Source organism: Thalassobacillus cyri, from assembly GCF_900107755.1.
GTDB lineage: Bacteria > Bacillota > Bacilli > Bacillales > Halobacillaceae > Thalassobacillus > Thalassobacillus cyri.
Genome location: NZ_FNQR01000004.1, coordinates 57672 through 115342, shown reverse-complemented (window position 1 = coordinate 115342; position 57671 = coordinate 57672). Strand labels below are relative to the sequence as shown.

Genomic DNA, 57671 nt, shown 5'->3' with positions numbered 1-57671 from the left:
AAGAGTATTTAAACAACTTTTTAAAATGGTTATAACGGTTAATGTGCTAAATCATGTACTAAAAATCCGCATTTAACTACATAATATTCTGAATTTTATTTCTATTATTCCAATATTATGATAGTATATGGATAAAGATAGTTCATACATATTGGTCATACCATAATATAAAATGATTTTATTAAGGAGGAAATAAAATGACCGGGAAACAAAAAGAAAAAAAACTTACCTCTTATGGAGATGCCGGCTTCAGCAAATTCATTAGACAGGCATTCAACCGACAACTGGGGTTTGAAAAAGAGGATTTCGAGAAGCCTGTCATCGGTATTTGTAATACGAAAAGTGAAATCAACCGCTGCCACTCCCACATCCAACCGTTAATCGATGCCATTAAAAAAGGTGTATTAATGGCTGGTGGCATTCCTTTGGAGTTCCCTACTATATCCCTTGGAGAAATCAATACCAGTCCGACCACGATGCTGTATCGGAATATGGCGGCAATGGATACGGAAGAAATGATAAAAGCCCAACCTATTGACGGAGTTGTTCTAATTGGAGGGTGTGACAAAGTGACCCCATCCCAGCTGATGGGTGCAGCGAGCGCCGACATTCCCTCCATCATGATTACAGGCGGACCGATGAATAATGGGGAATATGAAGGGAAAACGCTTGGAGCTTGCTCAGATTGCCGGTTCTTCTGGCAAGAATATCGTGGCGGAGAAGTTGATGAGAAGAGTATTGAAGAGATCAACGCAGCTCTGGCACCTACAGCTGGACACTGTATGGTAATGGGAAGTGCAAGTACGATGGCTGTTTGTTCTGAAGCGATGGGAATGATGCTCCCCGGAGGCGCGGCCATCCCTGCCACTGAGAATAAACGAATGAAACATGCCATTGACACAGGTAAAAAAATTGTAGAACTAGTGGAAAAAGATGTGAGGCCTTCCCAAATTATCACGATAAATTCCCTTGAAAATAGTATCCGTGCACTAATGGCGGTTGGCGGCTCAACGAATGCTGTCATCCACCTCACAGCAATCGCCGGACGCCTGGGTATCGAATTACCTCTTGATTTATTCGATCAATTAAGCAGGACAACGCCTTTTATTGCTAATTTACGTCCGGCTGGCCAATATCAAATGGAAGATTTTTATAGAGCAGGTGGAACTCCTGCTGTTTTAAAAGAATTAGAGCCCCTCCTCCATTTAGATGAAATGACGGTAACAGGTGCTCCTTTAAGAGACAGCCTTCATGATGTCAAAGTATCGGATGTTTACCGAAACATCATCACCTCCTTTAATTCTCCTTTACATAAAGAGGGTGGAATAGCTGTTCTGAAGGGTAACCTTGCACCAGATGGTGCTGTCATCAAGCCGAAAGCTGCTTCATCAGAATTATTAAAACATACTGGGAGAGCAGTAGTGTTTACATCTTCTCATGATCTGGAAAATCGGATTGATGACCCAGAACTTGATATCAGCCCCGAGGATATCATGATTTTGCAAAACACTGGACCTGTAGGCGCACCAGGAATGCCTGAAGCCGGGATGCTGCCAATCCCCAATAAGCTGCTAAAACAAGGGGTACGCGATATGGTGAGGATTTCAGATGCACGGATGAGTGGAACAGCATTTGGAACAGTAATCCTGCATGTTGCTCCCGAATCAGCAGTCGGCGGACCAATTGGATTGATTAAAACTGGAGATATAATAGAACTCGATGTGGAAAACCGCAAGCTGGAACTTCACGTATCGGCGGAGGAATTAGAGCAAAGGAAAACCGAATGGACAGCTCCTGTGTTTGAAGACAGGGGGTACACACGCCTCTATCAAAACCATGTCTTACAAGCAGACAAGGGGTGTGACTTTGACTTTCTCCTGGCGACAAACAAGGATAAAGTAAAAACAGAATAAAAGTGTCAGGACAAAAAAAGCAATCCTGATTATAATGGTCACAGACTGTCGGAAAAATTCCGGCAGTCTTTATTTCTTCGTATACCTTTAATTTTAAGCTACATTAATCTTATTCGATGTTGAAACTGCCGATCTGGACACAGGGTATCCAACTGCTCCCCCCCACGTCCTGTGGCGCCGCGGAAAAAGAGCGGTATTTGCCCCCACGGAACATAAAAAAATTTGCAGAAAAACAAGAGGCCACTGAAAAACTGAATCTCTATGATAGGTGGGATTTCCCAAAACCGTTTGCATGGAATTTAATTTGTACAAGGAAAAAGAGTGACTTTCTTTAATAAATCAAAGAAAATCACTCTTTTCAGATTGGCCTCTGTTGATTCCACGATGAGCGTTCGGTGGAGGCCGTGCCCGCGGCAAGCATCCACCGACAAGCGATTCGTTAGAATCAACAACAAACTTTAACAGTTTTTCTAGATTAGAAAGGACTTTTTCAGTGGCCTCGAAAAACCATAGGGTTTCTCTGCAAACTAAGGCTATTCTCTAATCAACAAGCCTTTTTAATACGACACTTATTTGTTGACTGCTTCTACTTCTTCCCGTACAGACGATACTTTTAAATCCTTGACCGGATTTACCAGTTTATTGAACCCATCAATCTGACATTCTACAACATCGCCATCTCTTATTACGACAGCTCCCGGGGTTCCTGTAGAGATAATGTCACCAGGTAACAGCGTCATAACTTTGGAATGAAAAGAAACCAGATCCCAAGGTCTGAAAGTCATATTGGAAACGACGTTTTTGCGATGTAATTCCCCATTGATGACAGTGGAAACATTTAAATCTAACACCTCATCGACTTCATCAGGAGTAACGAGTTCCGGACCAAAACTGAAGAAAGAATCAAAGCTTTTCGATCTCGTTAAATACCGTGGGTTATGCTGCAAAATATCTTCAGCAGTCATATCAATGATCGTAGTAAAACCTGCAATGACATTCGGCGCCTCATCTTCGCTTACATTTTTACACTCTTTCCCGATAATAATGCCCAGCTCAGCTTCTGCAGTTGTCCGCTCTGATTGGTGTGGGACTTTAATATGGTCACCAGGACCTACAATCGTTGTATCTGGCTTCATGAAGCTTGCCGGTTCTTTATTAGGGGCTTGTTCGCTTAAGTCAGAGGCATGTTCTACATAGTTCAGGCCTATCCCCCATATTTTTCGTGGGTGCCTATATAAAGGGCCGTATTCAATGTCCTCATTAGAAATAACTTCAAAGAAACTATCTAATTTACTTTCACCTTCGGCCTGGTACCATTCCTGTAAATGGTTGAGTTGTCCTGACTGTACCAAGTCAAATAAGTTTGTACTCCAATTGAGATTAAGGTTGCGGTTAATGGATTCAACCAATATGGCACCCTTCTTTGTAATGACAGCAGCCTTTTCTTCTCCATTTCTTTTTACAGTAGCTAATCTCATACATACTCTCCCCTTATAATTTATTATTCTATGTTAGACATAGGTTTGAATGAGCGAAGGCTCTACATCATAGCGTTGAGCTACCTGGACTAATTCATCGATAACTTCCAGTGATAATGGAATGCCATTTTCCTCTCGTTCCTTTGCTGTTTCCATTTCCATTTCCCCAGGAAGGTATATCTTCTTTGCACCGTCCATTAATGGAACTTCCCTTACTTCCCTGATGATTTGATCCATTCTCTTCTTAAATGTCTCCAGCTCCTGGAATAAGTCGGCTCGCATGACTAAAAAGAACTGCCCTACGTTTTGAGAATGGTTTAATTCCTTATATAAATCACCAATATAAGGGCCGAACGCAGCCCCGGTAAAGAGTGCAGACAAAGTTTCCACTAAAAATGCTATCCCATATCCTTTATGTTCCCCGACAGGTAACACCACGCCATCCACTGCTTTACTTGCATTAGTGGTGGGAGTCCCTTCAGGCGATAACGCCCAACCTAATGGAATCTCCTGTTTATTTTTTTCAGCCAATAGAATCTTTCCTCTGGCCACTTTACTTGTAGCCATATCAAATAAGATATTAGCTTCTTCCCCAGCAGGTACCCCATACGAAAATGGATTGGTACCAAAGAAACGTTCCTTTCCACCCCATGGAGGCATATTGGAAGGAGCGTTGGTGGTGGCAATGGCAATACAATCATTATCAACAGCTTTCTTAACGTAATCAGCCATCATCCCACAATGATTGGAATTGTTGATTCCTACAATTCCGACTCCTGACTTCTTGGCTTTTTCAACTGCCAGTTCCATTCCATAGGTGGCCACAGGGATTCCAGAGACGTTTTGAGCATCAATCAAAGCACTAACAGGAGACTCTCGCTTGATAACCGGTTCAAACTTTTTATTCAAAAGGTTCTTATCCAGGCGTTTTGTATAAATTCCCACTCTACTGACACCGTGAGAATCTACTCCTCTTAAGTTTGCGAATACAAGGTGTCTGGCAATTAATTTAGATTGTTCCTCATCCAGTCCAGCCTTAAGAAAGATTTCCTCCACAAAGGTTTCTAAATTTTCTTTGGGAACTCGTTCTCCTTGATAATTATTCAAATACTAAGCACCCTTTCTTTTGAAGGACTTCATCTACCCATGTTCTATCCCATGTACCATCATAGATAGACTTGACGATTTCCACTTCTTTTGCTGCTAACTCTTTTGCATCTTTCGCTACAGCAGTAACATCTTCTTTAGGAATAATAATGACTCCATCATCATCTGCTACAACAATATCGCCCGGTGAAACAGGCACGTTACCACAGCTGATTGTTGTATTAATTTCTCCCGGTCCTTCTTTATATGGACCACGCGGAGTACCTCCTCTAGCAAAAACCGGGAATCCCATATCGGCAATACCTTTCAAATCCCGAACAGGACCATCAACAATATAGCCCGCAATTCCTTTAACTTTCGCATAATGACACATGAGTTCCCCTAAAATCGCATTTCCCATGTCGCCGCAGGCATCAATGACAATAATGTCTCCAGGTTTAGCAAGATCCATGGCTTTATGTACAAGAAGATTATCAGAAGGATGTGTCCTCACGGTGAATGCGCTTCCAACAATGTGTATGCCAGGATGATTAACTGGTTTAATAGAGTGGTGCATCGCCCACTGCCTTCCCATTACATCGCCAATATTAGGAGTGGGTATATTTTGAAAACCTCTTATAACATCTTCCTCTAATCTCTCAAAGTTTTCCTTGATTCGGAATCCTACGTTTCTCATTCGCTTCCTCCTTTATAATTTTATTATGGTCTGACCATTTTATGGTGAGAAGAACCATTACATCGGTTCTTTACTCTGCTTAATATTTGCCCAGATTTTCTTCTCGTTTTGGGTAAGGTGATGCCTCATTGCTTCGGAGGCAGCCTGCGGATCTTTTATCTGGAGCGCATTCAGTATTTGTTCATGTTCTTTGTAAGCCTCTATAAATCTTCCCGGGACCTTTGAAGATTGCATTTTACTTACTCTCATTACTTCCTCAAATTTATTAGAAACCCTGTCAAATACATCTTTATAAATAGAGTTGTGGGAAGCAAGGATGATGGAATAGTGAAATATATAGTCCTCTTCCAAACCTAGTGAGCCGGCCTTATGGGCATCTACAAGGTTTTGATGTGCTTGGCGGATCACTTCAATATCTTTATCTGTAGCTCTGATAGCAGCTAAAGCGACAGCTTCTACTTCCATTCCACGGCGAAACTCTAAAACTTCTTGCATTTCACTGCGATCAAGCAGGTTGTTCGTTACCCTCTCTGCAATACTCTCCCCGTATAACTCTTTTAAGAAGATTCCAGCTCCGGTCCTTTTTTCAATGACCCCATTTGCATGCAGTACACTCATTGCTTCTCTAACAGCTGTTTTACTTACCTGGAATATTGTTGAAAGTTCATTTTCAGAGGGCAGCCGCTCACCCGGCCGTATCCCTTCCTCATGAATATATTCTTCTATAGCCAGAATAATTTCTTCGAATAATCGTTTTTTTCTAATCGGCTTTAATGCCATTGCTATCACCATCTTATTAGTTAATGTATTACCTTCATCCTGTTATTTGTTATGATGGTCTGACCAATATTCAGAAAATTTTTACTCTTACTAATTACTTTATATAAAATCTATCGTTGAGTCAATACCCTGCTCACTATTTTTGTATAAAGCTTTTTGGTAAAATATATTACATAAAGGAAAAAGACGGTGATGATAATGAGTAAAAAATATCAACTAGAGACAGTCCCACGAATGTTTGAAGAAGTCATACGACAAATCATCTTATATATTCAGGACGAAGAATTAAAAAAAGGTGATAAACTGCCACCAGAAAGAAAATTAAGTGAATTACTTGAAGTAAGCAGATCTTCAGTAAGAGAAGGTTTAAGAATATTAGAACTTCTAAAATACCTGGAATCAAGACAAGGTGGAGGGACTTTTGTTTCTGAACCGCCTCCCTTTTTGATACCTATGACCATTACACAAAACCAAACCGGCTCGAAAGAATTGAATAAATACTTTGATATCGCTTTAATGAACGCAGAGAGAATTATTTTTACATCTTTAAAACAGGATACTTCCATCAGTCTTCAGTCAGGAAAAAACGAAGACTTCTGGAAAGAATTTTCCGTATGGATCAATGAACTTGGAAAACAACTATCGAATGAGTATTACATCTCCTTATGGAATAATATTTATACCCTCTTAACCAGTCATCATTTCTTCCAGACTCTTACATCGCCGTTAAAGCTTGATGACCTGAAGATTGCTTTCTATAAAAAAGATCGACAAACCTTACAGGGATTTTTCCAGTCCCTTCAGGAACAGTCTAACTCAGTGGACGGCATAAACGAAGATGGTTCCTATGACGAACATCGATAAAAGGTAGATGCCATTCCACTTGAATCCTACGTCCATTCCAGAATGTTTGACGGAACCACTAACGAGTAGATTTAATGGGTTGACCGGACTTAACACTGCTGCCATTGACCAGGAAATCATAATCAGAAGTGCAAGAACTTCAGGTGTAGTGCCAATAAAAGATGCATCCATTTGGGTGACAAGAGCCGTAACTACAACTATTTGATGAATACCGATAAAGCATAAGGAAACGATGATTCCCATCACAGCCAGTATGAATAAGAGAAAAGACATCGAGGCAATGTGATTTAGAAATTTACGGATAAATGCTGCGATAATTGTACCTTGCAGCGCTTTTCCAAATAAGCCAGCACTAATGAACAGAACAACTTCATTGTTCATGCGTGGCAGTGAGCGGTCTTTAAATTCAATAAAGTGTTTTTCTACACTTTTCCATTGCCTGGTGACCAGTGACCATAGGAGTGGATAGCCTACAGATACCGCACTTACTAAGAGCATCATCGGCCATTTGGTAATGTATTCCAATAAGAAAATGGATCCCATTAACAAGGTGATAATGCCAATTAATGACCATAATTTTTTCTTATGAATACTATTTTGCCGACTGTTCACCTCTTTGAGTTCGGTTATGGCCGCCTCTTCTTGCTTGCCTTGTTCTGTACCTTTCGCCCTGGAATAAAACCGGAATAGCAGGTTACCTATGATCATTTGTATAACGGCCATGGTTAAACCAAGAGGAACATAGTTCGCAAAAGGAACTTCAAGGTAATACAAGACCAGGGCCACGGACGCAAAATACGGCGACCATAAAATAACAGTAGAAAATCCAACCAGATAAGACTTAGCCAATAGCACTGATGAGAGTTTGATATCTTTGATCGTTTCGTGTAAAACACGTATTGAGCCCAGGTTTAAGACCGGTCCCATGCAAAAAATAAAAAAGGAGATACTTCCGAATATTTTCTTTGTATCTACCGCCATATTCTCCAAAAAGAACCGTACAGTCTTGAAATATCCTCTGACTTTTAAAGGGATGGATAGCAAGGGTACTAACAGGACTAAAACTAATAAAGGGAGATTCATAGTAATCCCACTTGAGATTTCCGCTACGCCCTCCCCTTTTGACAGGGTAAAAAATATCCCCAGCACAAACATAATACCTGCAAGTACACGAGGTGTACTTTTTGCGTGACGTAAACTCAAAATGAACACACTCAAACTGAGGAGTGCCAAGGCTATATCAAAGTTGATGGCCTGTATAAAAAAATTCAAAAAATAAAAAAGGCACATTCCTATAATTAGGTTACTTTTCAATCCGAAACTTCTATTTGCTATTTGTTCTGCCTGCACCTGTGCCACTTTCACTCCACCTTTTATCCCTTTATCGATGTGACATAATAATACTGCTTAAACGACTACATGCTCTGGTGTTTGCTTAGTTACTGCTCGTAATAGATTTTCGGCTGCAAGATCAGCCATTTTTAATCTTGTTTGAATACTGGCACTCCCAATGTGAGGAAGCGTAACGACATTAGGCAAAGCTAGAAGGGGGTGATCCAAAGGTAAGGGCTCCTGCTCAAACACATCCAGACCTGCTGCCCAGATTTCCTTTTTCTTAAGTGCATGATATAGAGCCTCTTCGTCCACTATTCCTCCTCGTGCTGTATTAATAAGAACAGACGTTTCCTTCATCAATGAAAACTCTCTTTCAGATATAAGGTGATGCGTTTCTGAAGTATAAGGGGTCAGGACGCAGGCAAAATCCGAATCACGTAAGAGCTCATCCAGCCCTGCATAAACAACTCCCAGCTCTTCCTCTATATCATACTTTCGATTTCGATTATGATATATGATGTTCATGTCAAATCCTTTTGCCCTCTTTATAACCGCTTCACCAATTCTTCCCATTCCGATTATCCCCAGTGTCGCCCCATGAATGTCTTGCCCTGTCAGTTGCATGGGAGACCATGTTTCCCATTTTCCTTTTCTTAAATAATCAGATGATTCTACAATTCTTCTTGCTGTTGCCATTAACAAGGTGAAGGTTAAATCAGCTGTCGTTTCAGTCAGTACACCAGGGGTGTTTGTTACCGTAATGCCTCTATTTTTGGCTGCTGTGATATCAATGTTGTTATACCCCACGGCCATATTACTGACAACTTTTAAGTTTCTAGTACATGAAAGCAGCTCGTCATCGATATTTTCTGTCAGCATACAAAGCAAGCCATCGACTTCTTGTGCCTCTTTCATTAAGATTTCCCGTGGTATTTCCACCTCTTCTTCTTCCCACATTTTCACTTCACAAGCTTCTTCTATTTTTTTCACTACGCGGTCATTCAACTTCCTGGTAATATACACCTTTGGTTTCACTGACTTACCTCCGATTCTTATATTATAAATTTTTTATTCACTGGAAAGATCAACATGCTGGTTCCCACCACAAGATTTTCGAATGATCAAGCGGGGATCTAGTGTCGTTACATCATTTTGAGTACTGTCTGGATTTCTGGTCAGTTGGATTACTTTGCTGGCAGCAATCTCACCCATCTTGTATGCAGGCTGGTAAATGGTTGTAAGGGGTGGATCAAGATGCGGCGACCATAATGTTTCATCATAACCAATTAAGGAAATGTCCTCAGGAACATGAAGGTTTGAAGATTTTATAGCTTGAAGAATTTCTAAGGTCATTAAATTATTGGTCGAAAGAATAGCATCTGGACGACGTTGGGGAGTTGATAATAGCTGGCAGGCCTGTTTGAAAGCTTCGCCTTGTTTCTCCTCTACTACCTGAATCAGTTTGGAATCAACATCCATCCTATTATCTAAATGTCCTTGTTTATAACCAGTAATTCTCTCTAAACGCGGGCTTATTTGTGACGGGGAGTAAATGAACATAGCAATCTTTTGTTTGCGTAGTTTTACAAAATGATCAATGGCTAGTTTGGTTCCTCTCACATTATCCATGACAATGTTTGGGAGCGGTAGACCCGGCAGGCTACGATTAACCGTAATAAGCGGAAGCTTGGAATTCACTAACTTTTCATATAAGGGGAAATTTTTCACTGTCGGGTTAATAATCATGCCATCCACTTGCTTCAGCTGAAAAGAACGAATATGTTTTTCTTCCAAATCAGCATCTTCGTTTGAATTACATATCATTAAATTGAACCCATGCAATCTGGCGGCATCCTCAATCCCTTCCAAAACATCCACCCAAAAAGGGTTTTTCAAATTAGAAAGTAACACCCCTAAGACGTTTGTTTTTCTGGATTTCAGGCTTTTGGCAAGTTCATTCGGTTGGTAATTCAATTCTTGAATCACCTTTAAAACTCGTTCGATGGTATCTTTTTTGTTGTGATTATAATTGCAATTAATGATTCGGGAAACGGTTGCTTTAGAAACGCCAGCTTGTTTAGCTACGTCCCCAATGGTCACTTTCATAGGAAATCCACCTCGATTCATGGATTAAGAAGAAGGGAGAAAGCTTGGAAAACGATTTAGGAAAACGGTTTCTAAAAAGAATCATAGCAGTTAGGTAAGTGAATTGCAAGATTTTTCTGACTCCTTTAAGTTAGGTCTTATCGAGATTAAACCAGAAATGCAAATAGGAAGCTGTATAAATTTCAGCTTCCTGTTTGTGATTATAATTATTATTCTTATTTCGACTAGTTCATTATTTGTTCTGCTGCTATCTGTTCCACTAATTTATACACCTTATTAAAAGGAACATGATGCTTGATGGAAATCTCTTTAATATCTTCATATTCTGGAGTGATTTTATAAATGTCTCCGTGTTTGTATCCGATTTTCACACTTACTGTGCCATAAGGGGTATCCACCTCTTGAAAACGCCGATCCAATATGTTCCTCTCCCATTTTGACTTACGTACTCCAAAGGTACTGGTTTCCTTTAATAATAAATCTTCAAATCTTAAAGCGTCTTCTGGCTTGCATAACAATGTAATCAATATACCAGGCCGGCTTTTTTTCATGGTTATCGGCGTATAGTATAAATCCAAAGCCCCCTTAGCCAGCGCTTTTTCCATTAAATACCCCATTGCCTCTCCCGCCATATCATCGATGTGACATTCGAGTACGGTAATTGACTCCACGTTAGCACGATCTTCTGCTTCAAAAAGTACCGCTCTTAATACATTGGGATGGTTAAAATCCTTCTTCCCTGCTCCGTATCCGATTTTTTCTATACGCATCGCAGGCAGGGGACCAAAATCACTTACTAAAGCTTTTATAAAGCCGGCCCCGGTAGGAGTCGTCAGTTCACCTTCCACCTGGAAGTCAGCTAAAGGCACCCCTTTAAGTATTTCTGCCGTAGCAGGAGCAGGAATTGGATACAGCCCATGTGCCATCATTAGTTTTCCATAACCTGTCGGAACTGGTGAAGCGATTATTTTATCGACTTCTAAATTTTCTAAGGCGAGACTTACACCGATGACATCGATAATGGAGTCCATGGCACCTACTTCATGGAAATGCACTTCAGAAGGATCCATTCCATGTATTTTCCCTTCCGCCCTGGCGATCACTTCAAAGACAGAAAGGCTTCTTTGTTTCACTCGCTCAGGCAAGTCACTTTCTTCAATCATCCGTAAGATCGTTGAAGCATGGCGGTGAGGATGGTCATGATGATGGGTGGAATGATGATCATGAGAATGGCTATGAACAGAAGAAGCTTCCGTATGCACATGCTCATGAGCAAGAGCAACTTCATCAAATTGAAGTACTAACTGTTTAGAAGAAATCCCCTGTTTATCTGCCTGTTTTACGTCCATGGTAAATGGATCAATGGGCAGTTTTTTTAATTGAGATGCAATGTAATCCATATCTGCGCCTAAGTCGATTAGCGCGGACAAGGTCATATCTCCAGAAATGCCGGACTGGCATTCAAGGTAAAGGTTTTTCATTTTCTCCCCCCTCTGAGGCAAGCTGTAAAATTAACGCAGCCTGATACGCAGCTCCAAAGCCGTTATCAATATTTACGACACTCATTCCAGAAGCGCAGGATGTAAGCATCGAAAGAAGCGGAGTCAGCCCTTCCAAATGCGCCCCATAACCGACGGAAGTCGGGACAGCAATTACCGGCCTTTTGACCATCCCCCCTACAACACTCGGAAGAGCCCCTTCCATTCCGGCGACTACAATCAACACACTTGCCTTGGTGATTTCTTCTCGATGAGCAAGTAAACGGTCGATACCAGCAACCCCGACATCATAAACCCTTTTCACTTTACAGCCCATCCATTCGGCTGTAAGTGCAGCTTCTTCTGCAACAAATAGATCCGAAGTACCTGCACACAACACTAATATTTCCCCTGGATACCTTCGGGCAGGTTCGCCATATAACAAAATTCGTGACGTTTCATCATATTTCACTTGTGGAAACGTTTCTTGCAATGATAACGCTTTCTCTTTAGATAAACGGGTGACCATCACTTTTTCATGGTGGTCGATCAACCGGCTCATTATTTGAGAAATATGGTCTGCTGACTTTCCTTCTCCATAAATTACTTCAGGGTAGCCTGTCCGCTGTTCGCGATCAGTGTCTACTTTACAGAAACCTAAATCTTCGAATTTCTTCATCTGGTTCACCTTCTGTCTTTTTATTTATGTAAATAATCCATCTATGAAACCCACCATATAAATATAATAGAGTCCATAACCAATACTTAAAATAGCAGTCGCTTTTGTAAGAAAAAAGTTGATCCGGTTCTTATTTACAGCGAAAAGAAACGGAATACTAAGGACAAATGTGAATAAGAGCATTCCTAAAATTGTTCCAGTTCCGAATGTGCCGATATAGAGAAGCGCACCCTGGAGTGAATCGACCATGGAAACAACCAGGAGAGTCATCGCCGCACTCCCTGCAAGTCCATGGATCTGTCCGATAAACATAGATTTAAAAAACAAATTTCCTGCCGTGTTTCCACTTTTCTTAGGAGTATGATTTTTTGCTGGAAAAAACGTAGAAACCCCTAAATAAACCAGCATGATCCCAACACCTAATTCAAACGTCTTTTCCCAGGTTCCTGAAATACTGGTTTGGGTGAAATGCAAAACTAAAAAGATGAATATTAAAGTCAGGGTATGGCCAATCCCCCAAAATACACCTAAGAATCCCGAGTGCCATGGAGATTTATTTTTTCCGACGATAGTCGAAACAGCTACAACATGATCCGGCTCCAAAGCATGTTTGATACCAAGCAGAAAGCCGAACCCAAGTATCGCGAATAGACTTTCCATAGCTATTGCTTCACTGCCTGTTGTAGGGTTTTGTTCATGCTGCCACTTTTATAGCCGGATAAATCCATCGTAACGTACGTATAGCCGAATTCTTGCAATTTAGCGGTAATCTCACTATGGTGCTGAAGCAAAACAGGCATATCCTGTGGTTCAACTTCAATTCTGGCGATTTCTCCATGTGTACGAACGCGTACCTGTCGAATCCCTGTAGACCTGACTACTTGTTCGGATTTATCTATTCTCCTCAGTTTCTCGATCGTTATCTCTTCTCCGTATGTAATCCTGGAAGAGAGACAAGCAAAGGAAGGTTTATCCCAAGTTCGTAACCCCATCTGCTGAGATAATTCCCGGATCTCATTTTTGTACAGATCAGCTTCCTGCAAAGGCCCCCGGACATTGTATTCCCTTGCTGCTTTGGTGCCTGGCCTATGCTCTCCAAGGTCATCCGCAATTAATCCAAATGCAATATTTTTATAACCTTGCTCTTTCATAATCGGTATAAGATGTTCAAAAAGGCTTTTCTTGCAGAAATAGCAGCGGTTAGCCGTATTCTCTGAATACCCCGGTATATTCAGTTCAGAAGTTTCGATTACTTCATGCCTGGCGTCAAGCTGTGCTGCAAGTTGTTTTGCTTCCTGGAGTTCTTCAAGTGGATAGGTTTCACTATCCGCTGTCACTGCCAGTACATTTTCTCTTCCGAGTGTATCAAGAGCTACTTTCAACAAAAAGGTACTATCGACTCCACCAGAAAATGCAATCACAACCGTTTGCATGTCTTTAAGAATCTCTTCCAACTTTTCTAACTTATGATTTAACAATGAAACCCTCCTCTATTTCCTTTTTAAATTCTAATGATTATTTACTCTATATTAACACTATTCCGACAATTTCTGCCATCGTTTTTCCATTATTCATCAACATAAGGAATAGTTAAAGGTCCTAATGGCAAGACGGCAACACTCATATTTTCTCCATAAGTATTTTTTAAGTCTTTTAATGTTGCATCTATATCCTGTGTTGGTGTCAGCATGGCCTGTTTCACCTGTTCATTTGGAAGCTTTGAGTAAACATACACATCCGCCCACACTTGTGTTACTGCCTGCTTTTGCACCTGCCACTGGTCAAACATTTTAAAATCGGGATCATTGATCATGTCCAGTAATGACTGAGGAGTTTTTGCCATTTCAAATATTTTCGAGTAGTTTCCATGGTCAGGAAGTCCATCCGCACACTCAGCAGCTATGATGATGGCACCTCCTTTTTTTACGATTTTTTGAGCGGCACTCATCCCTTTGACAGCCTGATAAAGGTTTTGATCGAGAGGATAACCTGAATTTGAAGCAATCACCACATCAAACCGTTGTTCGCACTGGACCATTGCATGCTCTTTAGCAAACCTGCAGCCTCTATCATGCGCTTCGTAAAGCTCACCAGCGAATACAGCCGAAATTTCTTTTTCCCTGTTCAATGTCACGTTCAACATAAAATGCGGTTTACACATCTGGTTGACTTCCCGTGTCATTTCCTGCACGGGGTTGTCATCCATATTCCCCCATGTCGAACGTGGATTCCCTATCATTCTGGCATTATGAAAAGTCATGATCGTTTCGATGCCGGCAATACCAGGCATGATTCCCTTCGGACCACCAGAGAATCCGGCAAAAAAATGAGGTTCAATAAAGCCCGTTACAATTCGAAAATCCGCTTCCACATAATCTTTATTTAAATATACATCGCATCCGAATTTACTTCTCCCAAGCTTTACGAGGGTCTCTTTATCATGGCAATGATTATTTACGATACGGATATTTTCTACCACCCACTCACCAAGCATTTGGACAAATTCTTCTATTGTTTGATCACGGTGTGTCCCTGTCCCATTGATGATAACGAAATTCTCTAAGGGAACATGGTTCAGTTCTTCAATCAACCGCGGAACTAACAGGTGATTAGGGGTTGGCCTGGTGATATCACTGATGACAATGGCCACCGTATCACTGGATTTCACCATATTTCTTAAAGGCGGAGTGTCAATCGGATTTGCCAGGGCCTTGCGAATCGCTTTGTCTTCATCTTTAACTCCTGCTAGGTTTTTTGGTTCTACTAAAAACGAGTGTTCCGGTAATTCTACCGTCAGTCCTTCTTTGCCATACAGTAATGTTGTCTGCACCTGAAAACCTCCGATATCTTTTTTATCATTGTATACTGTTTCCTGCTCTTCGTCATGAAAGGATTCCTAAATGAAAGTCATTTAGTTACTTGTAATAAGCAAAACAGCCTTATAATCAGGAAGTATAAGGCTGCGGAATTAAAACTATTATTTTCTTTTCATTTTTTCTATTGCCTTTTGGTGATCCTCATGAAACACACTGAGGGCCATCTGTGAGGAAACATAATCCAGGGATTGACGAAGGGACATGCTCATCCCTTCTTTAACGACCCTTTTCATCATCTGGATAACTTCTTGCGGCCCATTAATCAACTTCTCGACGTAATCTAGAGTGAAGTCTTCCAGTTCCTCATGCGGGACAACATGGGTCACTAGGTTCATCTCTTTGGCTTCCTTGGCAGTCTTTACTTCTCCACTCCATAACATTTCCAATGCTTTATCCATCCCAATGATTCTTGGGAGGTAATAACCGCCCCCATCTCCAGGAACGATACCTGCATGGATATATGCTTCTCCAAGTTTTGCCTTTTCCGAACAGATCCTTATATCACACATAAGCGCCATATCCAGTCCCGCTCCCATGGCGTGTCCGTTGATCATTGCAATCATAGGCTTATCAATTTCATCCATTAAAAGCGGGATTCGCTGGATGTTCTTCCAAAGGCTGTTTTTTACATGAAGCGGGGTGCTGATAAAATCATCGTCCTCTTCATTCGTTTTTCCTATGAAACCTTCCCCGGCAATCATAGACTTTACATCGCCGCCAGCACAGAAGGCACGCCCCGCCCCTGTCAGCACACCGACTCTTATCTCAGGGTCATCTTTGATCTCCGTCAATGCCGCAATCCATAAATCGATCATTTCTTTACTGAAGGCATTTAACTTATCAGGTCGGTTCAGAATGATATAGGCAATCGAACCTCTTTTATCCAGTAACAGTTCGCTCATAGGAAGAAACCACTCCATTTTCTACTAATTTATCAATTTCGTTATTGCTGTAACCAATACCCTCTAAAATTTCCCGAGTATGTTCACCTAATAGATTGGAAGAAGATTGCACTTTCACTTCCGATCTTGAGAAATGGATAGGTGTCTTAATGACCGGTACATCTCCCAATTTCGAATGTTTACTATTTGCGATCACTTCATGGCCTTTGATCAAATCACTGTTCACGAGTTCATCGATTCCCCAAACCGGCCCATGGAGAACATTTCTTTCTTCGAATCTCTCACACCATTCTTCTGTGGTTTTCTTCTGGAACACTTCATCTAAAATAGCTGCTAACTCAGAACGATGGTTGACGCGTTTGTGATTGGTATCATATTTTTCAATCAGTAAATCTTCTCTCTCAATCGCACGGCAAAAGGGTTCCCATGCATGGTCGGCTTGCGCCCCGGCCATGATCCAGCCATCTTTCGTCGGGAAAGCCTGGTAAGGGACTACCTGAGAATGCTGGTTTCCCATCGGTTTTGGGTTTTCGCCGGTGGCGATATACTGGCCAAATCGGGTAGACAGATTCAAAACCATCATATCAATCAGATTAATATTTATTTTCTGTCCCAAATTACTTTTTTCCCGCTCGTATAATGCTGCAGAAATTGCTCCAAAGCCAATAAAAGCTGTCGTGTTATCTGCTATCGGCACACCAGGAAGGATAGGAGGGGAATTTTCATCCGCTGCCGTCATACTCATCACTGCCCCCATCCCTTGAATGATAGGGTCCATGCCAGGTCGCTTGGCATATTTAGGATCATACCCAAATGCTGAAATGCTGAGGTAGATCAGTCTAGAATTAATCGATTTTAATTTCTCATACCCTAATCCCAGCTTATCCATTGTACCAGGACGAAAATTTTCTATAATGACATCTGCATCTATGACCAACTTTAATATGGCTTCATAACCTTCCTCTTCCTTCAAATTGATCGAAAGGCCTTTTTTGCCATGATTATACGCTACGTAAAGGAAGCTTTCACCGTCTTTGAAATAAGAGCCGGACTTCCTTACTTGATCTCCAGCCGGAGATTCTACTTTAATTATTTCTGCACCAAGGTCTGATAATATATTTCCGCAATAGGGGGCTGATAGCCAGTGTGTAAATTCCAGTACTTTGACCCCTTTAAATACACCTTCGTTCAACATTGATTTCCTCCCTGCTTATTATTTGCAATTCCCATGCTAAACAAATACCTAGACAGGTCTGCCTAGGTATTTGTTTACATTTAATATCCTAATAAACCACTTAAATCTTTTACGGAGCTTTCATCTTCCTTAAGCATGGTCTTATATTCCTCAGGTCCCAAATGCTTGACTTGTAAACCCTGGGCCTCCATCTCCTTTACCTGCTTCTCATTCTCAATCGCTTTCTTAAAGGCTTCACTCAAAATCTCAAGCTTCTCTTCCGATAAACCCGCCGGCGCTCCTATTCCTCTTGCTGATCTCGAAGTGACTTCAGGATATCCTGACTCCTCCATCGTAGGGACTTCTTCAATGAAAGGTGATCTTTCTTCGGTCATAACAGCTACAGCTTTTAACTCTCCGCTTTTATGAAGATTTGCAGCCTCCCCGACTTTTGCCACAAATACATCAACATGATCTCCTAAAACCTGAGCAGATCCCTCTGCAGCCCCTTTTGTATGGACAGGGGTGATATTTGTATCATAAAACTTATTAAGCTTTAAAATTGCCATGTGATCATTACTGCCAACCCCGGAAGTAGTAGCAGTTATCTTATTATTCTGTGCATATTCTACTAATTCTTTTATATTGCTGAAACGGTCATCATTCGGTTTGATGGCAATTACTCCCGGGTCCAACACGTGGTTAGCAATAGGCTGGAAGCTTTCCAGGTTCTGACTGCGATTAAACTTCGGATCCAGGTAGCCGGTTATAATGTTCGGGGAATTGAGGTATCCGATCGTATATCCGTCCGGTTCAGCATTTGCCAAGTCAGCCCAGCCAACCCAGCCAGCGCCCCCTGGCTTATTAATGATGTTGACCGACACTCCCAGCTCTTCTTCCAAATAAGGTTGTAAAATTCTTGCACCTGTATCTGTCCCTCCACCGGCAGCATATGAAACAATCAAGTCAATCGACTTTTTCGGATAAGCCTCCTCTTCCTGTGCAGTAGTATTACTGCAGGCAGTCAATACTAAAATCACACCTAACACCATAACGTAAAGGTATTTTTTGAACATTAAATCCCCCCTGATTTTTTAAGTCATTGCCAAGAACGACTTCTTTAGATTGGTTTCATTATAGGGGAAATTAATTTTAAAAAATGTAAAATATTTTATATTTTCTGAATTTAATATTTATTTATATCCTCTTTCAATTCATTCATGCGAATAATGAAGTTTCTTCCCTTTGTTTCAACCAAGTGTTTCTCTCGCAGTGTCTTAATGTGGTTGGCAATTGTCACTCTTGTTGTACCTATTAATTCGGCTAAATCATTATGTGTAACCTTAAAATCTACAAAAGTAGTATCATCTTCTGCTTGTTTGCCATATTTAACACCGAGTTCTAATAAAGCTTTGCATAATCTTATGTACGAATGTTTAAAAGATAGATCCAAGGATTGCCCGGTTAAACTTCGGATTCTAATGCTCATAATATGGAAGACCTGCATCATTAAGTCAGGGTTAGACATTACCTGATCAATGAATTCCTGCCTTTCATACTTGATGAGAGTCGAATTAGTGACAGCCGCCGCACTTAATATATATTTCTTTGACTCTTCGAATAAGGAGGATGTTCCAAGTATGCTATTTTCACCTACATACCCAACAATTTTTTCGCTGCCATCCGGACCCGTTAAAAAAAGTTTCGCTTTCCCCTTTTTCACAAGGTAAATCGTGTCCATCTCTGTACCTTCGAGAAATATGATTTGATTCTTTTTATATTCATAGGAAGGGGCTTCTTTTAATTCTCCCCAATAATACGGCGGGTTCTTGATCCAGAAATTAGGCAATACGATATCTTCCACTTTCCTCATCTCCTCTAAAGTAGCTAACATTCTGCTGCAGATTATATTGATAATCATCATTTTAGCATTTATTAGTAATATTTTTAATATTCAAATAAACTTTATGATGGAAGAAGACCAAATTAAAAAGAGATTCTGGTGATTCCAGGACCTCGAAAAATAAAAAATAATTAACTAAAGTTGTAATCCTTCTCATGGTTGTTTGTTAGCTTGAGTAAACGTTACCTGAGCAGCTTTTCCCAAGAATAGAATTCTTGGTTTAGTTATCATTTTTTTTCGCCGTCGTGCTGATAGTACTATCATATATAAAAAGACTGTATCTTCAACACACTAACGTACCGAAGGGCAGGCACTGTCTCGTAGAAAATCTACAGTCCATAGACTTATTTACATAGAAAAAGGACCCCCTAATTGAGGTCCTTTTAGCTTTATTAATATTAACGTAGAAGTTGTAGTACTCCTTGCGGGTTTTGATTTGCTTTTGCAAGCATTGCTTGAGAAGCTTGAGCAAGGATCGATTGTTTGGTTTGGTTCATCATTTCTTTAGCCATATCCACGTCCCTAATACGAGATTCCGCAGCTGTCAGGTTTTCAGAAGATGTTCCAAGGTTGTTGATTGTGTGATCTAAACGGTTTTGATAGGCACCAAGTTTTGAACGTTCTGCTGATACATTCTCAATTGCATCATTGATTTGTGTAATTGCACTATCAGCAGCTATTTGAGATGAAACGTCAATCCCGCCCACTTCAACAGTCTCTCCGCCAGTCAAAGCACTGTTAAATGTAAGTACAGTTGCACCATCCTTCTGGAAAGTTGCCCCTGCATCCGCTGTAGTCGCAACTACATCTCCATTTCCATCAATCAAGGCATTGTTAGCACTATCAAATGAATAGGATCCAGCTTCTAGGCCGTCATTTGCCAAACTTCCTTCAGCCGTCACACTACCTGTATCATCTATTGTCAAAGTTCCACTTGTTACTAACGCTTTTCCAGCTGTACCAAAATCAATCGAGTCATCACCACTATTAAATGTAGCTCCATCATCAACACTGGTAGCAACAATTTTACCGTCTGAATTTACTAACTCATGATCACCTGAATCATTTTGCCTAACTGAATATGTTCCTTCTGTAAGTTCTGTAACTCCATCCGCACCTGCTGTAACACTAGAAGTAACCTCTGTTGTAGCACTTCCAGCCATCCCTAAGCTAAATCCCCGCATATCATTAACTTCTAAAGAAAGATTTTGACCTTCATTAGCACCAATATGGAATGTTCCTTCAAAACTGCCATCAAGTAGATTTTGAGTATTAAATTCTGTGTTATCACCAATACGGGTTAGTTCCTGTGATAATTGGTCTACTTCTTTTTGAAGTTCTGCACGATCAGTAGCTGTGTTTGTATCGTTTGCTGATTGAGTAGCTAGTTCACGCATACGTTGAAGAATTGAATGGGATTCATTTAAAGCGCCTTCCGCTGTCTGAATCAAAGAGATGCCATCTTGAGCATTCTTAGCTGCCATGTCCAATCCACGAATCTGTCCACGCATTTTTTCAGAGATTGCTAGACCAGCTGCGTCATCCCCAGCACGATTAATACGAAGACCAGAAGACAACTTTTCCATAGACCCTTGTTGAGCATTGTTTGCACTGTTCAATTGACGGTGCGTGTTAAGAGCTGCAATGTTGTGATTAATTCTCATTTCTTATTACCTCCATGTGATTTAAAATTACGAGACACGTCCATTTGCCTCGCTCTATAATAACTCTTTAAAGAGTCACTACCTTAGTTCTCCCCGGATAATTTTGTACTCCTTGGGTGCGTTGACCCGAAGGCGCAGATAATTATCGAGTTTTGCGTCTGTCTTGACTACTTCAATTTCGATTTCTTTACCGTCTTCGTCGACGATATATAGCTTTTCGCCTGGTTTTCTTCCTAACGTTAGCGCCATGGCTATCATCCTCCCTGATGATTACAACATTTATATCGGACTAACCTACTAGATTGTTTAATAGTCTTATAAACATTTTTAAAGAATCTGACGCTAACATAAGAAAATCCCCCACAAGTTGTGAGGGATCATCATTCATTTAAACCCAGCGCTGCGTCAGCACTTTTTTCCGTGTATAGAATTCCAATCCATCTTTTCCGTTTGCATGCAAATCACCATAAAAAGAATCTTTCCATCCGGAGAATGGGAAAAATGCCATTGGAGCAGGTACACCAATGTTGACACCCAACATACCAGCATCAATCGTTTCCCTAAACTTCCTTACACTTCCACCGTCTCTTGTGAAAATACAGGCGCCATTGGCAAAACGTGATTGGTTTGTCAGCTTCACCGCTTCACTTAAACCTTTCACCCGGGCAATGGACAATACTGGGGCAAAGATTTCATCCTGCCAGATTTTCATTTCTGTCGTAACACCGTCAAAAATTGTCGGTCCGACGAAATAGCCTTCTCTTTTGGCACCTTCATCGTTGCGGCCATCGCGAACCAGCTTGGCTCCTTCTTTCTCGCCTGTTTCAATATAGTTAAGGGTACGTTCTTTATGGTTTTCCCGGATGACAGGCCCCAGGAACACCCCTTCATCCAGCCCGTTTCCGATAGTAATTTCGTTCGCTTTGTCGGTAAGCATATCGATGAATTCATCAGCAACGGAGTCTTCTACCGCTACGACAGATGCTGCCATACAGCGTTCACCGGCTGAACCAAAAGCTGCATTTAAAATCTGGGTAGTTGCATTGTCAATGTTCGCATCTTTCAGAACAATCGAATGGTTTTTTGCACCTGCAAGCGCCTGGACACGTTTCAAGTTTTCCGTTCCGCGCTTGTACACATATTCAGCAACAGGCTGGGAGCCGACAAATGAAATGGCCGCTACGTCTTTATGATCCAGCAATCCGTTCACGACATCGTGGGCACCATGCACGATATTGAATACGCCTTTTGGCAGTCCGGCTTCCTCCAACAGTTCTGCCAGACGGTTGGCAAGTAATGGGGTACGCTCGGATGGTTTTAATACAAACGTATTACCTGTAGCAATCGCCATCGGGAACATCCACGCAGGTACCATCATCGGGAAGTTGAATGGCGTGATTCCACCAACGACTCCAATCGGATAGCGGTAAACACCTGATTCAAGCCCTTCCGCAATCGAAGGCAGCTGTTCCCCCATCATCAAAGATGGTGCTCCACAGGCAAACTCTACATTTTCAATGCCACGCTGTACTTCCCCGTACGCTTCTTTAAAGCTCTTTCCATTCTCAACCGTTACGATTTCAGCCAGCTCGTCCCAATGATCCACCAGCAGCTGCTGATATTTAAATAAAATACGGGCGCGCTTTGGCACGGGAACTTCCTTCCACTCTTGAAAAGCTTCGTTTGCAGTTGCTACCGCATCTTCCACGTCTTTTACTGACGAAATAGGCACATTGGCGATCACTTCACCGGTTGCCGGGTTGTATACCGGTTCTGTCTGATCCGATTTGGCGTCTACCCATTCGCCGCCGATATAATTTTGCAGTGTTTTTACAGTTGTTTGCGTCATAGTTATCTTCCTCCTGAAAATTTAATTTTTATCGAACGTTCTTTCCGTTGAATAATCATAATCAAAACAGATGTTATAAAGCTCTTCTATTTCTAACTGTTCCGGTACCCGTGGATTATTTGCCGGACTGCCGCTTGCTAACGCATCAGCCGCCATTTTACTGATAACGCTTTCAAGTTGTTCCTTGTCAATTCCCCATCCGCACAAATTAGGGATATTCAATTCAAGACATAATTCTTTTACCGCATGGACAGCTAGTTCGGCAGCTTGCTCATCAGCATACCCTTCCGCTTCCGGAGAAAAAATTCTGCCTAAATCGGCTAACCGATCAATCGCATATTCCTTACTGTACTCCAGTACGGCTGGTAACAGCATGGCATTCGAATAACCATGAGGCACATGAAACAACGCACCGATCGGCCGCGACATGCCATGTACTAAACAAACAGAGGAATTCGTAAAAGCGATTCCTGCTTGCATAGCTCCTAATGCCATTGACTCTCTGGCATCGACATTTTTTCCATCATGAAAAGCAGTCCGGATATTTTGTACAATCAGTTTCATCGCAGATAGAGCCATGGTATCGGTCATCGGGTGGGATCGTTTCGAAATATACGCCTCTACGGCGTGGCTTAGCGCATCAATTCCTGTTGCCGCTGTTACGTGCTGCGGTGAGGAGATAGTCAATAATGGGTCGACAATCGCCACGTGCGGCATAAATGCAGGCTGTTTGATCATCATTTTGACGTCGGTGCTCGTGTTTGTAATGACCGTCACATCAGTTGCCTCAGCACCTGTACCAGCAGTTGTCGGAATGGCAATATGGGGAATAGGTTTTTGATCAGCCAGCTTGTTTCCTCCCATATAGTCGCCGATATAACCGTCGTTGGTGCCTAAGATGGAAATCGCCTTTGCGGTATCTATACAGCTCCCACCGCCAAGGGAGATCACGACATCACACTCTTCCTTTTTGAAAACTTTGAGTCCTTCCGCGACATAGACATCAGTTGGCTCTGATTCGATCCCTGAATAAACAGCACTTTCAATATTTGCTTTTGTTAAGTAATCACGACACTCACTGACATAACCGAGACTCTCCATTACTTTGTCGCTGATAATAAGAGCTTTACTGCCTCTTTCAGCAGCTTCTTTCCCGACCGTTTCAAATGCCTGGCGGCCATAATTGATGGTGCCTGGCATGCGAAAGACTGCATAGCTTTCCATTTCACTCACACCCTTATTTAGACTTCACTTTCATATATGCAAAAAGCGTGCCAAGTGAAGAAAACTATTAGACTAACAATTCAGAAATTTAAATGTAGGCATTCCCCTACATTATGCTTATAACTATCTATCTACACTACAATTCGTGCAACGCATACTTCTTCAGTTTTTGATACAAAGTGGTCCGGTGAATGCCCAGTTTCTCGGCAGCTTTGGTTTTATTTCCACCTGTTTTTCTTAACACAGTCCGGATAAGCTCTTTTTCTTTTGCGTTTCCGATATTTTTTGCTTGAAGGATGGGCGAAATAGATTCATTATTTTGCACTTTAACAGCTTCTTTCTGTTTCAAAAACGCAGGCAGATGAGATACATCAATGAACGTATCATCGACTAAGACAACAAGCTTTTCCAGCGTATTGATCAGTTCCCTTATATTACCAGGCCAATCATACTTCAGCAATAGAGCCATCGCTTCCGATGTCAGCACTTTCTTTGGAGTATCATACTTTTCACACAAATTATTTATATAATAGGACACTAATTGTGGGATGTCCTCGGTACGCTCTCGAAGCGGGGGAATCGGAATCTCGATGATATTGAGCCGGTAATAGAGATCTTCACGAAAATCTCCTGTTTCCACCATCTCTTTCAAATTACGATTAGTAGCAGCAATGATTCGGGTATTTATTTGATATTCATGTGTACCACCGACGCGTCCCACCTGCTTTTCCTGGAGCACCCGCAAGAGCTTAGCCTGCATCAGCAGCGGCATCTCACCAATTTCGTCCAGAAAGAGCGTACCGTTTTGAGCCAGTTCAAACTTACCAGGCTTTCCACCTTTTCTTGCCCCGGTAAAAGCACCTTCTTCATAGCCAAATAACTCTGATTCAAATAAATGTTCAGGGATCGCGCCGCAATTCACACTAACAAAATGCCCGGTTGAAAAAGGGCTTAAATGATGAATCCCTCTTGCATACATTTCTTTTCCCGTCCCGCTTTCGCCGGTAATCAGAACAGTAGCATCTGTTTTAGCCACTTTTCTGGCAACCCGCTTCTGATTGGATATGCTTTCACTATCACCAATAATTTGCTCAAGCGTCATGATACTGGTCTCCTGCTTCTTAGGAGAATAAGAGTTTTGGGTTGGTGGAATTACCTGTTTTTGACGTGTGTTTTCCTGCAAACTTTCATAAATGCGATATACTTCTGAGACCCCTTCAAAAATCAATATGCCGATTGCGCCGACCACCTGGTCATTTTTCCAAATCGGAATGCGATGAACAATCATGGCCTGTCCCTGGATATATTGGATAACTCCTCGTTCCGGCATGCCCGTTTTCAACGTTTCCGGTAGTTTCGTATTATCGATCACTTCTTCGACGTGCCGCCCAATGGCAGCTTCTGGAGAAATACCGGTGAAACGGCTATAAGCATCATTAAATTCCTGAAGAATTCCATGTTCGTCTACCACCGCAACGCCTTCATAAGCACTTTCCAATATCACATTCAGTATGTCAGCTGAATGTTCAATCTCATTTATATAAGAAGAAAACCCTTTCAAAATTTCGTTTTTTGATAATAGACCGACTAGCTTTCCCTGGTTATCAACGACTGAAAAGTAAGAGGCAGCGTGTGAAATAACATCGAATATTGACTCATTCCGTCGAATAACAGCATTACTCCCCCTATCCCTGCCGTTCCCAACACTGTCTTCCTCTTCGTTATTTAGGACACGCTCTAGTAAATCGTTTGAAGTGACTATCCCAATCGGTTGCTGATCTTCACCAACTACAGGGATAAATTCTATATTTCTATTCGCCATCTCTTTTGCAGCTTCCCGAATGGAAGTATCTCGTGAAATATAGTAAGGATCCGGTATCATCCAGCTCTCTGCTTTTAAAATTTCTTCTTTTTTATGAGCATCCTTGTAACTTTGTATAATATCCTCCATCAACCCATTTCCTCCTCTCGAAGACAGACAGAAATCACTAGATTTATCTATTTATTGTAACAAATATTATAGACTCTGATATTACAGTAGTGTTCAGCTATAGATTCATTGTCTAATTCATTCTTGATTCTGCTTTTGCACCGTTCCAGAGCCTCCACAGTCATATGCCTCGTTCCACTCCATTTTAAAATAAAAAAAGCAGGCCCAGGGCCTGCTTCAACATTTTATGTTTACTGTCTATTTATAGTTGAATTTTGTTTTTTCAATGATAGTGATGATTCATTGAATTATAGCGCTCACTTTCAGAAAATGCTCTATCTGCGAGTGTATCTGCATGGTTGTGCTTCCTCTTCTTCACAATCCTTCTCCTGTTTTTCAGATTGCATATAATAGTGCTAACAAAAATAATTACCAAAAGCCCTAAAAATAATAACCATATCATCATGACACCGCCCATCTTAAACTGGATCTTAAACTATACAAACTTTTAGACGACACTAAGATGAATATGATTGTAGAGGAAAGAGTTCATCAATGGTTAGTAAGCCTTTTTTTATATGGCAGAAATATTCTAATCATCTTATATACAGTGATAGCGATTACTATCCAGTAAGTAACAGTATCAAATGATAAAATCGCCTCTTTTCCAGGATTCAATATGTTGAGGGTCGTAAAAGTAACTACGATTGGAAGCAAGAACCACATATCATTTGAGTTTTCTTTTGATTCTTCTAATTTATAGTACTCTTCCTTGAACTTCCACCTTAGTATTAAAGTTAAAACCACAAGTACCAACATAGAAATTAAGAAAAATGCACTAGTTGATATATTTTTTAAGATTATACCAGGGTAATAATCAGCTAATCCCGTTATTATAATTACGACTAAAAAGAGAAATGGTGGTATGTAGTGTATCCATGCTCTCATGGGCTTTCTTCACTCCCCATTTATATTACTAACTTCCTCGACATACATCATCGGCTAAGACTAGATTGTCTTCATCAGAAAATTCAGCACCAGGTTTGCTTGCCGAAGAAATCGTCATTTCAAGTGCGATCCTGCTATTATACGGTAGCTCCCAATAGATTATTCTTTACCACCAAGCCCTTAACTTTCCTTTAATTGTAAATTAAAAAGAAGAAATATTCCATTAACACATAAAATAGAAGTAGCAGTAAGCCGAGCTTTTCAGCTTAATTCTTTAGTTTTAACTAAAACTGAGATTAAAGTTGTAATTATAATTGTTACACGATGTGCCACTAACCTTTACCTTATTAAATTTTACTCTTTAAACTCATGTTCTTCTTCCTTCTTACGTGATTCCTCTGTATGTCGTGTTGGATAAAAAAATTATTCATATACGAAAAGATGCTGCCCTAATCAATCTTTAGGTCAGCATCTTTTTTATAGTTAATAAGATAATCCGTGACCGTATGGATAGAGTTCAGGGATAGTCACGGGCAGTTTACCTGTCGGATTGACTTCGCCGGTCAACACTTTCGCTAAAGCTTCTACGGAAACATCACGGAATCCGTACGTCAGCACGTTGGCATCAACCTCTGGAAAAGCCATAATATCATAAGGGTTCCGCATGGAGGCGACAACCACTTCTTTATCTGCTGCCTTCAACTCACTCACCAACCGCTGCTGCGCTGAATTGGTATTGGCTGTATAGGTCGTGACGATGACAGTTTCGAAGTCTGCTGCCTGCTCGACGGCATTAGCTATTTGGGTAGAAGAAGGGCTTGTACTTGAAGCATAAGCATCAGCTGTAATTCCCCGTTCCCCTAATAGATTAGCAAGCATACCAGGACTTCCAATCGATGGGCCTGTCACAAATACGCTTTTCTCAGAGGTAAGCGGCAAGACATCCTCATTTTTCACTAAGGTGATACTGTCCTCTGTCATTTGGTCAGCGAGCGCAAGGTTTTCATCTAACCCGATATTTTCAATAGCGTCAGGCGATACACCCGCTTCGTGGAAAAGCCCGCGCTTAAACTTCGTCTCTAAAATACGGAAAACAGATTCGTCTAACCGTTTTTCTGAAATCTCACCGCTCTTAACCGCATCAAGCATCGCATTATAGGCAAGCGGAACATTCGGTGGGTTGAGCAAAATATCTGCCCCTGCTTTAAAAGCTTCGACTGGCACACGGCCTGCAGGTACGACATTCGCTCCTGACATGCCGAGACTGTCCGTAATAATTACACCGTCAAAGCCCATTTCCTCACGAAGCAAGTCAGTCAGAATCGGTTTTGATAAAGTTGCAGGTAAGCCGGAATCATCTAAAGCCGGAACAACGATATGGGCTGGCATAATGGCATCAATTCCCGCATCAATCGCAGCTTTGAACGGCTTCAAGTCGACTTCATGCAACGTCTCTAAATCATGATTGATGATTGGGAGGCCATAATGGGAATCGACATTGGTATCTCCATGTCCTGGAAAGTGTTTCGCTGTCGCCATCACGTTTTCCTTTTGATACCCTTCCACTTGCGCTGCCCCCATGTCTGCAACCAGATCAGGGTTTTCAGAATAGGAACGGACACCGATGACCGGGTTCTCAGGATTCACATTGACGTCGAGTACAGGAGCAAGGTCCATATTGATCCCAAGGCTCATCAACTCCATCCCCATAATCTCCGAAGATTGACGGGCATAATCCGTCGACCTTGTCGCACCCAAAGCCATGTTTCCAGGGAATACGGTGGCCGGTTCCGTCACCCGAGCCACAACTCCGCCCTCCTGATCCGTAGCGACCATCAACGGAATCGGCATTCGCTGATCCATCGCAATTTCCTGTAATCCATTCGATAAGGCATTAACCTGTTCAAAGTCTATCGGTGTACCAATGTTGGCGGTCCAGTTGAAATAAATCACCCCGCCGATATGGTATTTCTCAATCATTTCTTTAAAGTTCTTCGCACCACGGTTACGGCTTAGATTCGTGTCTTCATAGTTTGGATCCGTCGGCGTTTTCCCATAAACATGGACCATAAACAGCTGTCCAACCTTTTCTTCCAGGGTCATATGCTGGATTTTACTTTGAATCCAGCCTTTTCGGGCTTCTTCATCATCCCATCCAGGCTTGGTCGAATCATCCCATGAGGCATGAGCAAAGCTTGGCAGCAACATGACAAATGCCATCATGACAACAAACACTTTATAAAGTATTCTCACGATTATTCACTCCCCTCGATAATATGACCGTTTTCACCGCGGTTAAGGGTCAGATCCGCTACCACAGCCAAATGATCAGATGCTAACGTCTCAATGACTTCAGCATGCTTAACCTCAATAGAATCAGAAGCAAAAATATAATCGATTCGCTTACTCGGAGACAAAGCAGAATAAGTATTACCAGGCTCATCACTGACCACGCTCCAAGCATCTGTAAAACGGTCAAATAACGGGGCAAGTTCAGTTGCATCTGGCGTAGCGTTCATATCGCCAAGCAATACTTTTTCACCTTCTTGCTCATCAAAAATATTCAGCATGTCATCGACTTGCATGATTCTTACGGTAGGATCTCCTCGGTAATCCAGATGGGTGGAATAAAAAGGTACAAGCGCACCTTTCACATTGATGATAGCTTCTGCAAATCCTGGGGCTGGGGCAGGTTCTGGTGTGGCATTTTGTGTGGAAAGTCTGGTGATATCATGGTTGGTGGCTTGTACAATCGGAAACTTACTCAGGATGGCTACACCAAATTGCCTTCGTGGGTCTCCCTCAAGGTAAGAATCCATGTCATAGATCGGTGCAAAAAAGGAATGCATGTCCAATTGTTCGGCTAAATCAGCAAGGATGTCATCATAATTGCTCCTGGCTCCCCAATGGACATCCACTTCCTGCAAGGCAACAACTTCAGCGCCAGAATCCTCAATGACTTGAGCGATCCGTTCCGTATCATAGACACCATCTGAGCCGATACCTGCATGAATGTTGTAGCTCATGACCCGGACGTCTACTTTTTCAGCCGTAGATCCATCGTCCGCAAAACTTATCTCTGGTGCACCAATCAAACCAAATACTACAATAACGAACAAAACAAGATGAAGCTTCATTTTTACATACACGAGATTTATCCCTCTCCCTTCCTATTATAAATATCTTACAATTTAAGTGTAGCAAGTAGTGTTCTAGTGGTCTATACAACTATATACCTCACTTCATCAGCCTAAACTACTACATCCATAAAAAGTAAAAAAGCAGGTGACGCCTGCCCATAGCGTCCCTGCTCTTTTCTAAAATTTATGCGTATTGCAAAGCAATTCCATATTTCTCTAATGTCTGCTGAATTTCTTCTTGCAGTTCTTCCGATGGCACGTCCATTGGAAGTCTCAAGACAGGCTCGATTTTACCCATCATACCAAGCGCGGCCTTCACTGGAGCTGGGTTGGTATCTTTGAACAAGACATCATTCAATTCCATCAGTTCGTAGTGCAGTTTTTGCGCTGTTTCGACATCCCCTTCGAACCAGGCATCATGCATTTGAGCGACTTTTCCAGGTAACACGTTCGCTGTCGCACTTACGGAACCTGCACCGCCGATAGCAAGCATCGGGTAGCAGAGGAGCTCGATTCCTGAAAACAATAAAAAGTCTCTTCCACATTTAAGCAGGACACGGTTGACATGTTCAAAGTCTTTATTGGATTCTTTTACACCGATGATATTCGGACAGTCTTCATTCAGTTTAGCAAGTGTATCAACATGCAGGTTCTGTGCTGTCCGGCCTGGGATATTGTAAATGATAATAGGAATGTCAACAGAATCGGCAACTGTCTTGAAGTGTTTATATAGGGCACGCTGGTTCGGCTTATTGTAATAAGGAACAATTACCATCGCAGCATCAGCACCGATCTCTTCCGATTTCTTGGTCAAGCGCATGGTCTCCTGGTAATTCGTGGAACCTGTACCTGGTACAAACGGCACACGGCCATTGATTGTCTTTGCCGCTTTTTCCATCACTTGTTCTCTTTCTTCTATTGTAAGGGAGCTCGGTTCACCGGAAGTTCCCGTAACTGAAATCCCATGGGTACCATTTTCTAATTGGAATTCAATCAATTCCGCAAATTTATCAAAATCAATCTCGTGATTGGCTTTAAAAGGAGTAATCACCGGAGTGATCGACCCTCTCAATTTAGCTTTAATCTCGGAATAATCTCTAGCCATACTAGCTCCTCCTTTGTATCTAGTAAATTATATCTTTAATGACCTACGTCATAATCGTTCTGGGCATGAAATGCTTCCATTTCAAAATCAGCGATAAAGTTGTTCCATTGCATCTCGATAAAATCATAGGTTCCGATAATAGAATCGTAGAACAGTCGCACGCTCAACTGTCCTTGCGACTGAATAGAAGAAACTTTGCATATGCCTTTCGTTTTGAAAAAGCCGTCGGATATCGTTACTTCATAGCTCCCTGGACATGGGAGCGTATAATCCGGATCAAAATGAAACTCTACCTGATTTCCCTTTCCTGTCATGGTGCCAGTCATTTCATACCGTTTTCCTAAGTAATCCTGAATATGTTCTACTCTTCCAGTTGATAAAAGACTGCGCAGCAGCGAGGAACTTACTTTCTGTTCGTGCCTGGCAAACTTTGCTACCGTCGTGACTTGAAATCTATTTTTACTATCGATAGCCAGTTGTTTCATATCCCCTTTGCCTTTAAAACCATACGTATAATCGAATCCCGCCACAGCATGCTTGCACTTCAATCCGCAAAGATAGTCCTCTACGAATTCATCATGAGGGATTTTTGCTACATTCTCATTGAACTCTACCACATACAGGATATCTACCCCCAGCTGCTCGAATGTATCAGCTTTATTCGATAATGGGGTAAGGTATTTATTAATTTGCTCTCCCTTTTTAATGACAGAAGAGGGGTGAGGGAAAAATGTCATCACCGCCATCTTCAAGCTTTTTCGATCTGCTATCTGTTTTGCGGTTTTTATAATTTCCTGATGTCCCAGGTGCACACCGTCAAAGAAACCCAAAGCTATGACACAATCCTCACTGTTCTGTTGGACGCGTTTTTGTATCGGATAGTCTACCTTAATCGTCTTCATTTTCCGTCCCCCTCTCTGCAGATTAGGCTCATTACATCACTTGTTTATATTTTCCTTCATAGAAAGCCAGTGGTTCGCCGTCCTGGACATTCAGATTAATGACTTCTCCTATATAGAGAGTATGGTCGCCAGCTTCATGCGTATCATAAACATTGCATGCCAGGCTTACTAACGAGTTCTCAATTACCGGCAGACCTTCAAACGTATCGAAGTTCACCTTACGTTCTTCTTTTATTTGCCCGGCGAAAATCATCGACATTTCTTTTTGGGAACCGGATAGAATATTTACGGAGAACTTTTGAGACTCTTGTATGATTTTATTCATCTTGGCGTTGGAGCCTACAGATATCAAAACTAATTTGGGATCAAGAGAAACAGACATGAAGGCGTTCGCTGTCATACCATGCACTTCTCCGTCTACTTCGGATACAATCACAGTTACCCCTGTTGCAAACTTCCCCATTGCTGTTCTGAACATGCGGTCATCCATTTTTATCACCTCGTAGATTATTAAAGTATTAGATTACAAATGTCGGTTTTCTTTTCTTCAGTTTCGCTTCTTGCAAGGCAACCTTTTTCTCTGTATAGACGTTCAGCACTTCTGTCGCCTCATCAAACCAGCTGTCTGGTGCCTCGTGCCCCCAGAAGGTCTGCCTCATCGGATCATCCAGCTCCCAGCGAACTGGTTCAAAGTCAGGATCACCAGTAAAATAATCACCATTATACAATTCAATCCGATGACCATCCGGATCACGCAAGTAAAGGAAAAAGGCATTGGACAATCCATGGCGTCCCGGCCCTCTCTCAATGCTTGGGCCATAACCGAGTGATGCAAGCACATCGCATCCATCGATTAAGCTCATAGGATCACTCAACCAAAAACCGACATGATGGAGACGGGGGCCAGGTGCATTCATGAAAGCGACATCGTGGACACTAGGTTTGCGGTGAAGCCAGGCCGCCCAAATTTTATCTTCTTCTCCTGCTGTATACTCTGAGCAGGAAAAACCAAGTTCGTTAATATAGTAGTTATGTGCTTTTTCCACATCAGAAACCATGCAGTTGAAATGATCGATACGCTGGACTTTAGCTCCTTTATAGAGATGATAGTGCTGCAATTTGCGCTCGACTGCTTCCATTTCCGCATAAAATTCAATAGGCAGACCAGATATATCTTGATAGCGGAATGCTCTTCCTACGGCTTTTTGGGCTCCTTTTTGCAGCCAGATAAGTTCATTGCCTTCACGCTGAAGCTTAGCTGCCAGCTTATCTAAATCGCCTTCTGATCTAACTTTATAACTGATCACTTCGAGTGCCGGGGTTTCTCTTTGTTTTAATAAAAGGCTGTGATGGTTATGTTCTTCCAACCCTCTTAAATAAACTTCTTTTTCCGTCGCTTCGGTTTCAATAAAACCTAAGGCATCATAAAATTGTTTCGACTTTTCTAAATCGGTCACATGAAAAACTGCTCTTCCTGAACGGATGATATCAAAGCTCATATTATTCCCTCCTCACACTCTTGAAAGATCGGCTTTGGATGATTTAATATTTTTCAGGAAATCCTGGACATATGCTTTCATTGGCTCTTTGTCAAACTGTTCAAAATACGTCATTCCCATTTTGATCGGATCTCCGAAGAAGTAATATTCGTAGTGCGTCTGTCTGCTTCCGAAGGCACTCATGGTCACATCCCAGGCCAAACGGAACAATTTAACCCGGTCGTAACCTTGAAGATTTTTCGACTGTAAGGCCCGATCTAACAATGGTCCAATTTCCTCGTGATGGAAATCTGCTTCAGAAGGGATCCCCATTAAACCGGAAGCACCCAGAATACGAAGAATTTCCGTGATCCTAGGGTAGACTCTAGGATACCAGTTTCTCGCTGCATTCAATGCTTCGAAGTCCGGAGTCATCGTTCCCCATTTATCGAGCTTTGCATTGTGCTCTGCTTTGTATAGATGGGATTTCATGTTCTCCAAAATCAACATGACTTCTGTCCCTTTATCCATGACATGCTGGAACTTATCGATGCCAATCGCTTCCATGACACTCAAGATCACACCGAGGACAAATTCGGTTTTTACAATATTTTTAGCAACTACCTGATGCGACATATGAACCACAGCGTTTGTTTCTATGAAGGTACGGTTACATATCGAGGAGTTTCCGCAAACAAACACTTTCTCCCATGGTACGAAAACATTATCAAAATAAACGATGGCGTCTCCTTCTTCAAAACGGCTGCTCAACGGATGGTCCCACTCGTTCTTGCCATAGTCGAAGGATTCCCGGCTGATATATTTCAATCCAGGCGTATTGTTTGGAACAACGAATGCCAGAGAATAAGGATCATCCAATTCTCCTGCTTGTTTTACGGTCGATGGAAAAACCAGGATTTCATCGGTAATCCCGCCTTGGGTCGCAAGCAGTCGGGCACCATCAACGATGATTCCATCCGATCGTTCTTCAACAAGATGCAGGGCTACATTAGCATCTTTTTGTTCGTGCTGAGCTTTTTGGCGGTTCACCTGGGGATGGATAAGCGTATGGGTCAGGCTGATGTCATTTTCCCGGGCATAGGAATAATAATTTTTAGCGTTTTCCGCAAACATCGGGTCGGCTTCAGCAAATAAATCATTGGCAACACCCATTGCCATGACTTCCGCATTCAGATAATCCGGAGAACGTCCCATCATCCCACCGGAGATCCGAGCCCATTCCTGAATGGCTTCTCTTCGTTTGATCAAGTCATCGATCGTTTCCGGGCGATAGAAAGTCATCCCCACTTTATCTCCGGTTTTCGGTGAAGTATAAAGCATCTTATCCGGCTTTTCGTATTGTTTATCATACAACTTCGCCATAGACTGGATAACATTCTTGAACGCCGGGTGCGTAGTCGGATCATCTACCCTTTCCCCATAGATATAGATGTTGTTGTTCGCATTTTTCAACCGTTCAATGTACTCCGCTCCTGTTTTTGCAGGCATACGCTCATTCCTCCTAAAATATTTATTTTTTACCGAACTGTGGAATCCGGTGATCTCCAAGTGCTACATGGACGACTTGCATTTCGGTATAGAATTCAAAGGCATAGTAACCGCCCTCTCTGCCGATTCCGCTATGTTTAGAACCTCCGAATGGCGTACGTAAGTCACGGACATTCTGTGAATTGATCCAGAGCATCCCGGCATCTACCGCCTGGGATACCCGGTGGCCGCGCTGGATATCTTTTGTCCATACATAACCAGCCAGTCCATATCTGACATCATTGGCTTTCTCAATGACTTCTTCTTCATCTTTGAATGTCATAACCGCAAGTACTGGTCCGAACACTTCTTCCTGAACCACCCGCATGGAGTTATCAGCGTGTAGCAGAATGGTCGGGGGGATATAATTTCCTTTCCTATGCTCTTCAGGAACATTTCCCTGGAAGACTTCGCAACCTTCTTGCTCTGCCAGTTCAATATAACCTTTTACATTTTCGTAATGGTTGGTATGGATTAATGGGCCGACTTGGGTGTCTTCATCCAATGGATCTCCCACTATGATATTTTTTACTCTTTCTTTCAAAGCGCTGATGAACTCATCTGCCACATTTTCATGAATGTAAAGTCTGGAGTTTGCGGTACAACGTTCGCCGTTGAAGGAGAAAATCCCCCAGGTGCAGGCATCCAAAGCTCTATTTAAATCAGCGTCATCGAAAATGATGATTGGGGATTTCCCGCCTAATTCCATCGAAAAGCGTTTCAGCGAGTCAGCACCGTTTTTCATGATTTCTGACCCTGTTGCTGTCTCCCCTGTGAAAGAGATAAGCTCTACATCTTCATGTGCGACTAAAGAGGCTCCAGCTGATTCCCCGAAACCATGGACGACGTTGAACACCCCCGCCGGAAGCCCGACCTCTTCATCGATGATTTCCGCTAATTTATTAGCGGTAAGCGGGGACCATTCAGCCGGTTTCAAAATCACTGTATTTCCTGTAGCAAGCGCTGGAGCAATTTTCCATGTTTCCAGCATGAACGGTGCATTCCACGGGGTAATCAGCCCGGCAATTCCTACAGGCTTATGAATGGTATAGTTCAAAAATTGATCATCGACCTGATATGCATCTCCCACCATCCGGCTGGAAACCATTTCTGCGTAGAAGCGGAAGTTTTTAGAAGCCCGGCTGACCATCTTTTTAGTAAGGAAAATCGGAAGCCCTGTGTCATATGATTCAAGTGGAGCCAGTTCATCAACATGACGATCAATGGCATCTGCAATTTTATGAATATAATCCAGTCGATCCTGGAGAGGAAGCTTTCCCCACTCCCCTTTGAACGCTTTTCTTGCTGCCATGGCAGCTTTATTAATATCTGCTTTCCCACCAGAAGCTACTGCGTTGATTTTTTCATTCGTGAACGGCTCGATATTGTCAAACTTTTCGTTTGATTCAGCATCCACAAATGCCCCATCAATATATAATTTGACATCCTTCACAGCAGCCTGGAGTTTTTGCCGGGATTCGGTAACCACATTTACACTGCTCATTCTTTTCCTCCTCCTATAATGAGATAGTGACCATCTAGCTAAGGTGACTATGTTGTAAACCCTTACAAATAAATTTGCAAATTTTCAATAAACTCTGTATATTCAAATTATCACAGCCTAAAGTATATTAAAAATATCTATAAAATCTTATTTCTATATCTTTTTGATATATCAGAAAAAGTTTTTACTCTGGGTGATTAGAATAGGTTTTGTTAAACGTTGTTGACGATTTTTCATAAGAGGCTTATACACGTAGAGTCGAAGACTCGATTCCGAGATGTTTGTCTGAATAACGGTCCGGCGGGGAACGCCTTCCTTTCCGCGGGCATGCGCTGAGCCTCCTCAGACTTCGTCTTTCGGGGTCTCACCTGTCATTTTCATCCTGCAGGAGTCTCGACGTTCCCCACCGAACCTTGCCATTAAAAGTTCTCGAAATCTCATTTGTGGAAACTGCCCCATGATAATACAAAGAAGACTTTAAGCCTTTACATCCTTTATTTCATTAGGAAGAAGATTTTAGCTATACACTCATTCTCCTTTTGAAAGGTCCGTTAATTACAAAAATGGATGGGCAGGGAAACGGCGAGACTCCCGCGGGAGAAGGGGCTAGGCGAGATCCCGCAGAGCGCAGCTCGAGGAAGCTTGCCAGGTCCCCCGCAGGAAAGCGAGTCGTTTCCCAGACCATCCCCTTCCTCTCATGGCAACGGACCCAACTTGCTCAAAACTGAGACTGCGTCATTAAGGTACTTAAAATGTAAGATCGACAAGGAGATTTAACAAATAAGGAGGGAATGAGATGGATTTAAAACAATTACGATATTTCCGGGCTGTTGCCGAAGAAAAACAAGTGACACGAGCAGCTAAAAAACTACATATGGCCCAGCCACCATTAAGCCAGCAAATCAAAATGATAGAAGACGAACTCGATTTGAAACTGTTTGATCGCCAGGGACGTAGTCTGGAATTGACAAAAGCAGGAGAAATACTCTATGAAAAATCAGGTAAAATTTTATCTGACTTTGAAGAAGCATTAATTGAAGTGCACGAAACAAGCGAAGGGATCCGAGGGACCATGCATATCGGATCGAACAAGTCCTGTTTTTCATTTCTACGCACCACTTTACACCATTTCAAAGCCGAGAATCCTGATGTATCCTACCAGCTTCGTGAAGGGGATACGTCACTTCTGGAAGAGTGCATCCTTAATCGGGAAATTGAATTGGCCGTTGTTCGTCTGCCGCTTCAATACGAAGAATTTGATATGCTCCCGCTTCCATCCGAGCCCTATCTTCTAGTCGCACCGGATTCCTGGAACCTGGATAAGGTGGGGGAAGGATATGTAGGATTTAATATTCTAAAAGACATCCCTTTAATGCTGCTTCACCGGATAAAAGGATCAGGCCAATATGAGCTGATACTCGACGAAATACGTAACCATGGAATCGAACCCAATGTTATTTGTGAAGCTCCCGACCCAACCATGCTCCTTTCTTTAGTTTCAGAAGGGATGGGTGCTACGATTGTTCCCGAATCTACGCTGCATGCGTTTTCATTCAATAATATCCAAAGCTATGCCTTTTCTGATATCAATATCAAAGCGGAATCGGTAGTCATCTGGCATAAAGATCGTTATCTGTCAAAAGCAGCTCAACGATTCATCCATACACTCAAAGAGCAATCGGAAAACGCGCTCGATAAAGTCGGCATATAAAACAAAAGCCACAACATTCCACTTGCAAGGAATGTTGTGGCTTTTTTACTATTGCTGAGCAGCTTTTATTTCTTTCTGTTCCCACTCTTTATTTGTTCTATCTTCCGAAGCTTTTGTTTTCAAACTTACAGCAATAAAAACTACCGAAGACAATGCAAGGGAATACATCAATGGATCAATATGGGTCCATGGGAAAGGAAGTAAAAAGTCCTTGCCAAACAATAATTGAGATAGTCCAAAGGCTGTAGACTGAGAACTTTTCAAAAATAGAAATCCGAGTATACTTGCCACGAATCCGGTAATAACACTTGCCTCCGCTCCCTTTTTAGAAGCGCCTTTCCAAAACAAAGCTCCTACTAAGGATGGCAAAAATCCTGCTGCACAGATTCCGAACCAAAATGCTGTCGATTGAGCAATAATACCTCCGGGCAGGATATAAGCTAACAGGATAGCAAGTACAACACCAATGATTACTCCTAATCGTGCCGGTCTGATTTTATTCCATAACACCCGCTTGACCCCTAAAGTGCTAAGTATATCTTCACTGAAGGAGGCCGCCTGGACATGAATCAAAGAACTTACGGTTGAAATGGTAGCAGAAATGAGCGTAAGGGTGAATAAGTAAACAAACCAATCGGGCATTAGGGAATTAATCATTTTAGGGATGACTAAATCCGTGTTTCCTCCAGCTGTCTGAATAGCCAGTTGACCGGCAGTCTCCATAAAATATACATTGCTTAACGGGCCAATCATAAAAGCGGCGCCAGTCATAAAGAATATGAAAACCGACCCCACAATCATGGAACGATAGAGCGCTTTGTCATTTTTTACAGTCATCGAACGCATCACCAGTTGAGGCTGCGCCAATACGCCGATACCGACACCCATGATAAGGGTAGTAACCAATGTGAGCCACATCGGCGATCCGAATGCAGGCATACTCATCCAGCCATTGTGGCCGCCGGCAGCCATCTCATCCGGTACCATACTCGATAACGCTTTTAATGCATTATGCCCCTCTACTACACCACCGACAGCATGATAGGTCAGTACCAGGAATATAGCCATCCCGACCAGCATGATGATGGCACCGAAGGCATCGGTATACATGACTGCTTTGATTCCCCCGGATATGACATATGCCATGACAATCAATGCGATCAATAGTAAAGCAACATTAAAATTCATGGAAAGCGATTCCTGGACGAACCTGCCGCCTCCTATTAATACAATGCTGGTGTAGGCAGGCATGAAAACGAAAATCATGATACCAGAGAAGATCGTAATAAATTTAGATTCATAGTGTTTGCCAAGGAAAGTCGAGAAAGTGGTAGCATTCATCGTCATAGACATTTTCCTTATCCGTCTGCCAAAAACGGCAAAGGCAACGAATATCCCCAATACGATATTTAAAAACGCGAGCCACAATAGTCCCATCCCAAATACGGAACCGACACCACCGAACCCGACGAGAGCCGAAGTACTGATAAAAGTAGCTCCATAGGATAGCGCCATAATGATCGGATTTGTATTTCTTCCACCAATCAAATAATCTTCCTGTGTCACGGTCTTTTTGTACCCATAATAAGCAAGTCCAGACATAATGCCAATATAAAGAATCACAAGGGGAATCAGGATAGCCAGATTCATTCTTGTTCGCCTCCCCTATTCAACATGACTGCACCGTAAGCTACACAAAAAAGCGGAGCTAAAATAGTCCCAAACCAGACAATCCCGACCCAAAAGTCTTCAAAACCTAACATAGTATTCCTCCTTATAAATTTAGTAAAGTGATAACGCTTACATAAATACAGTGAAAATAGTAGAAACTCTATTAAAAAATAGTTCATGCAGACAATATTCAGGAATTTTCCAGACCCAGCAGGCTAGCTTTTCTTTTAAATCTGGTAACCTGTCTATCTCACCCTGTTCAGGTATTCATCCGCTATGTAAACCGTTGATGGATGTTATTCGATTTATAGGTGGCATGCTGGAACTCTACTAATTCAAGCGATAGTGCTAAGTAATGATTGTTAGAATAATCCTCAAAGTACGAGGTCAGGGTATCAAAAACCGCTTCACAAGCCTCTTTCTTTTCTTCTTCGCTACGCCCCTTCCCAATTTTCAGGACGGCATGGACGAAAGCATCATTCTCTTTCCCATCAGCAATCCTATAATGAGTGGTTTTGTATGCCCTGACCCTGATACCGCCAATCGGGAAGGTATCACTCTTTGCGGCCAATGCGTGATTAATTCTTTCTACCAGCTGTTGGATATCTATATGGGTAGAAAGATTGTCGGTATATTCCAATATGACGTGTGGCACTGCTATCTCCCCTTACTCGACAATGGTATTTTTCAATTGGCCCAGTCCTTCTATTTCTGTAACTACTTCATCCCCTACTTTCGTATCCACCGTACCTTTAGGAGTTCCCGTCAAAATCACATCACCTGGATTTAATGTCATAAAGCTGCTTAAATACGCTATTAACGTTGGTACATCAAAAATCATATCCTTTGTGGAACCTTCCTGGACGACTTCCCCATTCACATACGTACGCAGTTTTAAGTTCATCGGATCTGGCACATCTTCCGCATCAACAAACCATGGTCCCAGGGGTGTACTGGCATCACGATTTTTGACACGCAGGTTAGGACGGTAATAATTCTCCAAATAATCACGAAAAGCATAGTCGTTCGCAATGGTATAACCAGATATATAGGCCAACGCATGTTCTTTAGAAACATGGTCCGCCTGTTTGCCGATTACAACAGCCAGTTCACATTCATAATGCATATTCGTCACATCCGCAGAACGTTTCGTTACACCAAGATGTCCGATAAAAGTATTCGTTCCTTTCAGAAAAACAAGCGGTTCTTCCGGTGCATGAAAAGAAAGCTCACTGGCATGATCAAAATAATTCAGGCCAAGAGCAAAGCATGTCTTTGGTTCGACAGGCGGCAGCCACACCATATCTTCCTCAAATACTTGTTTACCATTTTCCAGTTCTATGCCATTATCCGTGGCAATTGCTAAATGGATAGCCCCTTCATAAGCGACACGTGCTGTTTTCATCAAATCCCCCCAGACTTCATCTACTACTTGATTGTGTTTTCCAAGACACCTATCCCTTCGGCTTCGATCCGTACCGTATCATTCCGGGAAGCTATCGGCGGATTCTCGGGTATACCAATCATCAGCACGTCTCCCTCACTCAAAGTCATGAACTCAGTTACATCCTGAAGCAGGACAGGGACAGTTCTAATGAGATTTTTTGTGTTATTTTGCTGTTTTAACTCTCCATTGATATACACGTTGATCTTTACATCACCGATATGGTTTACCGCTTCTTTTTCAACCACCCAGGGACCAATCGGACAAAATCCGTTCCGTGCTTTTTCTTTTACCGCCGGCCTGAATACACTTTCGTGCGGTAGGCTTACATCATTGACAACCGTATAACCCTCTACATAGTCTAAAGCCTCTTCTGCCTTAACCTTTGTGGCTTTTTTGCCTATTACCAGTCCTATGCTTGCACCCATCACCAGTTCCGCAGCATTAGAAGGCATCGGTATCTCCCCTTTATGACCCAGCAGTGTATTAATTGGCTTGATATATAAAATAGGGGCTTTGGGAGGAGCTTTATAGGGGGCTTCATTCAAGGCATCGCCCATCTTTTCAAGACTTCCTTTGTAATTAAGCAAGGTACCATAGACCGTGCCGGATACAGGTGGGTTAAAGGCTTTTTCCAGCTTTGCTTCGATAGATTGCAACTTTGTCATTGTTGCTTGCGCAGAGCCAGCAAAATGACTTTTTACGTATGGCAATAAGACTCTCCCCTTTATTTAGCTAATATTCCAATTTTTCAGAACAATCTATTGATTACAAAGTAACACTTTACCGGATATATTAGAAATATTTATAAAGTAAGATATGTATATCAAAAAAGTATACTGCATGTGATTAATAGAGATAACTTGGTTTTTATATGTTAAATATTCGCTAAAAAACATGAAAAAACGAGCAGATTTTTTATCTGCTCGCCTCTTGTACATATAAAAATCTTCATTTAAAAGGTTTCAATAAAGATTTCTTGCAGCTCTTTGAGGATCTCCCTGCCCTTTTTGAGGCAAATACATAAACAAATTGGGATTATATACGATACCTTGATGAGCTGGAAGATTAAAGGATAGTAGTCTTGCATCCTCCTTATATTTGAGACTTGTGTGGCCGGTCTCTCAAGAAAAGAGTAGCTATAAGGTGACCACCTCAGAATCTGAATGATTATGCGTTTCAAGACAACCGCCCATCACCTAGGGAGAGCAGTGTTCTTTCGCCCCCGTGATTAACACGGGTTTTTCGTACTCTTGAAAGTCCTCGTAACAAAGCACCATAATAGAAGCACCAGGTGGCGCGATGGAGGTAATTACCTCACCTACATTCAGAAATGAAAAAGTCATACCCAGTCTAATGGTCAGAGTGAAATGCTCCCCATGAGTGTTTCTCGACACTTCTTCTTCTTCGATTACAATAGTTATCAGTATTTCCCCCGAATTTGCGGAACGACCTTCTTCTCATAAAACTCCTGAAGATTGTCAAGCTCGTCCTGCGTGAAGTCAGGAACATCCAGTGCCGCAAGATTATCTTCCACCTGCCGGACATTACGGAAACCAGGGATGACCGCTGTAATGCCGGGCTGCTGAAGAATCCATTTCAGTGCAGCACGGGTTCTGTTACTACGCCCGTTCTCGATCCATGCGATTTCATCACTAAGCTCGACCCCTTTATTGAATTCAAGGCCGGCGAACGTTTCCCCGATGTTGAATGCTTTTCCTTCACTATTGAAATGACGATGATCATCTTCATGGAAGGAGTGATTTTTCTCATACTTTCCGGTCAAAAGGCCACTGGCGAGCGGCACCCGGGCGAGAATACCGACTCCTTTCTCCTCCGCCATCGGAAGCAATTTCTCGAGAGGTTTCTGGCGGAAGATGTTGAAAATGACTTGTAGCACGTCCGCCTTCGCATGTTCCATAACGTACAGCCCTTCTTCAACCGACTCCACGCTTACACCGTAGGAACGGATTAGCCCTTCCGCTTTCAGTTTTTCTAGTATCTTGAATACGTCTCCCTGTTTAATGATCGACAAAGGCGGGCAGTGGATCTGATACAGATCGACGTATTCCCTGTCCAGACGACGCAGGCTTTCTTCAAGATAGGAGCGCACCTGTTTTTCGGAATAGGTCGCCGGATCATCGATGTCCCCCTGGCGACAGAACTTGGTGGCGATATAGACATCTCTCCCTTTTGTCGCTTTCCCGAGTAGCTTCTCGCTGTGGCCCATACCATACACATCGGCCGTGTCGAAAAAATTCACACCTCCTGCCATCGCTTTTTCAAGTCCCGCCATCGCTTCTTCATCATTTGTATCTCCCCAATTGCCACCGATTGCCCATGTGCCAAAGCTAAGTTCACTGATTCTCATATCAGTCTTTCCTAATTTACGATACTCCATATTTCTCCTCCTGTTCTACTTCCTGAAATCTTTGAGTTCTTCATTTAGCTCTTTCGTCTGGTGATAAACCTTTTGATAAAGAGCGAAAAGTCGTTTGTACGTCTCGACACGCTGTGTATTCGGTTCAAACTGCTCCGCTTCTTCCAGAAAGCGATCAGCACATCCTGCGAGTGTATCGCACCACCCGCATCCGTAAGCAGCAATCATCGCGGCCCCCATGCCGGGCCCTTGTTCACTTTTTTGCTTCACGATTGTTGCGTTGAAAATATCCGCCTGCATTTGAAGCCATGCTTCATTTTTCGCTCCACCGCCTATAGAGACAATGGTGTCGATCGTTTTCCCATTCTTACGGAACATTTCAATGGATTCGTTCAGAGAAAACGTTATACCTTCCATCACAGCCCGCACGAAATCCGCGCGACGATGAAAGGTGTCGAGACCGGTGAATGTCCCTCGTATGAATGCGTCGGCATGCGGTGTCCGCTCCCCGGCGATATACGGCGTGAACAGGAGTCCACGGGCACCCGGGGGTACTTCTTCTACACCGTCCACGAAGTCTTCAAATTCTTCTTCAGGGGCGAACACGACTTTGAACCAGCTCAAACTGTAGCCGGCGGCGAGCGTCACCCCCATCGTATAAAGGGCATCTGGCGCAGCGTGGTAAAAGTAGTGCGCATCACCTCCAAAATCTTTATCCGCTTCTGCTTCATAAGAAAGTACGACACCGGAGGTTCCGATACTGCAGAGCGTCTTCCCTTCTGTTAAAATCCCGGCCCCGACCGCCCCGCACGCGTTATCGGCTCCTCCCGCAAACACTTTCGTACTTCGCGACAGCCCTGTGTCCGCATCCGTCACCGTTCCCGTCTGAGCGGTCGAATCGACGAGCGAAGGACAGAAGGAGACCGGAAGCCCGACCGCCTGACACACCTCCGTGCTCCAGTTTTTCTTTTCGATATCAAGAAGAAGCGTTCCGGCCGCGTCGGAATAATCCATTGAAAGCTCTCCCGTAAGACGGTAACGGACATAATCCTTTGGCAAAACGAACGTCGCTGCGCGCCCGAAATTTTCCGGCTCTTCTTTTTTCACCCATAAAATCTTCGACAGCGTGAACCCTTCAAGCGCCGGATTCTTCGTAATGGCAAGAAGTCTCTCTTCCCCTACTTTTTCATAAATATCCTGGCACTGTTTCGTTGTTCTCGTATCGTTCCACAAAATCGCCGGGCGGACGACGTTGTATTGGTGATCGAGCAGGACGAGACCATGCATTTGCCCGGAAAAACTCAAACCCTCTATCTCACTTACGTCCTCATCGAATCTCTCTGTCAGTTCTTTCAACGCTTCTTCCGTCTCTTTGACCCATTCCTCCGGGTCCTGTTCACTCCAGCCGCTTTGTGGTTGTGAAAGCGACAGTGGCCGGGAAACTTCATCAATGATTTTTCCTTCCAAGTCGACGAGTAGCACTTTTACCGCGCTCGTTCCGATATCCACTCCTACCACGTATGTCACCCTCTATCACTCTCCTGCATTAACTCTTAGCAAGTATTGATTCATTGTTGATTTAATCAGTTCAAGACGTCCGGATTGATGGCTGATTTCCTTAAGACTAAGGGCGTGGTCTTCCAGGGAATGAAAATCTGCTTTTCCGTCGACAATATCTTTTCCGATGCCGCTGTCGTAGCTGCTGTAGCGCTCGCTGATGATATCTTCAAGTACACGGTCATCATACATTTGCTGTGCAACTTTCAACCCGACAGCGAAACTGTCCATACCGGCGATGTGGGCATGTATGAGGTCTTCCTGTTCGAATGAACCGCGACGCACTTTCGCATCGAAATTCAGGCCACCTCTTCCCAGTCCGCCATTTTTGATAATTTCATACATCGCGAGCGTAGTCGCATACAGATCTGTCGGAAATTCATCCGTATCCCAGCCGAGCAGCGGATGCCCCTGGTTAGCGTCGACCGACCCGAGCACACCGTGGACGCGCGCATAGTGAAGTTCGTGTTCGAATGTGTGACCGGCCAAGGTCGCGTGGTTCGCTTCTATGTTAAATTTGAAATGATTTGTTAAGTCATATTTCTCAAGAAACGCGAGTCCTGAGGCTACATCGAAGTCGTACTGGTGTGTCGTCGGCTCTTTCGGCTTCGGTTCGATGAGAAATTGCGCATCGAAGCCAATTTCTTTCGCATAATCAACTGCCATATGGAAAAATCGTCCCAGGTTGTCGAGTTCAATTTTCATATCGGTGTTAAGAAGCGTCTCATATCCTTCACGACCGCCCCAGAAAACGTAGTTCTCTCCGCCGAGTTCTTTGCCGACCTCGAGCTGCTTTTTCACTTTCGCCGCTGCGTAAGCGAACACGTCAGCATTGTTCGAGGAAGCGGCGCCGTGGAGAAAACGCGGATGTGTAAAATTATTCGCTGTATTCCACAAAAGCTTCGTTTTACTATCTTTCATATAGTCTTTGATCATCGGCACGATCGTATCTAGATTTTTATTTGTCTCAGCGAGCGTGTCCCCTTCAGGCGCGATATCAACGTCATGGAAACAGAAGTACGGCACCCCGAGCTTTTCGAAAAATTCAAAAGCTGCCTCGACCCGTGCTTTCGCAAGCTCCATGCCGTCAAGATGATTCCAGTTGCGGACGGCCGTACCGACCCCGAACGGTTCTGACAAATCTGCGGTGAACGTATGCCAGTAGGCGATACCGATTCGGAGATACTCTTCCATCGTGCGTCCACCGACTTTTTCTTCGGGATTGTAGAATTTGAAGGAATATGGATTATTCGAACCGGCACCTTCATAGCTAATGATTGGAATGTTATCAAAATAAGGCATTTTACTTCCTCCTGTCTTTGTGATTATGATGGACTGTTTTATTACTTCTGGATTCCGAATGTGAACACGGTTCGTTTATGATAAGGTTCATCTGGAGTAAGGATGATTTCAGGAAACCCTCTATCATGCAAGGAAGCCGGTGAGCTTTGTGTTTCAATGCAAATCCCTGCGTGTTTCCTTGTCTTTCCTTCCAACAGCTTTTTCCCTTCTGACAGGTTATTCGAAGTATAAATGACGGCGCCTGGCTGATCTGTCTCCACTTCCAGCGTGCGACCTGATCGTGTATCTTCCAACTTGATGGCCGGTTTTCCTTTCCTGTTCAGCAGGAAAAAATGATCGATGCCGCCATTGGCAACCTGTTGATGAGGTGTATCAAAGGAAAAACTTTCGCTCAGCTTTCTTTTTTGACGATAGTCAAAAGACGTACCCGTCACATCTGCCCACTCCCCTGTCGGTATAAGCTGTTGGTCTAATTCTGCAAAGCATGAGCTATCGAGAAATAAGGTATGATCATGAACCGTTTGATCTATCATCCCGCTTAAATTGAAATAAGAGTGGTTCGTTAGTGTCACAATCGTTTTCTGATCCGTTTCAGCTAAATAATCAATCACTAGTTCATTGTCGTTAGTCAGTATGTACGAGACATCTACGTTAAGGGTCCCAGGATACCCTCCTTCTCCGTCCGGACTTTTGTGGGACAGTTTTACACCTATCTCCCCTTCCCTTTCAAAGGGAGAAGCTTCCCATAAGACTTGATGAAATCCGTGCTCCCCACCATGAAGATGATGGGGTTCTTCATTGGCTTCCACCTGATACTCCTGACCTTCGATTTGAAAGCGGGCATTCCTGATACGGCCGGCCACCCGCCCAATCAATGCACCTAGAAAACCTGGATTTTCTTTGTACTCTTCGTAATTATCATAGCCAAGGACAACATTACTCCTCTCTCCGTTTCGATCAGGGACAGATAGATTTGTGATGATCCCTCCATAATTCAACAATTGCACAACCATTCCCTGATTATTTTCCAAGTGAAATAAGGTCCAGGGGCTTTCTCCGGGAATGGGAATGTCTTTTGTTTCTAATTTCATAAAAAGCGGCTCCTTCCTACAACCTTAATGAAAAACTTCATCGTACACCTCTAAAAAACAAAGCTTTCGTAACGCTCTCTACAGACTTAAGCAAGGGAAATATTTACTATGACAGCTATTATTAAAGATAGACTGTATACCAAAAAAACATCATGGTAACTAACACCAAGATGTTTTTTGACTTAATCATTTTCCAGCTCTCTTTTTATTATAGACGTCAAAACCAACTGCAAGTAATAGTACCATACCTTTTATAGCCTGCTGCCAATCGATACCGATACCAATTAAAGACATACCATTGTTCATGACTCCCATTACAAGACCACCGACAATCGCACCAATAATGGTACCAACACCACCAGACATAGATGCACCACCGATAAATACAGCAGCAATTGCATCTAACTCAAGCATGTTTCCGGCTGCTGGTGTTGCTGAATTTAATCGCGCAGCAAACATTAAACCAGCTAGTCCCGCAATGACACCATTGTTTACAAATACCCAGAATACAACACGTTTCGTTTTAACACCTGATAGATCTGCAGCTTTTTGGTTTCCACCTGTGGCATAAATGTGTCGCCCCATTACTGTATTCTTCATTATAAAAGTGTAAATGGCGATAAGTGCAATCACGATAACCAATACGACAGGGATACCTTTATTAAGAGCTAGCTGATATGTAAACCAGTTAATAACTAAGACTAGTATTCCTAGCTTTGTTACTGTAATCCAAAGTGGTAATACTTCAAAGTTATAGTGTATTTGAGTTTTACGCTTACTAAACTCTAAATAAATCAAGACAAGTGATAGAAGAATTGATAGAATAATTGACAATAAATGAAAATCACCTGCTCCAATATCCGGTAAAAAACCACTACTCAACTTTCCAAAAGAGTCAGGGAATGGTGCGAGTGATTTACCATCTAATAAATATAATGTCAACCCTCGAAAAATCAGCATCCCTGCTAAAGTTACAATAAAGGATGGAATCCCTACATAAGCTATCCAAAACCCTTGCCAAACTCCAATTAATGCACCTACAAGAATAGATAAAATAATTGCCAGCCATACCGGCACATTGTTGTTAATCATAAGTACCCCAGCTATGGCACCGACGAACGCAACTACGGAACCAACTGACAAATCAATGTTTCCGGTAATAATTACAAGCACCATTCCTATAGCCAATACTAAAATAAAACCGTTTTGTAAGATTAAGTTAGTCAAATTCAGTGGTTTAAAGGTAATACCATCTGTTAATACCCAAAATAGTGCGGTAATAAATACAAGTGCAATGATCATTCCGTATTCACGTATATTGTTTCTAAATAAATTAATTATCGTTTGCAAGATTCGCACCTCCAGATCCTGTCATATAACGCATTACATTTTCTTGATCTGCTTCAGTTCGATCAAGCTCTCCAGTTATACGCCCTTCATTCATCACATAAATACGGTCAGAGAGTCCAAGCACTTCAGGAAGCTCAGAAGATATTACCAATACACCTAACCCCTCAGCCGCTAAATCATTAATTTGAGAATAGATTTCAAATTTAGCACCCACATCAATACCACGTGTTGGTTCATCTAAAATTAAAATATCAGGTTCGGTAAAAATCCATTTACTTAACACAATTTTTTGCTGATTCCCGCCACTTAGATTGCCGGCAAGTTGCTCTAGTGATGGGGTTTTAATATTTAGTTTTTCACGTAAAAATTGCGCTTCTGTTATCTCCTTGTTCTCATCAATAACCGTATTTTTAGAAATCCGCTTAAGGTTAGACAACGTAGTATTACGTTTAATATCATCAATTAAATTTAGACCGTATGTCTTCCGGTCCTCTGATACATAAGCCAGCCCGTTCCTAATTGCTTCACTTACTGTATTCGCCTGAATTTCTTTCCCATCTTTGTATAAAGATCCAGTTATTTTCTTCCCATAAGTTTTACCAAAAATACTCATCGCCAGCTCGGTTCTACCCGCACCCATTAAACCGGCTATCCCTACAATTTCTCCACGTCGAATATGTATATTTACATTATCAATGATTTTACGATCGTGATGTTGAGGATGGTAGACATTCCAATTTTTTACTTCAAAAATAGTTTCCCCAATTTGAGGGACACGTTCCGGGTAACGACTTGTTAACTCACGTCCTACCATTCCTTTAATGATACGATCATCTAATGCCTTTTCTTCCTTTGCTCCAAACGTTTCGATCGTTTGGCCATCCCGCAAAATCGTAATCGAATCAGAGATTGCTGCCACTTCATTTAATTTATGAGATATAAGAATAGAAGTAATTCCTTGTTTTTTGAGTTCGAGTAATAGCTTTAATAGATTTTCACTATCTGTTTCATTCAATGATGCAGTCGGCTCATCTAAAATTAATAATTTCACTTTCTTGGATAACGCTTTCGCAATTTCCACGAGCTGTTGTTTCCCCACACCGATATCCGAGACAGCAGTTTCAGGTGACTCTTTTAAACCAACTCGCTCTAACAATTTTTTTGATTCACTAAACGTATCCTGCCATTTTATAATGTTATGGGATTGCCTTTCATTACCTAAGAAGATGTTTTCAGCTATAGACAGAAACGGACTTAATGCAAGCTCCTGGTGAATAATTACAATACCTACACCTTCACTTTGTTTTATGTCTTTAAAATTACATTCTTCACCTTCGAAGTAGATACTGCCGTCGTATGATCCACTTGGATATACACCACTTAATACTTTCATTAACGTTGATTTACCGGCACCATTTTCACCAACCAGTGAATGGATTTCACCTTTTTCAACTTTTAAATTAACGTGGTCTAACGCTTTTACACCTGGGAATGTTTTAGTTATGTTACGCATTTCCAAAATATACTCTGACATACCCTCACCACTTTCTCCAAAAATAACAATGATAAGATTCAGTGATGATCATGATCACCACTGAATCAAAATAGCTTACTGAATATCTTCTTCTGTATAATATCCGCTATCGATCAATAATTCTTTGTAATTGTCAATATCAACAGATATCGGCTGAACTAGATACGAAGGAACAATTTTTCCGCCGTTATCATACGTTTCAGTGTCGTTAACTTCAGCTTCTTCCCCATTTGAAATCGCTTCTACCATATTTACTGTAACTTCAGCTAAGTCACGAGTATCTTTGAATACTGTTTGTGTCTGCTCTCCGGCAATAATAGATTTAACTGAAGCTGACTCAGCATCTTGACCAGTAATGACTGGAAGTTCCAGATCGCCAGAACCATAACCTACACCTTTCAACGCTTGAATTACTCCACGACTGATACCATCATATGGAGACAATACTGCGTCGACTGTTTCACCATCTGAATATGCTTTACTTAGAATGTTTTCCATACGTGATTTCGCTAAGTTTCCATCCCAGCGCATTGTTGCACCTTGTTCAAAAGTTGTTTGCCCACTTTGAACCACTAATTTTCCGCTATCGATATATGGTTGCAGGATAGACATTGCACCATCCCAGAAAAAATATGCGTTGTTATCATCTGGCGACCCACTAAATAGCTCGATGTTATATGGACCCTCTTCTTCTTTAAGGTTTAGTGCTTCTTCAATATATTGCGCTTGTAATACACCTACCTGGAAGTTATCAAATGTTGCATAATAACTTACATTTTCTGACTCCATGATCAAACGGTCATAAGCAACAACTTCAATATCTTGTGCTGCAGCTTTTTCTAAAACATTTGTCAGTGCTGTACCATCAATTGACGCTACTACTAAAACTTCTGCTCCCTTTACAATCATGTTTTCTATTTGTTCAATTTGCTTATCAACGTCATCCTCTGCATATTGCAGATCTGTTTTGTAACCAAGTTCCTCCAATTTTTTCACCATGTTATTTCCATCATCTACCCATCTTTGTGATGACTTTGTTGGCATGGCAACACCGATTAACCCCTTATCCCCGGACCCTTCGGCTGATTTATTCCCTCCACATGCAGCTAGAACTACCATTAGACTAAGTAAAAGTGCATATAAACCTAATTTTCTCAAAATTGTAACCCCTTTCATTTTTTGTTTTTTTAAAAATTTAAGCTTGTTTATAGAATATCAACATTTCCAATGTAAGGCTTTACATAAAATTAAACTGTTTTTATAAAAATTTAACCTGATTGTAAAAAACGATACTTTTCAGGGTATATCTTGTAGGAGATTGAACTCGATAGGGAATCGTTTTCCAGACCCACTTTTCCGGTATTAACAATAACAAAAAGGCTGCCCTATAAGTCTATTACAGACTTATAGGGCAGCCCCTTCTATGTGGTTAGTTTTTTTAATTGCTTAGGTGAAATACCGACGACTTTTTTGAACGCAGTACTAAAGTAATGCTGGGATTCATATCCAACTTCTTCTGCAATATTTCGAATCGGCATGTCAGTTGTTTTCAATAAATCAGTTGCTTTGTTGATACGCAACTGTGTTAATAAACCAATATAAGAAATACCTAGCTCTTGTTTCATCAAACGACTCAAATAGACTGTTGTGACATGCAATTCCTCTGCAACTCTTTCTAAGGTCAGAGATGAGTCCTGGTAATGCTGTTGAACATAGGCCTTAGCTTGCTTAACAATTGGAGATAATCTTGTTTTCTTATGTATTTGCGTTTTGCATTGATCATAAACTTCATATAAGGTAGATAAATCCTCATCAATGATGGTTTCAAGGTGCCAAAAAACAGTTATATTTAAGTATTCCTTAATCGCTTCTTCTATTTGTACTACTTCTTCTGATGTCACCTGCTCCCATAAACAGACATTAAGTAAGTCTGACCTGTCCCGGAATACAGCAGCACGTTTTGACTCTAGCAATTCCCCTATTATATTTTCAACTGCGAATAAATAGACTTGTCGATCATTCTCTTGCATAAGCGTTTGATTATGGTGAAACTTAGGACATTTTATAATAATGTATTGCATAGGTACCCTTACTGGTAAGTTCAAAAACTGTAATTGCTTCTTAATTTCTTCGTTTGCTAAATGACCTTCTATCCAATCTTGAAAAAACCGTTGCTTGAGTTGTGCATGGTTTTTCTTTATTTGGTTTTCTGCTTGTTTTAAGTACGTTTCTTGGTTTACCTCGGTATCAATCTGTTGCTTTATCTCATGGATTAGATTCGAAAGTTTTTCTGGGTTCACAGGTTTTAATAAATAATCTGCTACTTGCAAGCGTATCGCTTCCTGCGCATACCGAAACTCATCATAACCAGATATGACCACCATTTTGCACTTTGGTAATTGCTCTTTTAATATCTTCATTACAGTAATACCATTCATGATCGGCATGTTTAAATCAACTAATAGGATATCAATCTGAAGCTCCAATGCTAATTCAACTGCTTCCTCTCCATCTTCTGCTTCTCCGACCACTTCCATTTCATACTGTTCCCAGTTAATGGAAGACAGAATACCGTCGCGTATAATAAATTCATCATCGGCAATTAACACCTTCAATCTACCCATTACTTCCCTCCCCTTTTACCATCCCATATCCTTCTTGTAGTGGTAACAATATTTCGACTTTTGTACCGACTTTTTCTTTACTATCCACATATATCCCATAGCCCTCTCCAAAGGCCAGCTTTATACGAGCCTGGACATTTAACATTCCATAGCCCTTTTTATTCCTTGTTTCTCTTTTGTTATCTGTCCTCTCAACAGCCTCACTCAATGCTTGACGCATTTCTGAGAGCTGCTTTTCAGACATACCGGCTCCATCATCCTGAATAAGAATGGAGAGTTTTCCTTCTTTTTCTTGTGCAGTCACATCGATAAGTCCGGGACCACGCCGCTCTTTAATCCCATGATAAATAGCGTTTTCAATGATTGGCTGTAATATAAATTTTAAAACATATAGATGACATACTTCTTCATCCAAATGAAAATGATAGTTTAATTTTTCACGGTACCTGGAATATTGTATCTTAAGATAGCTTTCTACGTGTTCTATTTCTCTATTTAAAGGAATCATATCTTGACCTTTACTTAGACCAATCCGAAATAATGTCGCCAAAGACTCCACTAGTTCTGCTACATCTGTAGCCTTTTGTTTTCTTGCCATCCACTGAATCGTATCTAGCGTATTATATAAAAAATGTGGATTTATATTTGCTTGCAAACTTCTAAACTCTGCTTCTCGCTTTTCCCTTTCTTGCCGCTTGGTAAGTCGAAGCAATTGATTCATTTGTGTCAACATTTTATTAAAACTACGTCCGAGCATCCCTATCTCATCATCTCGTTTTTCCTTGTAACGAACACCAAGATCTCCACCCTCAGCTTTTCGCATGAACATCATTAATTGGGTGATCGGTGTCGAAATTGATTTAGCTAAGAAATAAGATACCCCAATACCAAAAAACATGATGATAAAAGCAAAAATTACTAAATAAAACTGAATTTCACGCATCTCAAAAACCGTTTCTGCCGCAGGAAACACACCTATCGTTGTCCAATTTGCAAATGGAGATTTTTGAAAAATAAATTGTAGTTTTTGGGAATTATATTCTTTTGAAAAGGTACCAGACTTTTTTCCTTCTAACCATTCAATGGGAACTTTTTCAATCAAAGGGTCAGATGGCTGATAAATGTTATGACCTTGATCATCAACAACCATCAGATAACCCGTTTTTTCTAATTTAACATTATCTAATGTTTCCTCAATTACCCGTAATTTTAAGTCTATTAAAATAACCCCATTTACTTTCTGTGTTTTTGGATTTAATAGTGCACGAACAACGGTGACCACTTCGTCATTTTTGTAATTTACTACCGAGGATAAACTTCGCCCTTCAGGTTGACCAATAATCGTAAAGATCCCTTCATTTTCAACTGCTTTTTTATACCAAGCTTCCTTTGTTAAATCTTGACTCGGTGGCGAATAAAATTCATTACTAATGTAATTCCCCTTATTGTTCACAACCAATATCCCCGCCACTTCTGGGGAGAGCATAGTAAAGTTACGGAGAAACTCTTGGATATCATATTCGGTCGATGCAGCTTGTTCGGCTCCTGGATCAAAAAAATGCTGCACGTTCTCATTGAATCCAATAAAATAAGTAATACTCTGCATGTTGTTTATATAAAATTCAAACGTTTTGTTCACCTTACTGATAAGCTGAAGCGTATTTTCATTCGCTTGATCCTCTAAGACCCGTTCAATGCTCCAATTGATCAATAATCCAAGACAAATAATTGGGATTATACTGATGAGTAAAAAGTGAGAAATCAATTTATAGCGGATGGGTAAATTATTTATTTGAATCCAGCGCTTCATTTTAATCAATCCATTCTCAACTTTTTATTTAGGATAAAAAGAATCTACATTTTCCTTCGTTACAATCGTTACCCCTGTATCCACAAAGCGTGGCAATGGTGCTTTTTCATCTACTTGTTCCACGAGGCCATGATTTAAGTGAAATAGAAATTGCAGAGACCAATATCCCATCTCCCATGTCCCTTGGGCCAATGTGGCAGAAATAAGACCATCTTTAACCATATCGAGGGTTCCTTTATCTGTATCAAAACTAATAATTTTCATAGTGTCTTGACGCTCATTGGCTAAGACTGCTTTTCCAACTCCAACTCCACCAACTGCTTCTGTAACAAAAATTCCAGTCAGATTTGCATACTCCTTCATCATTTCTTGTGCTGCTTCTTTGGATAGCATTTGATCCCCTCTGCCATCCTTAATAGAAACCACGTTCATATCAGGGTAATCAGAATAGATAGTATCTTGAAAACCTTGTGTCCGCTCCTGCTGATTTAACTGATGTGGCTGCGTAATAACTCCTAGTTTCCCCTCTTCATTTAGTAATTCCGCCATTTTATGAGCTGCTTCCACTCCAGCGTTGTAATTATCAGTTCCCAAAAAAGAATAGGCTTTACTTTTTGGTGCATCGGCATCAAACATAACAACGGGGATACCAGCTTCAACTGCCTTATTAATTACAGGGGTTAATGCTTCTGGATCCATTGTTGATACAGCAATCCCTGCAGGTTTTCTTGCGATTACTTGTTCAAGAGCAGTAATCTCTTCATTTACGTCGTATTGCATAGCACCTCGAAATTCCACCGAAACATTCATTGCTTCCGCCGCATCTTCAAAGCCTTTTAGTGCTCGTTTCCAATAATCTATCCCCACTTGAAACGTTACCATTACATAGGTTTCATCCATACTACCTTTCAACTCATTTTCAGTCCATTCACGTGTGGAAGAATCTTCTTTTTGATAATTATATACATATGCTACAAATAGACCGATTAACAGAAGATAGAGGAAAAGCAGCTTTTTCATTTTTGTAACCCCTTTCAAAAACAGTAGAGATGAATCGCTTTTAATAATAGTTTTCTAATATGTATACTCTTAACTAAGATTAATTTTATCTGCATCGGAATTGGAAAATAACTGTAAATCAAAGAAAACAAGAACAGTAGAAAGATTTTTTTAGTTAAAGTTCAGAAAAAAACTGGAACCCCAATTAGTTACCTAATTCTGCTTTTGAAACTAATCCGCAACAGCCCTCACAAGGTTGATAATTGCTGAACGAATGGTCTCGTAATCTGCATTAGATCATCTTTAAGACGGTCTAGTATAAAAGTTCTTATATGTAATAAAATACGCGACAGTTAACATTCCAATCCCTGCCGCGTTAAAATCTTGTAATTATTTTAGACTTTCTTATTGCTGCTCCTTAAAGACAACTGATACATTTGGATCTGCCTCATTCACTTCATAGCAACAATATTCCTCATCGAACCCAGGGCTCCTCCATGTAAATTTAAGTAAAAGAAGTTTGGTAACATGATTCATCCAACATAAACTTATCATTTTTATTCTTCAATTGATTCTCCCTAAACTGTAGATAGTGTGACTTCATAACCAAATGGTCCTTGTGTTCTTTCATTTTTCACCCTATAAGCTTTCATTTTCCACTGAAAACAATGATAAACAAAACGATTGCTGGAAAGTAAGCCTCTCCCTGCAGGGTAGAGGCGTTATTTAATAACAACGTATTCTAAGTCAACCAGTGTGGCATAAGCTATCATTTGGTCAGTTGTTAAATTTAATGAAACAACAGTATGGTGACCGCCACCATTTTCTATCCAGGCTTTAACGCCATCATGAAAGTTTGGTTTAACCTCCCATAGTATACGGGCTACTGGAAGTTTTGGAGCTGGAATAGTCGGCTCAAATGCAGCAACTTCGTTGATCAAAAGCTTGTAATGAGTACCAAAGTCAGCCATTGAAACAACCACACCGTCTCCAGCTTTACCGTCAAATACTAAACGTGCTGGATCTTCTCGATCACCGATTCCTAATGGAGACACCACAATTTTGGGTTTGTTGCTTGCTAGAGTTGGATCTACTTCAAGCATATGTGATTGAAGAATTGCTTCTTGACCAGCTGCTAATTCATATGTGTAATCTTCCATAAAGCCAGTTGATTGGTTATGGCTCATCACTTTGAGTAAGCGATCGAGTGCCGCAGTCTTCCAATCTCCTTCAGCAGCAAAGCCATATTCCTGTGCCATTAAACGTTGAACTGCAAGGCCGGGAAGCTGTTTCATACCGTATAAATCTTCAAAGTTAGTTGTGAAGGCATTGTAACCACCTTCATCAAGGAAACGTTTAATGGCGATTTCGTACTTTGCTTGTACTTTTACGCTGGCTTCCCAATTTTCTTTCCTGTAAGTACCATAATCAAATTCATAAAGCCCTGCATATTCTTCAAACAGAGCATCAACTTCACCGTCTTTAACAGCATCCACGTATTGAACAAGATCTCCAATACCAAAGTAGTCTACGGTCCACCCAAATTGAATTTGTGCTTCCACTTTATCTCCTTCGGTCACACCAACGTGACGCATATTGTCACCGAAGCGAGCGACTTTGATGTTAAAACTTTCG

General features: G+C 41.7%; 49 protein-coding genes (1 of these 49 only partly in view). 3 read left to right on the top strand and 46 right to left on the bottom strand.

What is annotated here, in order from left to right; all coding sequences use genetic code 11:
* The first annotated feature begins 197 nt into the window (after nt 1–197).
* The gene (locus tag BLV00_RS06380; protein WP_093043602.1) at nt 198–1913 is read left to right on the top strand and encodes an IlvD/Edd family dehydratase; all 1716 of its coding nucleotides are present in this window, start codon (nt 198–200) and stop codon (nt 1911–1913) included.
* Between the two features lie 569 nt (nt 1914–2482).
* Here BLV00_RS06380 and BLV00_RS06375 read toward each other — a convergent pair.
* The 4 genes from BLV00_RS06375 to BLV00_RS06360 are packed head-to-tail and all read right to left on the bottom strand — an operon-like array spanning nt 2483 to nt 5966.
* Nucleotides 2483–3391 carry a fumarylacetoacetate hydrolase family protein gene (locus tag BLV00_RS06375; RefSeq protein ID WP_093043600.1) on the bottom strand — a complete coding sequence of 303 codons (909 nt, stop codon included), beginning with the start codon at nt 3389–3391 and terminating at the stop codon, nt 2483–2485.
* Nucleotides 3392–3424: 33 nt separating this feature from the next.
* Nucleotides 3425–4498 (bottom strand): Ldh family oxidoreductase, encoded by a 1074-nt coding sequence (locus BLV00_RS06370; RefSeq protein WP_093043598.1) that lies wholly within the window; start codon nt 4496–4498, stop codon nt 3425–3427.
* Nucleotides 4491–5174 carry an RraA family protein gene (locus tag BLV00_RS06365; RefSeq protein WP_093043596.1) on the bottom strand — a complete coding sequence of 228 codons (684 nt, stop codon included), beginning with the start codon at nt 5172–5174 and terminating at the stop codon, nt 4491–4493. The genes BLV00_RS06370 and BLV00_RS06365 overlap by 8 nt, the downstream gene beginning before the upstream one ends.
* A 57-nt stretch (nt 5175–5231) precedes the next feature.
* The gene (locus tag BLV00_RS06360) at nt 5232–5966 is read right to left on the bottom strand and encodes a FadR/GntR family transcriptional regulator (RefSeq protein WP_093043594.1); all 735 of its coding nucleotides are present in this window, start codon (nt 5964–5966) and stop codon (nt 5232–5234) included.
* Nucleotides 5967–6152: 186 nt separating this feature from the next.
* On the opposite strand from BLV00_RS06360, the gene BLV00_RS06355 reads away from it, so the two are divergent.
* Nucleotides 6153–6818, top strand: a complete 666-nt coding sequence (locus tag BLV00_RS06355; RefSeq protein ID WP_176791362.1) for a FadR/GntR family transcriptional regulator — start codon at nt 6153–6155, stop codon at nt 6816–6818.
* Here the strand turns inward: BLV00_RS06355 and BLV00_RS06350 are convergent.
* The 26 genes from BLV00_RS06350 to hpaE all read right to left on the bottom strand — a co-directional run bounded on the left by BLV00_RS06350 (nt 6771) and on the right by hpaE (nt 36563).
* Complete coding sequence (locus BLV00_RS06350; protein WP_218131887.1) at nt 6771–7799, bottom strand: hypothetical protein; 1029 nt, start codon at nt 7797–7799, stop codon at nt 6771–6773. The genes BLV00_RS06355 and BLV00_RS06350 overlap by 48 nt on opposite strands.
* Before the next feature lie 426 nt (nt 7800–8225).
* Nucleotides 8226–9188: a 2-hydroxyacid dehydrogenase gene (locus BLV00_RS06345; RefSeq protein WP_093043588.1), complete on the bottom strand. Its 963-nt coding sequence runs from the start codon at nt 9186–9188 to the stop codon at nt 8226–8228.
* Nucleotides 9189–9221: 33 nt separating this feature from the next.
* Nucleotides 9222–10259 carry a LacI family DNA-binding transcriptional regulator gene (locus BLV00_RS06340; protein WP_093043586.1) on the bottom strand — a complete coding sequence of 346 codons (1038 nt, stop codon included), beginning with the start codon at nt 10257–10259 and terminating at the stop codon, nt 9222–9224.
* A 224-nt stretch (nt 10260–10483) separates the two neighbouring features.
* Nucleotides 10484–11740 (bottom strand): nickel pincer cofactor biosynthesis protein LarC, encoded by a 1257-nt coding sequence (gene larC, locus BLV00_RS06335; protein WP_093043583.1) that lies wholly within the window; start codon nt 11738–11740, stop codon nt 10484–10486.
* Nucleotides 11721–12416, bottom strand: a complete 696-nt coding sequence (larB, locus tag BLV00_RS06330) for a nickel pincer cofactor biosynthesis protein LarB (protein ID WP_093043581.1) — start codon at nt 12414–12416, stop codon at nt 11721–11723. The genes larC and larB overlap by 20 nt, the downstream gene beginning before the upstream one ends.
* Nucleotides 12417–12440: 24 nt before the next feature.
* On the bottom strand, nt 12441–13076 hold the full coding sequence (locus BLV00_RS06325; RefSeq protein ID WP_093043579.1) for a hypothetical protein: 636 nt from the start codon (nt 13074–13076) through the stop codon (nt 12441–12443).
* A 2-nt stretch (nt 13077–13078) separates the two neighbouring features.
* Nucleotides 13079–13894, bottom strand: a complete 816-nt coding sequence (gene larE / locus BLV00_RS06320; protein WP_093043577.1) for an ATP-dependent sacrificial sulfur transferase LarE — start codon at nt 13892–13894, stop codon at nt 13079–13081.
* 89 nt (nt 13895–13983) lie between these two features.
* Nucleotides 13984–15246, bottom strand: coding sequence for a nickel-dependent lactate racemase (larA, locus tag BLV00_RS06315; protein WP_093043574.1), 1263 nt, complete (start codon nt 15244–15246; stop codon nt 13984–13986).
* A gap of 147 nt (nt 15247–15393) precedes the next feature.
* A complete protein-coding gene (locus BLV00_RS06310) occupies nt 15394–16194 on the bottom strand; it encodes an enoyl-CoA hydratase/isomerase family protein (RefSeq protein ID WP_093043572.1) in 801 nt (266 codons plus the stop codon).
* Nucleotides 16172–17389 (bottom strand): CaiB/BaiF CoA transferase family protein, encoded by a 1218-nt coding sequence (locus BLV00_RS06305; protein WP_093043570.1) that lies wholly within the window; start codon nt 17387–17389, stop codon nt 16172–16174. The genes BLV00_RS06310 and BLV00_RS06305 overlap by 23 nt, the downstream gene beginning before the upstream one ends.
* Before the next feature lie 80 nt (nt 17390–17469).
* The gene (locus BLV00_RS06300) at nt 17470–18444 is read right to left on the bottom strand and encodes a tripartite tricarboxylate transporter substrate binding protein (RefSeq protein ID WP_093043568.1); all 975 of its coding nucleotides are present in this window, start codon (nt 18442–18444) and stop codon (nt 17470–17472) included.
* A 110-nt stretch (nt 18445–18554) separates the two neighbouring features.
* Nucleotides 18555–19262 (bottom strand): Crp/Fnr family transcriptional regulator, encoded by a 708-nt coding sequence (locus tag BLV00_RS06295; protein WP_176791358.1) that lies wholly within the window; start codon nt 19260–19262, stop codon nt 18555–18557.
* Between the two features lie 407 nt (nt 19263–19669).
* Nucleotides 19670–20935, bottom strand: coding sequence for a flagellin N-terminal helical domain-containing protein (locus BLV00_RS06290; protein ID WP_093043564.1), 1266 nt, complete (start codon nt 20933–20935; stop codon nt 19670–19672).
* A gap of 78 nt (nt 20936–21013) precedes the next feature.
* The gene (locus tag BLV00_RS06285) at nt 21014–21184 is read right to left on the bottom strand and encodes a carbon storage regulator (RefSeq protein WP_093043562.1); all 171 of its coding nucleotides are present in this window, start codon (nt 21182–21184) and stop codon (nt 21014–21016) included.
* A gap of 139 nt (nt 21185–21323) precedes the next feature.
* Nucleotides 21324–22784, bottom strand: coding sequence for a CoA-acylating methylmalonate-semialdehyde dehydrogenase (locus BLV00_RS06280; protein ID WP_093043560.1), 1461 nt, complete (start codon nt 22782–22784; stop codon nt 21324–21326).
* A 21-nt stretch (nt 22785–22805) separates the two neighbouring features.
* Nucleotides 22806–24008 carry an iron-containing alcohol dehydrogenase gene (locus BLV00_RS06275; protein ID WP_093043558.1) on the bottom strand — a complete coding sequence of 401 codons (1203 nt, stop codon included), beginning with the start codon at nt 24006–24008 and terminating at the stop codon, nt 22806–22808.
* 136 nt (nt 24009–24144) lie between these two features.
* Entirely contained in the window at nt 24145–25959 is a 1815-nt protein-coding gene (locus BLV00_RS06270) for a sigma-54-dependent Fis family transcriptional regulator (RefSeq protein WP_093043556.1), read from the bottom strand.
* Between the two features lie 531 nt (nt 25960–26490).
* Nucleotides 26491–26886, bottom strand: a complete 396-nt coding sequence (locus BLV00_RS06265; protein ID WP_093043554.1) for a hypothetical protein — start codon at nt 26884–26886, stop codon at nt 26491–26493.
* A gap of 483 nt (nt 26887–27369) precedes the next feature.
* Nucleotides 27370–29139 carry a glycoside hydrolase family 3 protein gene (locus tag BLV00_RS06260; protein WP_342722145.1) on the bottom strand — a complete coding sequence of 590 codons (1770 nt, stop codon included), beginning with the start codon at nt 29137–29139 and terminating at the stop codon, nt 27370–27372.
* A 2-nt stretch (nt 29140–29141) separates the two neighbouring features.
* Nucleotides 29142–30023: an endonuclease/exonuclease/phosphatase family protein gene (locus BLV00_RS06255; RefSeq protein WP_093043992.1), complete on the bottom strand. Its 882-nt coding sequence runs from the start codon at nt 30021–30023 to the stop codon at nt 29142–29144.
* Between the two features lie 187 nt (nt 30024–30210).
* Nucleotides 30211–31131: a 2,4-dihydroxyhept-2-ene-1,7-dioic acid aldolase gene (hpaI, locus tag BLV00_RS06250; protein ID WP_093043552.1), complete on the bottom strand. Its 921-nt coding sequence runs from the start codon at nt 31129–31131 to the stop codon at nt 30211–30213.
* Between the two features lie 35 nt (nt 31132–31166).
* Nucleotides 31167–32033, bottom strand: a complete 867-nt coding sequence (locus tag BLV00_RS06245) for an FAD synthetase family protein (RefSeq protein ID WP_093043550.1) — start codon at nt 32031–32033, stop codon at nt 31167–31169.
* A 31-nt stretch (nt 32034–32064) separates the two neighbouring features.
* The gene (locus BLV00_RS06240; protein ID WP_093043548.1) at nt 32065–32523 is read right to left on the bottom strand and encodes a flavin reductase family protein; all 459 of its coding nucleotides are present in this window, start codon (nt 32521–32523) and stop codon (nt 32065–32067) included.
* A 28-nt stretch (nt 32524–32551) separates the two neighbouring features.
* Nucleotides 32552–33532, bottom strand: a complete 981-nt coding sequence (hpaD, locus tag BLV00_RS06235; protein ID WP_093043546.1) for a 3,4-dihydroxyphenylacetate 2,3-dioxygenase — start codon at nt 33530–33532, stop codon at nt 32552–32554.
* A gap of 12 nt (nt 33533–33544) precedes the next feature.
* On the bottom strand, nt 33545–35020 hold the full coding sequence (hpaB, locus tag BLV00_RS06230) for a 4-hydroxyphenylacetate 3-monooxygenase, oxygenase component (RefSeq protein ID WP_093043544.1): 1476 nt from the start codon (nt 35018–35020) through the stop codon (nt 33545–33547).
* A gap of 22 nt (nt 35021–35042) precedes the next feature.
* A complete protein-coding gene (hpaE, locus tag BLV00_RS06225; RefSeq protein ID WP_093043542.1) occupies nt 35043–36563 on the bottom strand; it encodes a 5-carboxymethyl-2-hydroxymuconate semialdehyde dehydrogenase in 1521 nt (506 codons plus the stop codon).
* Between the two features lie 796 nt (nt 36564–37359).
* Here hpaE and BLV00_RS06220 point away from each other — a divergent pair.
* Nucleotides 37360–38274: a LysR family transcriptional regulator gene (locus tag BLV00_RS06220; protein WP_093043540.1), complete on the top strand. Its 915-nt coding sequence runs from the start codon at nt 37360–37362 to the stop codon at nt 38272–38274.
* A gap of 48 nt (nt 38275–38322) precedes the next feature.
* Here BLV00_RS06220 and BLV00_RS06215 read toward each other — a convergent pair whose 3' ends face one another.
* The 16 genes from BLV00_RS06215 to araA all read right to left on the bottom strand — a co-directional run.
* Nucleotides 38323–39924 (bottom strand): sodium:solute symporter family protein, encoded by a 1602-nt coding sequence (locus tag BLV00_RS06215; protein ID WP_093043538.1) that lies wholly within the window; start codon nt 39922–39924, stop codon nt 38323–38325.
* Nucleotides 39921–40037, bottom strand: a complete 117-nt coding sequence (locus BLV00_RS22650) for a symporter small accessory protein (RefSeq protein WP_342722139.1) — start codon at nt 40035–40037, stop codon at nt 39921–39923. Before BLV00_RS22650 ends, BLV00_RS06215 begins: the two co-directional genes overlap by 4 nt.
* A 182-nt stretch (nt 40038–40219) precedes the next feature.
* Nucleotides 40220–40600, bottom strand: a complete 381-nt coding sequence (locus tag BLV00_RS06210) for a 5-carboxymethyl-2-hydroxymuconate Delta-isomerase (RefSeq protein ID WP_093043536.1) — start codon at nt 40598–40600, stop codon at nt 40220–40222.
* A 12-nt stretch (nt 40601–40612) separates the two neighbouring features.
* Nucleotides 40613–41350 carry a fumarylacetoacetate hydrolase family protein gene (locus BLV00_RS06205; RefSeq protein WP_093043534.1) on the bottom strand — a complete coding sequence of 246 codons (738 nt, stop codon included), beginning with the start codon at nt 41348–41350 and terminating at the stop codon, nt 40613–40615.
* A 23-nt stretch (nt 41351–41373) separates the two neighbouring features.
* Entirely contained in the window at nt 41374–42102 is a 729-nt protein-coding gene (locus tag BLV00_RS06200; RefSeq protein ID WP_245728860.1) for a fumarylacetoacetate hydrolase family protein, read from the bottom strand.
* A 710-nt stretch (nt 42103–42812) separates the two neighbouring features.
* A complete protein-coding gene (locus BLV00_RS06195) occupies nt 42813–43790 on the bottom strand; it encodes an aldo/keto reductase (RefSeq protein WP_093043532.1) in 978 nt (325 codons plus the stop codon).
* Nucleotides 43791–43805: 15 nt separating this feature from the next.
* Nucleotides 43806–45296, bottom strand: coding sequence for a xylulokinase (gene xylB, locus BLV00_RS06190; RefSeq protein WP_093043530.1), 1491 nt, complete (start codon nt 45294–45296; stop codon nt 43806–43808).
* A gap of 6 nt (nt 45297–45302) precedes the next feature.
* Nucleotides 45303–46628 (bottom strand): xylose isomerase, encoded by a 1326-nt coding sequence (gene xylA / locus BLV00_RS06185; protein WP_093043528.1) that lies wholly within the window; start codon nt 46626–46628, stop codon nt 45303–45305.
* A gap of 41 nt (nt 46629–46669) precedes the next feature.
* Complete coding sequence (locus tag BLV00_RS06180; RefSeq protein ID WP_093043526.1) at nt 46670–47719, bottom strand: aldose epimerase family protein; 1050 nt, start codon at nt 47717–47719, stop codon at nt 46670–46672.
* Nucleotides 47720–47905: 186 nt separating this feature from the next.
* A complete protein-coding gene (mmsB, locus tag BLV00_RS06175; protein WP_093043524.1) occupies nt 47906–49069 on the bottom strand; it encodes a multiple monosaccharide ABC transporter permease in 1164 nt (387 codons plus the stop codon).
* The gene (mmsA, locus tag BLV00_RS06170; RefSeq protein ID WP_093043522.1) at nt 49053–50603 is read right to left on the bottom strand and encodes a multiple monosaccharide ABC transporter ATP-binding protein; all 1551 of its coding nucleotides are present in this window, start codon (nt 50601–50603) and stop codon (nt 49053–49055) included. Before mmsA ends, mmsB begins: the two co-directional genes overlap by 17 nt.
* A gap of 75 nt (nt 50604–50678) precedes the next feature.
* On the bottom strand, nt 50679–51779 hold the full coding sequence (gene chvE, locus BLV00_RS06165) for a multiple monosaccharide ABC transporter substrate-binding protein (RefSeq protein ID WP_093043520.1): 1101 nt from the start codon (nt 51777–51779) through the stop codon (nt 50679–50681).
* A gap of 245 nt (nt 51780–52024) precedes the next feature.
* Nucleotides 52025–53227 carry a response regulator transcription factor gene (locus BLV00_RS06160; RefSeq protein ID WP_093043518.1) on the bottom strand — a complete coding sequence of 401 codons (1203 nt, stop codon included), beginning with the start codon at nt 53225–53227 and terminating at the stop codon, nt 52025–52027.
* Complete coding sequence (locus BLV00_RS06155; protein ID WP_093043516.1) at nt 53220–55037, bottom strand: cache domain-containing sensor histidine kinase; 1818 nt, start codon at nt 55035–55037, stop codon at nt 53220–53222. The genes BLV00_RS06160 and BLV00_RS06155 overlap by 8 nt, the downstream gene beginning before the upstream one ends.
* A gap of 24 nt (nt 55038–55061) precedes the next feature.
* Nucleotides 55062–56057 (bottom strand): substrate-binding domain-containing protein, encoded by a 996-nt coding sequence (locus BLV00_RS06150; protein WP_093043514.1) that lies wholly within the window; start codon nt 56055–56057, stop codon nt 55062–55064.
* A gap of 701 nt (nt 56058–56758) precedes the next feature.
* Nucleotides 56759–57671, bottom strand: partial view of an L-arabinose isomerase gene (araA, locus tag BLV00_RS06145; RefSeq protein WP_093043512.1) — the 3' portion only. Its footprint extends 512 nt past the window's final position; only the last 913 of its 1425 coding nucleotides appear in the window; its start codon lies off the right edge, out of view; the stop codon is at nt 56759–56761.

Coding starts and splice junctions, on each gene's coding strand:
- BLV00_RS06340 (WP_093043586.1), bottom strand. CDS start 10,259: ATGAAAGTGACCATTGGGGACGTAGCTAAACAAGCTGGCGTTTCTAAA.
- BLV00_RS06295 (WP_176791358.1), bottom strand. CDS start 19,262: ATGTTAGCTACTTTAGAGGAGATGAGGAAAGTGGAAGATATCGTATTG.
- larC (WP_093043583.1), bottom strand. CDS start 11,740: ATGAAAAACCTTTACCTTGAATGCCAGTCCGGCATTTCTGGAGATATG.
- hpaB (WP_093043544.1), bottom strand. CDS start 35,020: ATGCCTGCAAAAACAGGAGCGGAGTACATTGAACGGTTGAAAAATGCG.
- BLV00_RS06275 (WP_093043558.1), bottom strand. CDS start 24,008: ATGGAAAGCTATGCAGTCTTTCGCATGCCAGGCACCATCAATTATGGC.
- BLV00_RS06360 (WP_093043594.1), bottom strand. CDS start 5,966: ATGGTGATAGCAATGGCATTAAAGCCGATTAGAAAAAAACGATTATTC.
- hpaD (WP_093043546.1), bottom strand. CDS start 33,532: ATGAGCTTTGATATCATCCGTTCAGGAAGAGCAGTTTTTCATGTGACC.
- BLV00_RS06355 (WP_176791362.1), top strand. CDS start 6,153: ATGAGTAAAAAATATCAACTAGAGACAGTCCCACGAATGTTTGAAGAA.
- BLV00_RS06215 (WP_093043538.1), bottom strand. CDS start 39,924: ATGAATCTGGCTATCCTGATTCCCCTTGTGATTCTTTATATTGGCATT.
- BLV00_RS06365 (WP_093043596.1), bottom strand. CDS start 5,174: ATGAGAAACGTAGGATTCCGAATCAAGGAAAACTTTGAGAGATTAGAG.
- BLV00_RS06325 (WP_093043579.1), bottom strand. CDS start 13,076: ATGGAAAGTCTATTCGCGATACTTGGGTTCGGCTTTCTGCTTGGTATC.
- BLV00_RS06280 (WP_093043560.1), bottom strand. CDS start 22,784: ATGACGCAAACAACTGTAAAAACACTGCAAAATTATATCGGCGGCGAA.
- BLV00_RS06305 (WP_093043570.1), bottom strand. CDS start 17,389: ATGTTGAACGAAGGTGTATTTAAAGGGGTCAAAGTACTGGAATTTACA.
- BLV00_RS06180 (WP_093043526.1), bottom strand. CDS start 47,719: ATGAAATTAGAAACAAAAGACATTCCCATTCCCGGAGAAAGCCCCTGG.
- BLV00_RS06270 (WP_093043556.1), bottom strand. CDS start 25,959: ATGGAGGATATTATACAAAGTTACAAGGATGCTCATAAAAAAGAAGAA.
- larB (WP_093043581.1), bottom strand. CDS start 12,416: ATGAAGAAATTCGAAGATTTAGGTTTCTGTAAAGTAGACACTGATCGC.
- BLV00_RS06205 (WP_093043534.1), bottom strand. CDS start 41,350: ATGAAAACAGCACGTGTCGCTTATGAAGGGGCTATCCATTTAGCAATT.
- chvE (WP_093043520.1), bottom strand. CDS start 51,779: ATGAAAGGGGTTACAATTTTGAGAAAATTAGGTTTATATGCACTTTTA.
- BLV00_RS06380 (WP_093043602.1), top strand. CDS start 198: ATGACCGGGAAACAAAAAGAAAAAAAACTTACCTCTTATGGAGATGCC.
- BLV00_RS06150 (WP_093043514.1), bottom strand. CDS start 56,057: ATGAAAAAGCTGCTTTTCCTCTATCTTCTGTTAATCGGTCTATTTGTA.
- BLV00_RS06285 (WP_093043562.1), bottom strand. CDS start 21,184: ATGGCGCTAACGTTAGGAAGAAAACCAGGCGAAAAGCTATATATCGTC.
- BLV00_RS06290 (WP_093043564.1), bottom strand. CDS start 20,935: ATGAGAATTAATCACAACATTGCAGCTCTTAACACGCACCGTCAATTG.
- BLV00_RS06375 (WP_093043600.1), bottom strand. CDS start 3,391: ATGAGATTAGCTACTGTAAAAAGAAATGGAGAAGAAAAGGCTGCTGTC.
- BLV00_RS06300 (WP_093043568.1), bottom strand. CDS start 18,444: ATGTTCAAAAAATACCTTTACGTTATGGTGTTAGGTGTGATTTTAGTA.
- BLV00_RS06310 (WP_093043572.1), bottom strand. CDS start 16,194: ATGAGCGAACTGTTACTGGATAAAAGAGGTTCGATTGCCTATATCATT.
- mmsA (WP_093043522.1), bottom strand. CDS start 50,603: ATGTCAGAGTATATTTTGGAAATGCGTAACATAACTAAAACATTCCCA.
- hpaE (WP_093043542.1), bottom strand. CDS start 36,563: ATGAGCAGTGTAAATGTGGTTACCGAATCCCGGCAAAAACTCCAGGCT.
- BLV00_RS06255 (WP_093043992.1), bottom strand. CDS start 30,023: ATGAAGCTTCATCTTGTTTTGTTCGTTATTGTAGTATTTGGTTTGATT.
- BLV00_RS06155 (WP_093043516.1), bottom strand. CDS start 55,037: ATGAAGCGCTGGATTCAAATAAATAATTTACCCATCCGCTATAAATTG.
- BLV00_RS06195 (WP_093043532.1), bottom strand. CDS start 43,790: ATGGAGTATCGTAAATTAGGAAAGACTGATATGAGAATCAGTGAACTT.
- BLV00_RS22650 (WP_342722139.1), bottom strand. CDS start 40,037: ATGTTAGGTTTTGAAGACTTTTGGGTCGGGATTGTCTGGTTTGGGACT.
- BLV00_RS06220 (WP_093043540.1), top strand. CDS start 37,360: ATGGATTTAAAACAATTACGATATTTCCGGGCTGTTGCCGAAGAAAAA.
- BLV00_RS06240 (WP_093043548.1), bottom strand. CDS start 32,523: ATGGATGACCGCATGTTCAGAACAGCAATGGGGAAGTTTGCAACAGGG.
- BLV00_RS06245 (WP_093043550.1), bottom strand. CDS start 32,033: ATGAAGACGATTAAGGTAGACTATCCGATACAAAAACGCGTCCAACAG.
- BLV00_RS06265 (WP_093043554.1), bottom strand. CDS start 26,886: ATGAGAGCATGGATACACTACATACCACCATTTCTCTTTTTAGTCGTA.
- BLV00_RS06350 (WP_218131887.1), bottom strand. CDS start 7,799: ATGGCGGTAGATACAAAGAAAATATTCGGAAGTATCTCCTTTTTTATT.
- hpaI (WP_093043552.1), bottom strand. CDS start 31,131: ATGGCTAGAGATTATTCCGAGATTAAAGCTAAATTGAGAGGGTCGATC.
- xylA (WP_093043528.1), bottom strand. CDS start 46,628: ATGCCTTATTTTGATAACATTCCAATCATTAGCTATGAAGGTGCCGGT.
- BLV00_RS06160 (WP_093043518.1), bottom strand. CDS start 53,227: ATGGGTAGATTGAAGGTGTTAATTGCCGATGATGAATTTATTATACGC.